This is a genomic window from Myxococcus sp. XM-1-1-1, from assembly GCF_020037095.1.
In the GTDB taxonomy this organism is placed as follows: domain Bacteria; phylum Myxococcota; class Myxococcia; order Myxococcales; family Myxococcaceae; genus Myxococcus; species Myxococcus fulvus.
On sequence record NZ_JAIQDH010000004.1, the window covers coordinates 1 to 57,671 of the forward strand.

Annotated in this window: 44 protein-coding genes and 2 riboswitches; of the genes, 29 read left to right on the forward strand and 15 right to left on the reverse strand. The window is 71.0% G+C overall.

Annotated features, from left to right (window positions below):
* The 3 genes from K8640_RS10510 to fliB all read left to right on the forward strand — a co-directional run.
* A partial coding sequence (locus K8640_RS10510; RefSeq protein WP_223746925.1) for an Hsp70 family protein occupies window positions 1-2,604 on the forward strand: 2,604 nt, incomplete at its 5' end.
* Window positions 2,605-2,622: 18 nt separating this feature from the next.
* Complete coding sequence (locus K8640_RS10515) at window positions 2,623-2,862, forward strand: ClpX C4-type zinc finger protein (RefSeq protein ID WP_223746926.1); 240 nt, start codon at window positions 2,623-2,625, stop codon at window positions 2,860-2,862.
* A gap of 13 nt (window positions 2,863-2,875) precedes the next feature.
* On the forward strand, window positions 2,876-4,138 hold the full coding sequence (gene fliB / locus K8640_RS10520; RefSeq protein WP_223746927.1) for a flagellin lysine-N-methylase: 1,263 nt from the start codon (window positions 2,876-2,878) through the stop codon (window positions 4,136-4,138).
* 26 nt (window positions 4,139-4,164) lie between these two features.
* Here fliB and K8640_RS10525 read toward each other — a convergent pair whose 3' ends face one another.
* On the reverse strand, window positions 4,165-4,785 hold the full coding sequence (locus K8640_RS10525; RefSeq protein WP_223746928.1) for a DsbA family protein: 621 nt from the start codon (window positions 4,783-4,785) through the stop codon (window positions 4,165-4,167).
* Between the two features lie 220 nt (window positions 4,786-5,005).
* Between K8640_RS10525 and K8640_RS10530 the strand changes: the two genes are divergently transcribed.
* Entirely contained in the window at window positions 5,006-7,039 is a 2,034-nt protein-coding gene (locus K8640_RS10530) for a S9 family peptidase (RefSeq protein WP_223746929.1), read from the forward strand.
* A 74-nt stretch (window positions 7,040-7,113) separates the two neighbouring features.
* Here K8640_RS10530 and K8640_RS10535 read toward each other — a convergent pair whose 3' ends face one another.
* The 8 genes from K8640_RS10535 to K8640_RS10570 all read right to left on the reverse strand — a co-directional run bounded on the left by K8640_RS10535 (window position 7,114) and on the right by K8640_RS10570 (window position 17,240).
* Window positions 7,114-7,392, reverse strand: coding sequence for a hypothetical protein (locus K8640_RS10535; protein WP_141332695.1), 279 nt, complete (start codon window positions 7,390-7,392; stop codon window positions 7,114-7,116).
* Window positions 7,393-7,453: 61 nt separating this feature from the next.
* Window positions 7,454-8,161 carry a DUF4142 domain-containing protein gene (locus tag K8640_RS10540; RefSeq protein ID WP_223746930.1) on the reverse strand — a complete coding sequence of 236 codons (708 nt, stop codon included), beginning with the start codon at window positions 8,159-8,161 and terminating at the stop codon, window positions 7,454-7,456.
* Between the two features lie 429 nt (window positions 8,162-8,590).
* Window positions 8,591-10,345 (reverse strand): peptidase MA family metallohydrolase, encoded by a 1,755-nt coding sequence (locus K8640_RS10545; protein ID WP_223746931.1) that lies wholly within the window; start codon window positions 10,343-10,345, stop codon window positions 8,591-8,593.
* Between the two features lie 11 nt (window positions 10,346-10,356).
* A complete protein-coding gene (locus K8640_RS10550) occupies window positions 10,357-13,500 on the reverse strand; it encodes a DUF4175 family protein (RefSeq protein WP_223746932.1) in 3,144 nt (1,047 codons plus the stop codon).
* 446 nt (window positions 13,501-13,946) lie between these two features.
* Complete coding sequence (locus K8640_RS10555) at window positions 13,947-14,492, reverse strand: MarR family winged helix-turn-helix transcriptional regulator (RefSeq protein ID WP_223747243.1); 546 nt, start codon at window positions 14,490-14,492, stop codon at window positions 13,947-13,949.
* A 278-nt stretch (window positions 14,493-14,770) separates the two neighbouring features.
* Window positions 14,771-16,483 carry a dipeptidase gene (locus K8640_RS10560; protein ID WP_223746933.1) on the reverse strand — a complete coding sequence of 571 codons (1,713 nt, stop codon included), beginning with the start codon at window positions 16,481-16,483 and terminating at the stop codon, window positions 14,771-14,773.
* Between the two features lie 158 nt (window positions 16,484-16,641).
* Window positions 16,642-16,995 (reverse strand): helix-hairpin-helix domain-containing protein, encoded by a 354-nt coding sequence (locus K8640_RS10565; protein WP_141330867.1) that lies wholly within the window; start codon window positions 16,993-16,995, stop codon window positions 16,642-16,644.
* Window positions 16,992-17,240 (reverse strand): hypothetical protein, encoded by a 249-nt coding sequence (locus K8640_RS10570; RefSeq protein WP_194869429.1) that lies wholly within the window; start codon window positions 17,238-17,240, stop codon window positions 16,992-16,994. The genes K8640_RS10565 and K8640_RS10570 overlap by 4 nt, the downstream gene beginning before the upstream one ends.
* Before the next feature lie 310 nt (window positions 17,241-17,550).
* On the opposite strand from K8640_RS10570, the gene K8640_RS10575 reads away from it, so the two are divergent.
* The 3 genes from K8640_RS10575 to K8640_RS10585 all read left to right on the forward strand — a co-directional run bounded on the left by K8640_RS10575 (window position 17,551) and on the right by K8640_RS10585 (window position 19,967).
* Window positions 17,551-18,447, forward strand: coding sequence for an MBL fold metallo-hydrolase (locus K8640_RS10575; protein WP_223746935.1), 897 nt, complete (start codon window positions 17,551-17,553; stop codon window positions 18,445-18,447).
* A 193-nt stretch (window positions 18,448-18,640) separates the two neighbouring features.
* A complete protein-coding gene (locus K8640_RS10580) occupies window positions 18,641-19,102 on the forward strand; it encodes a carboxymuconolactone decarboxylase family protein (RefSeq protein ID WP_223746936.1) in 462 nt (153 codons plus the stop codon).
* Between the two features lies 1 nt (window position 19,103).
* On the forward strand, window positions 19,104-19,967 hold the full coding sequence (locus tag K8640_RS10585) for a sigma-70 family RNA polymerase sigma factor (RefSeq protein ID WP_223747244.1): 864 nt from the start codon (window positions 19,104-19,106) through the stop codon (window positions 19,965-19,967).
* Between the two features lie 136 nt (window positions 19,968-20,103).
* Here K8640_RS10585 and K8640_RS10590 read toward each other — a convergent pair whose 3' ends face one another.
* Window positions 20,104-22,965, reverse strand: a complete 2,862-nt coding sequence (locus K8640_RS10590; RefSeq protein ID WP_223746937.1) for a hypothetical protein — start codon at window positions 22,963-22,965, stop codon at window positions 20,104-20,106.
* 268 nt (window positions 22,966-23,233) lie between these two features.
* Between K8640_RS10590 and K8640_RS10595 the strand changes: the two genes are divergently transcribed.
* The 15 genes from K8640_RS10595 (at window position 23,234) to K8640_RS10665 (ending at window position 46,520) form a co-directional block, all read left to right on the forward strand.
* The gene (locus K8640_RS10595; RefSeq protein ID WP_223746938.1) at window positions 23,234-24,487 is read left to right on the forward strand and encodes a dipeptidase; all 1,254 of its coding nucleotides are present in this window, start codon (window positions 23,234-23,236) and stop codon (window positions 24,485-24,487) included.
* A gap of 160 nt (window positions 24,488-24,647) precedes the next feature.
* Complete coding sequence (locus K8640_RS10600) at window positions 24,648-25,748, forward strand: hypothetical protein (RefSeq protein WP_223746939.1); 1,101 nt, start codon at window positions 24,648-24,650, stop codon at window positions 25,746-25,748.
* A 44-nt stretch (window positions 25,749-25,792) separates the two neighbouring features.
* Window positions 25,793-26,389 carry an RNA polymerase sigma factor gene (locus tag K8640_RS10605; protein ID WP_223746940.1) on the forward strand — a complete coding sequence of 199 codons (597 nt, stop codon included), beginning with the start codon at window positions 25,793-25,795 and terminating at the stop codon, window positions 26,387-26,389.
* Window positions 26,386-27,264: a tol-pal system YbgF family protein gene (locus K8640_RS10610; protein ID WP_223746941.1), complete on the forward strand. Its 879-nt coding sequence runs from the start codon at window positions 26,386-26,388 to the stop codon at window positions 27,262-27,264. The genes K8640_RS10605 and K8640_RS10610 overlap by 4 nt, the downstream gene beginning before the upstream one ends.
* Window positions 27,261-28,538 (forward strand): hypothetical protein, encoded by a 1,278-nt coding sequence (locus tag K8640_RS10615; RefSeq protein WP_223746942.1) that lies wholly within the window; start codon window positions 27,261-27,263, stop codon window positions 28,536-28,538. Before K8640_RS10610 ends, K8640_RS10615 begins: the two co-directional genes overlap by 4 nt.
* Before the next feature lie 74 nt (window positions 28,539-28,612).
* Window positions 28,613-29,134 carry an FHA domain-containing protein gene (locus tag K8640_RS10620; RefSeq protein ID WP_223746943.1) on the forward strand — a complete coding sequence of 174 codons (522 nt, stop codon included), beginning with the start codon at window positions 28,613-28,615 and terminating at the stop codon, window positions 29,132-29,134.
* 9 nt (window positions 29,135-29,143) lie between these two features.
* A riboswitch (cobalamin riboswitch) is annotated at window positions 29,144-29,391 on the forward strand.
* A 58-nt stretch (window positions 29,392-29,449) separates the two neighbouring features.
* Window positions 29,450-31,411, forward strand: a complete 1,962-nt coding sequence (locus K8640_RS10625; RefSeq protein ID WP_223746944.1) for a TonB-dependent siderophore receptor — start codon at window positions 29,450-29,452, stop codon at window positions 31,409-31,411.
* Window positions 31,412-31,744: 333 nt separating this feature from the next.
* Window positions 31,745-33,358 carry an MXAN_6577-like cysteine-rich protein gene (locus K8640_RS10630; RefSeq protein ID WP_223746945.1) on the forward strand — a complete coding sequence of 538 codons (1,614 nt, stop codon included), beginning with the start codon at window positions 31,745-31,747 and terminating at the stop codon, window positions 33,356-33,358.
* A 19-nt stretch (window positions 33,359-33,377) separates the two neighbouring features.
* A riboswitch (cobalamin riboswitch) is annotated at window positions 33,378-33,594 on the forward strand.
* 184 nt (window positions 33,595-33,778) lie between these two features.
* Window positions 33,779-35,155 (forward strand): hypothetical protein, encoded by a 1,377-nt coding sequence (locus tag K8640_RS10635; RefSeq protein ID WP_223747252.1) that lies wholly within the window; start codon window positions 33,779-33,781, stop codon window positions 35,153-35,155.
* Window positions 35,152-35,880 carry a cell surface protein gene (locus K8640_RS10640; RefSeq protein ID WP_223746946.1) on the forward strand — a complete coding sequence of 243 codons (729 nt, stop codon included), beginning with the start codon at window positions 35,152-35,154 and terminating at the stop codon, window positions 35,878-35,880. Before K8640_RS10635 ends, K8640_RS10640 begins: the two co-directional genes overlap by 4 nt.
* The gene (locus K8640_RS10645) at window positions 35,877-36,368 is read left to right on the forward strand and encodes a ubiquinol-cytochrome c reductase iron-sulfur subunit (protein WP_223746947.1); all 492 of its coding nucleotides are present in this window, start codon (window positions 35,877-35,879) and stop codon (window positions 36,366-36,368) included. The genes K8640_RS10640 and K8640_RS10645 overlap by 4 nt, the downstream gene beginning before the upstream one ends.
* 151 nt (window positions 36,369-36,519) lie before the next feature.
* Complete coding sequence (locus tag K8640_RS10650; RefSeq protein ID WP_223746948.1) at window positions 36,520-38,202, forward strand: FHA domain-containing protein; 1,683 nt, start codon at window positions 36,520-36,522, stop codon at window positions 38,200-38,202.
* A gap of 83 nt (window positions 38,203-38,285) precedes the next feature.
* The gene (locus K8640_RS10655; protein WP_223746949.1) at window positions 38,286-42,089 is read left to right on the forward strand and encodes a serine/threonine protein kinase; all 3,804 of its coding nucleotides are present in this window, start codon (window positions 38,286-38,288) and stop codon (window positions 42,087-42,089) included.
* Window positions 42,090-42,164: 75 nt separating this feature from the next.
* Window positions 42,165-43,856: a carbon starvation protein A gene (locus K8640_RS10660; protein WP_223746950.1), complete on the forward strand. Its 1,692-nt coding sequence runs from the start codon at window positions 42,165-42,167 to the stop codon at window positions 43,854-43,856.
* A gap of 21 nt (window positions 43,857-43,877) precedes the next feature.
* The gene (locus tag K8640_RS10665; protein ID WP_223746951.1) at window positions 43,878-46,520 is read left to right on the forward strand and encodes a fused MFS/spermidine synthase; all 2,643 of its coding nucleotides are present in this window, start codon (window positions 43,878-43,880) and stop codon (window positions 46,518-46,520) included.
* Window positions 46,521-46,522: 2 nt separating this feature from the next.
* Here K8640_RS10665 and K8640_RS10670 read toward each other — a convergent pair whose 3' ends face one another.
* Both K8640_RS10670 and K8640_RS10675 read right to left on the reverse strand, forming a co-directional pair.
* Window positions 46,523-47,299: a YoaK family protein gene (locus K8640_RS10670; protein WP_223746952.1), complete on the reverse strand. Its 777-nt coding sequence runs from the start codon at window positions 47,297-47,299 to the stop codon at window positions 46,523-46,525.
* A 65-nt stretch (window positions 47,300-47,364) separates the two neighbouring features.
* The gene (locus K8640_RS10675) at window positions 47,365-47,709 is read right to left on the reverse strand and encodes a histidine triad nucleotide-binding protein (protein ID WP_223746953.1); all 345 of its coding nucleotides are present in this window, start codon (window positions 47,707-47,709) and stop codon (window positions 47,365-47,367) included.
* 196 nt (window positions 47,710-47,905) lie between these two features.
* Between K8640_RS10675 and hprK the strand changes: the two genes are divergently transcribed.
* The 7 genes from hprK (at window position 47,906) to K8640_RS10710 (ending at window position 54,595) form a co-directional block, all read left to right on the forward strand.
* Window positions 47,906-48,871, forward strand: coding sequence for an HPr(Ser) kinase/phosphatase (gene hprK / locus K8640_RS10680; protein ID WP_223747245.1), 966 nt, complete (start codon window positions 47,906-47,908; stop codon window positions 48,869-48,871).
* Complete coding sequence (gene rapZ, locus K8640_RS10685) at window positions 48,868-49,731, forward strand: RNase adapter RapZ (protein ID WP_141332937.1); 864 nt, start codon at window positions 48,868-48,870, stop codon at window positions 49,729-49,731. Before hprK ends, rapZ begins: the two co-directional genes overlap by 4 nt.
* Window positions 49,732-49,737: 6 nt before the next feature.
* On the forward strand, window positions 49,738-50,286 hold the full coding sequence (locus tag K8640_RS10690) for a manganese efflux pump MntP family protein (protein ID WP_223746954.1): 549 nt from the start codon (window positions 49,738-49,740) through the stop codon (window positions 50,284-50,286).
* A gap of 143 nt (window positions 50,287-50,429) precedes the next feature.
* A complete protein-coding gene (locus K8640_RS10695; protein ID WP_223746955.1) occupies window positions 50,430-51,953 on the forward strand; it encodes an NAD(P)/FAD-dependent oxidoreductase in 1,524 nt (507 codons plus the stop codon).
* On the forward strand, window positions 51,946-53,049 hold the full coding sequence (locus tag K8640_RS10700; protein WP_223746956.1) for an alpha/beta hydrolase: 1,104 nt from the start codon (window positions 51,946-51,948) through the stop codon (window positions 53,047-53,049). Before K8640_RS10695 ends, K8640_RS10700 begins: the two co-directional genes overlap by 8 nt.
* Window positions 53,046-53,891 (forward strand): SDR family oxidoreductase, encoded by an 846-nt coding sequence (locus K8640_RS10705; RefSeq protein ID WP_223746957.1) that lies wholly within the window; start codon window positions 53,046-53,048, stop codon window positions 53,889-53,891. Before K8640_RS10700 ends, K8640_RS10705 begins: the two co-directional genes overlap by 4 nt.
* Window positions 53,888-54,595: a QsdR family transcriptional regulator gene (locus K8640_RS10710; protein WP_223746958.1), complete on the forward strand. Its 708-nt coding sequence runs from the start codon at window positions 53,888-53,890 to the stop codon at window positions 54,593-54,595. The genes K8640_RS10705 and K8640_RS10710 overlap by 4 nt, the downstream gene beginning before the upstream one ends.
* A 7-nt stretch (window positions 54,596-54,602) precedes the next feature.
* On the opposite strand, the gene K8640_RS10715 is transcribed toward K8640_RS10710, so the two are convergent.
* The 3 genes from K8640_RS10715 to K8640_RS10725 all read right to left on the reverse strand — a co-directional run bounded on the left by K8640_RS10715 (window position 54,603) and on the right by K8640_RS10725 (window position 57,501).
* Window positions 54,603-55,349 carry an immunity 52 family protein gene (locus tag K8640_RS10715; RefSeq protein ID WP_324289150.1) on the reverse strand — a complete coding sequence of 249 codons (747 nt, stop codon included), beginning with the start codon at window positions 55,347-55,349 and terminating at the stop codon, window positions 54,603-54,605.
* Window positions 55,350-55,361: 12 nt separating this feature from the next.
* Window positions 55,362-56,639, reverse strand: a complete 1,278-nt coding sequence (locus K8640_RS10720; RefSeq protein WP_223746960.1) for a Tox-REase-5 domain-containing protein — start codon at window positions 56,637-56,639, stop codon at window positions 55,362-55,364.
* Between the two features lie 400 nt (window positions 56,640-57,039).
* A complete protein-coding gene (locus tag K8640_RS10725; RefSeq protein ID WP_223746961.1) occupies window positions 57,040-57,501 on the reverse strand; it encodes a hypothetical protein in 462 nt (153 codons plus the stop codon).
* Window positions 57,502-57,671: the final 170 nt, after the last annotated feature.

Genomic DNA, 57,671 nt, shown 5'->3' on the forward strand with positions numbered 1-57,671 from the left:
GTGGTGGAGGAGACGCCCGCGCCGCCGCCTCCGCGCCCCAGTGCGCCGCCTCCGCCCTCCGCCGCGAAGCCCGCGGGTGGCGCGTTCGAGTTCGACTTCAGTGACGTGGTGGAGGAGACGCCCGCGCCGCCGCCTCCGCGCCCCAGTGCGCCGCCTCCGCCCTCCGCCGCGAAGCCCGCGGGAGGTGCGTTCGAGTTCGACCTGGACCTGAGCGACGCGATGGAGGAGGCCCCCGTCGCGCCGCCTCCTCCTCGTCCCAGCGCGCCGCCTCCGCCTCCGCCCGCCGCCGCGAAGCCCGCGGGTGGCGCGTTCGACTTCGACCTGGACCTGAGCGATGCGGTGGAAGAGGCCCCGGTCTCTTCGCCTCCGCCTCCTCGTCCCAGCGCTCCGCCTCCCGCCGCCGCGAAGCCCGCCGGAGGTGCGCTCGAGTTCGACATGGACCTGAGCGACGCGATGGAGGAGGCCCCGGCCGCGCCGCCCCCGCGCCCCGTCGCGCCGCCGCCTCCTCCCGCCGCCGCCGCGAAGCCTCGCAGTGGTGGCAGCCTGGAGTTCGACCTGGACTTCAGTGACGCGGTGGAGGAGCTGCCTCCCGCCGCGCCGCCTCCGACGCGCACCTCACCGCCGCCGCCTCCCTCCTCGGCTCGCCCGGCGGGCGGCGTCGAGTTCGACCTGGACCTGTCGGGCATGGGCGGCAGCGCGCCTCCGGGCGTGGCTGCTCCCCGCGCGCCCGTGGCCCAGGCCCGGCCTCCGCCGCCCCCGCCTCCGGCCGCGTTCCAGCCGCCTCCCGCGCCCGCGGCTCCGTCACTGCCCAACGTGCGCCGCGAGGCCCCCAGGGCTCCCGAGCCGGTGGGGACTCCCACGGTGCTGACGCCGGCCGCCCCCAAGGCCGCGCCCGTCGCGCCCGCGCTCGACGAGCGGGGTCTGCCCAGGACGGTCTTCCTCCCGCCGCCTCCGCAGATCGCCGGCACGGGCCCCGTCATCGGCATCGACCTGGGCACCACCAACTCGTGCGTGGCGCTCCTGTCCAACGGCCGCCCGGTCGTGCTGCGCTCGCGCGAGGGCTACAACACGATTCCGTCGGTCATCTCGCTCAACGCGCAGAACAAGCTGCTCGTCAGCCACCGCGCGAAGAACCAGTTGGTGCTGCGCCCCCAGCACACCATCTACGGCGCGAAGCGACTGGTGGGCCGGCCCTACGACAGCGCCGTGGTGAACCAGGTCCGCGAGCGCTTCCACTACGACATCGTCCCGGACGCGGCGGGCCGCGCCGCCGTGCGGCTGATGGACAGCGTGCTCTCGCTTGAGGAGGTGCAGGCCATCATCCTCCGCGAGTGCAAGGAGATGGCGGAGGCCCACCTCAACCAGAAGGTGGAGCGCGCGGTGGTGACGGTGCCCGCGTACTACTCCGAGCCGCAGCGTGAGGCCGTGCGCAAGTCCGGCATCCTCGCGGGCCTCAAGGTGGAGCGCATCCTCAACGAGCCCACCTCCGCGGCGCTCGCCTACGGCCTCAACCGCGAGCTCAACAAGCGCGTCCTCGTCTACGACCTGGGCGGCGGTACCTTCGACGCCACCATCCTCAAGATTGAGAAGAACGTCTTCGAGGTGCTCGGCACCGGCGGCGACATCTTCCTGGGCGGTATCGACTTCGACAACCTCATCGTCGACTTCCTGCTCAAGCGCTTCCAGGAGAAGGAGAGCCTGGCGTTCAACGGCGACGGCATCGCGCTGTCCCGCGTGAGCGACGCCGCCGAGCGCGCGAAGATGGCCCTCTCCGAGCGCGCCAGCTTCGAGGTCCACATCCCGATGTTGATGATGGACGACTCGGGGCGGCCTCGGGATTTGCGCGTGGTGATGACGCGGCAGGAGCTGGAGAAGATCTGCGACCCGCTGCTCAGCCGCACCGTGGACGTGGTGCGCGACGTGCTCCTGGACGCGAAGCTGAAGGCGGCCGAGGTGGACGACATCATCCTCGTGGGCGGCATGAGCCGCATGCCGCTGGTGCGCGACAAGCTCAAGGGCCTGTTCGGCAAGGGGCCCCAGGCGAGCGTCAACGCGGACGAGGCCGTGGCGCTGGGCGCGGCGCTGTACTCGGGCTCGGTGGACAAGGTGAGCAGCGTGGTGCTCATCGACGTGCTGCCCATGACGGTGGGCATCGCGATGCCCGGTGGCGCCTTCAAGCGCGTCATCGAGCGCAACAGCCCGCTGCCCGCGCAGCGCTCGTTCGCGCTGAGCACGTCGAAGGACAACGAGGAGGTCCTCGAGCTGTCCATCTTCCAGGGCGAGGACAATCACATCTCCGCCAACGAGTACCTGGGCACCGTGCGCATCGAGGGCCTGCCTCGGGGGCCGAAGGGCTCGGTGCGCGTGGCCGTCACCATCAAGCTCGATTCGGAGTGCGTGCTGCACGTCGAGGCGCGCGAGTACTCCACGCGCAAGGAAGTGAAGGCCACGCTGGCCACGCGCTACTCGCCGGAGGAGCTGCAGAAGCAGCTGCAGGTGAGCAAGGAGTCGGTGAAGGCCGCCGAGGAGCGTCGTGGCGCGGACCTGAAGGAGCGCGCTGGCGGATTCTGGGGCTTCGTGAAGAAGGCGCTGGGCCGGAAGTAGCCTGTGAGGAATGGGGAGATGAAAGGACCGTACGTCTCGAATCAGCCCACGCCGGCCCGGCGGCGCTGCTCGTTCTGCGGCGCCCTGGCGCATCAGGTGGGGCGGCTGCAGGCGGGCATGGGGAGCGCCGCCATCTGTGATGCGTGTGTGGTGCGGCTGTTCGCGACGCTGGACCGCGAGGCCTTCTCCGTGACCGTGCCGCCCGTGTCGGGTGACGCGGCGGTGGTGGGGCTGCGGGGCGGCTCGGACGACGCCTGAGCTCGAAAGGTCCATGTCCGCCACGGCTCCCCGGTATCTGACGCGCTTCCAGTGTCTGGCGGACACGTGTGAGGACACGTGCTGCGCGGGGCTCGTGGTGCCGGTGAGCGACGCGCGGTGGAAGGTGCTGCGCGACGCGGTGGCGGGAGGACCGGACGCGGCGCGGGTCGCGGCGCTCGTGCTGCCCGACCCGGGCAGTGGCGTGGGCGCGGAGGCCGCGTACATCGCGAAGCGCGAGGACGGGCTGTGCTCGTTCCTCGATGCCCGGAAGCTGTGCTCGTTGCATCGCGCGTACGGCGAGGCGGTGTTGCCGGATGCGTGCGCGGTGTTCCCGCGTGTGGCCACGCGCAGGGCAGGGCGGCTGGAGGTGACGGGCTCGTTCGGTTGTCCGGAGGTGGTGCGGCTGTGCCTGCTCGCGGAGGATGCGCTGGAGCCGGTGCCGGTGGACGCGTCGCTCGCGGCGCGGCCCGAGCTGGCGCGAGCGCTGGGCGGAGAGGACGCGGGCGACGCGTGGACGTGGCATGCGGCGCGGGTGCGCGAGGTGGCGCTGCGCATCCTGGAGCGACGCGAGTACCCGTATGCCTCGCGGCTGTTCATGCTGGGGGAGCTGGCCCGGCGGCTCGGGGCCTTCTACTTCCGGGGGACGGAGGCGTTTCGAGACGAAGCACTGCTCCTCTCGACGCTCTCTGACTTCGAGGCACCGTCGACGCTGGACGCGCTGCACGCGATGGTGTCCTCGGTGCGACTGCCCGGCGGCCCGTGGGCCGGCATCTGCGGCGCGGTGCTGCGCGCGCGCATCGACGGCGTCCGGGGCGCGCGGTTCCAGGCGTGGGCCCGCGCCATCCAGGCGTCCTACGGTGGTCCGAGCGCCGCGCCGGACGACGTCTGGGCCCAGTACTCCGAGCGACGCGCCCGACTGGAGCCCGTGCTCGGCGAGCGCATCGAGCAGTACTTCCGTCACCACGCGGTGAACCACTGGCTGCGCAACCCATTCACCGACAGCCCCTCGGTGATGGACTCCGTCTTCAAGCTGACCCTGCGCGCCGCGATGCTGCGCTGGGCGCTGTTCGGACATCCCGAGGTCGTGGCGCTGTGTGAAGACCCCACACCGAGCGATGCCCGTGCGCGCCTCGACGCCGCGGCCGTGGAGTGCTTCCAGCTCAGCGCGAAGCACCTGGAACAATCACCCGAGCTGCACGACCTCGCGCAGGGGCTCTCCGGTGGCGCGGGACCCGACTCGCTCCCGCGCATGCTCGTGCTGCTCCAGGGCATGTAGCGAGCGCGAGTCGCCCCGCGCCCACCTCACGTCGTCGCGCGAGGCTTCGCGCCCAGCCGCTCCATCGCCTGCTTGAACACGGCGTAGTCCTGCGCGCCCTGGATGCCGAAGCGCTCACCCAGCACGAACGTGGGCACCGCGCTGACGCCCATCTCCTGCGCCGCGCGCACCGCGTCCTCCACCACCTTCGCGAACTCGCCGCCCTCCACCGCGCGCTGGAGCGCGTCCGCGTCCAGCCCCACCTCCTCGGCCGCGCCCCGCAGCGTCTCCCACTGCCAGAGGTCCTGACCCTCGCTCCAGTACCGGCGCAGGATGGCCGCGTGGTACGGCTCCAGCTTGCCCTGCGTCCTCGCGTACTCCGTGGCCTGGTGCGCCCGCCGCGTGGACGGAATCACGTCCCGGTCCACCATCTTCAGCCCCGCCTGCGCCGCGCGGACCTTGAGGGGGTTGTTCGGGTCCTTCATCTTCTCGCGGATGTGCGCGGGCAGGGGCAGCCCCTCCGGCGGCGTCTCCGGGCGCAGGAAGAAGGGCTGCCAGTCCACCTGGATGTCGAACTCCTGCTGGAGCTTCTTGACCTCCTGGAGACCGACGTAGCACCAGGGACACACGAAGTCGGACCAGACACGCACGCTGACGGGTGGGCTCATGCCCCTCTCACTAACCGGACTGGCGCGTCACGTCATGGCTTCCGCTCCCGGGAAGTCCCGACCCCACTTTCCATGACGCGCCGGGCATACGGGCGCCCCTCGCATGTTCCGACGCCCCAAGGTGGACAGCGCCCGGAGGAGCGGGCACGGTCCACCCCCGAAAACCCCGCCCGAGCGCTCGCCTGGATGGACGCGCGCGGGCCCACCCCAGGAGGACACCTTGCCGCTGTCGCTTGTCGCGGCCCTGGCCCTCGCCGCCACCCCGGCGCCGGCCAAGACCCAGCCGTTCAACCACCACGACATGATTTCGATGCGCCGGCTGAGCAACCCGCGCGTCTCTCCCGACGGGACCCAGGTCGCCTACGTCCTGCGCTCCACGGATCTGGAGGCCAACCGCGGCCGCACGGACTTGTGGCTCGTCGGCGTCGACGGGAGCGCCCCGCGCCAGCTCACCTCGCACCCGGACGCGGACTCGGACCCCACCTGGGCCCCGGACGGCAAGAGCCTCTTCTTCCTGTCCTCGCGCGGCGGCTCCTCCCAGGTGTGGCGCCTGCCCATCGACGGCGGCGAGCCCACCCAGGTGACGAAGCTCCCCCTGGACGTCGGCACCTTCCGCCTGTCCCCGGACGGCGCGCGGCTGGCCGTGTCCATGGAGGTGTTCCCCGACTGCGCTGGTCTCGACTGCAACACCCAGCGCGAGGCGGAGCGCTCCAAGCGCAAGGCCACCGGCCGCACCTACGACAAGCTCTTCGCGCGTCACTGGGACACGTGGAAGGACGGCCGCCGCTCGCACATCTTCGTCGTCCCCGTGGCCGGCGGCACGCCCGTGGACCTGATGAAGGGCATGGACGCGGACGGCCCCACCAAGCCCTTCGGCGGACCGGAGGAGTACACCTTCACGCCCGACGGCAAGAGCGTCGTCTTCACCGCGCGCGACGTGGGCCGCACCGAGTCCTGGTCCACGGATTTGGACCTCTTCGTCTCCCCCATCGACGGGAAGGCCAGGCCCCGCAAGCTCACCGAGAAGAACCGCGCCACCGACACCAGCCCCGTCTTCAGCCCGGACGGCAAGTCGCTCGCGTACCTGGCCATGTCCCGCCCCGGCTACGAGGCGGACCGCTACCGCGTCATCGTGCGCGCGTGGCCCGGCGGCCAGGAGCGCGTGCTCGCCGAGGATTGGGACCGCTCCGCCGGCGGCCTCGCCTGGAGCCCCGACAGCAAGACGCTGTTCGCCACCGCGGGCCACATCGGCCAGCAGCCCCTGTTCGCGCTCGACGTGGCCTCGGGCAAGGTGCGGCAGATTACGAAGGACGGCACGGACGACTCGCCGCAGCCGGCCGCCGGCAACCGCCTGGTCTACGTGCACGATGACCTGGACTCGCCCGCGGACCTGTTCGTCATCAACCAGGACGGTACGGGTACCAAGCAGCTCACCCAGGTGAACCAGGACACGCTCGCGCGCGTGCGCTTCGGCGGCTTCGAGCAGTTCGAGTTCCCGGGCTGGAACAACGAGACGGTGCGCGCCTACGTGGTGAAGCCGGTCGACTTCGACCCGAAGCGCCAGTACCCGCTGGCCTTCCTCATCCACGGCGGACCGCAGGGCTCGTTCGGCAATCACTTCCACTACCGATGGAACCCGCAGGTGTACGCGGGCCGCGGCTACGTGGCCGTCATGGTCGACTTCCACGGCTCCACCGGCTACGGGCAGGCCTTCACCGACGCCATCCGCGACGACTGGGGTGGCAAGCCGCTCGAGGATTTGCAGAAGGGCCTGGCCGCCGCGCTGCAGCGCTACCCGTTCATCTCCAAGGAGAAGAAGTGCGCGCTGGGCGCCAGCTACGGCGGGTACATGATCAACTGGATTGCCGGCAACTGGGCGGACGGCTTCAAGTGCCTGGTCAACCACGACGGCATCCTGGATGAGCGCATGGGCTACTTCGACACCGAGGAGCTGTGGTTCCCGGAGTGGGAGCACAAGGGCACGCCCTGGGAGAACCCGGAGGGCTACCGCAAGCACAGCCCTATCGAGCACGTGGGCAAGTGGAAGACGCCGATGATGGTGATTCACGGCGGCCAGGACTTCCGCGTGGTGGAGACGCAGGGCCTGGGCACCTTCACCGCGCTCCAGCGCCGCGGCATCCCCTCCAAGCTGCTCTACTTCCCGGAGGAGAACCACTGGGTGCTGCGCCCCGCCAACAGCCTGCAGTGGCACGACGAGGTGCTCGGCTGGCTGGACCAGTGGACGCGCAACTAGCTCACGCCTGAAGCCGTCCCAGGGGCCCTTCGCGCGGAACATCGCGCGAGGGGCCCTTCCATGTCAGGGGTGCTTCAGGGGACGACGAAGCACTCGTCGATGCAGTGCTCCAGGTACTCCGAACAGCTCCGGTCCGAGATGCAGTCGGCACACTCGGCCACGCGCTCGCGCCGCTCGTCGGAGTCGCGGTCGTCGACCCAGTCGTTGATGCGGTCCGCGCACTTGCCCGTGTCGTCGCTGCCCGGGAAGCACTCCTTGCGGAGGTCACAGATGGTGTCGGCGTTGCTGGAGCAGCCGGTGAGCACCGCTCCGAGCGCCACCAGGGTCGTCACTGCGAGGGTTCGGATGGACATGACGTGGTGTCCTACCGCACCCAGTGACGTCCTGGAATAGCCCTCGGAGCGGCGTGCGGGACTAGTTCTTCTTCGTCCCCATGTCGCCGTGGCCCGCGTGGTCCTTGTTGCCAGCCGGAGCGGGCGAGGCGCCGGAGCCGCCCACGGCCATGCCGTCATCCAGCTTGCCCAGAATCTGCCAGGCCTGCTCGCGGTGGGCGGGGACCTTCTGGATGAGCTCGGTGAACATCGCCGTCAGCTCGGGGCTGGCCGAGGGCATGCCCTGCCGCGCGGCGAGCACCTTGCCGAGCACGGCGTCATGGTCGCCCACCTGGGCCGCCATGTAACACGAGTCGAAGGGCGCGCCCTGGAGCACGGTCAGCTCCTCCATCGTGGCCTTGTCCTGGGCCATCATCTTCTTCTCCACGTCGTTCATGGCCTTGGGCATGTCCGAGAGCTTCAGGCCCTTGCTCTTCGCATAGGCCATGAGCTTCTCGTCCATGGCGGTGTGGTCCTTGACCATCATCTCGCCAAAGGAGCGCACCTCGGCGTTCTGGGAGTTCTTCTGCGCGAGCTGGCCCGCCTGGATCTCCTGCTGGTTGGCGTAGTGCAGCCGCTCCAGCAGGGCCTTCTCATCGGTGGGGGCCATGAAGCCGCGGTACTCGGCCATGCCCTTCTGCGTCGTCGAGGGCTTCATGGCGGGCGTCGCCGACGCGCCGCTCTGCGCGAGCGCCGCGCCACCGGTGAACAGGGAGACCGCGAGGGCAAGGCCAGGAAGGGTGCGCTTCATGTGGACTGCTCCTTTCACGTCGGGAATCCAGCACTGTCGGGCCGCGGGCACGCACCTTGGGCCAACGCGTGGTCCGCGGTGCGCGGCGCGGCGCGGGTCCGTGCGACAGCGCACGAACGCCGATGAGGACGTGGGGCAGTCAACGCTGGGACTGTACGGGTGTCGGACCAGAGGTGTCGGGTGCCTCACTTCCCCGGCGTGAAGCTAGGCACCCCCTGACAGGTCGGCTGCGCGCGCACAGGCCCGCTCGCTCCCCGGCCCGACGGGCGCGAGGGGCGTGCGGGGTGGCCCGCGTTCGCGGGCGACAGGCTCCTTCGACAACGGCCTGCGTCGAGGGCGGGCCGCCTTCAGCGGTTGGCGTCGGAAACGCTTCGAGGGCAAGAGCACCTTCAGCAGCCGGCGTCGGGCGCGCTCGAACGCAGAGCGCCTTCAGCGGCCGGCGTCGGGTGTGCTCGCGGCGGGAGCGGCGGGCGCCTTGGGCTTGTCGCCGCCGGAGGCGGGCACGCTGGTGCCGGACAGCTCCGCCTCCTCCTGGAGGAACCTGCGCGCCAGCTCGTCCACCTCTTCGGGCTTCAATCCCGTGAGCACCGCCGTCGCCGTCTTCGCGCGGCCCGCCAGCTCCGCCTCGCCGAGCGCGCCGTGGATGCGCGTGAGCGCCACGTGGATCTCCGGGTCGAACGGGTCCGACGCGAGCGCCTCCAGGTACGCCGTCTTCGACTTCGGGTAGTCCTTGCGGTGCAGGAGGATGCGGCCCAGGTGCACGTTGGTGGCGGGCGCGCCGGGGTGCACGCGCAGGCTGCCGCGCAGCACGCTCTCCGCCTCGTCCAGGCGCTTGAGCTCCAGGAGCGTCAGCGCGTACTTGTTGGAGACGGACTCGTACTTGTCGCCCACCAGCTTGTGCGCCTTGGCGTACTCCTCGGCGGCGGCCTTCACCCGGTTGCGCTCGCGCAACAGCTCCCCCAGGTGCGCGAACTTGCGCGCGGGGACCTCCTGCACCTCGTTGAAGTCACCGAAGGAGATTTCACGGCCCTTCTTCTCGCCGTCCTCCTTCACCTTGCCCTTGGCGTCCTCCTTCAGCACCACGCGGTCGTCGCGCGGCACCAGCTCCATGGGGAAGGGCTGCTTCTTGATGTGGGAGAGCCAGGCCTTCTCGAACAGGCCGAACGGCATGCCCATGGCCGTCTCCACCGCCTTCTTGTCGGACTGGCCGGCCTTGAGCCCCTGCACCACGGCGCGCAGGCCCGCGGCGCCCTTGGACTGGTGCACGTAGTCGATGGCGTAGAACACCTCGGCGAACGCGGTGGCCGCGTCCTCCGCGGTGGGCAAGAGCGCGATGGACGGGTGCATCTTCTCGAACGGGATGAGCTTGTCCGCCTTCACGCGCTTGCCGAGCAGCGCCTGCGTGGAGGGCGTCATCGCCAGGCCCGCCTTGCCGCGCCAGCGCGACTCCAGGAACTTGGCCAGGCCCTCGTGCAACCAGATGGGCACCGTGTTGCGGCTCATCTGGCTGACGACGAGGTGGATGTACTCGTGCGCCAGCGTGTCCTGCCAGTCGTAGCCCTGCGCCACCGCCTTGGGGCTGGTCACCATCAGCTTGTTGAACTTGCAGATGGCGATGGTGCCCGTGGTGCGGATCTGCTTCTCGGTGAGCGTGCTGACCTTGGCCAGCTCGCGCGCGTTGTTCACCACCTCCACGCGAATCTTGCCGCCCGGAGGCGTCCAGCCCAGGTCCTCCGCCATGGCGCGGTGGATGGCCTCCAGCGTCTCCAGCGCGTACGGCACCAGCACCGCCTCCTTCCCCTTGGGGTAGAGGAAGATGAAGTGCTCGCTCTCCGCGCGCTGGTGGTTCTTGACGATGTCGCGCGTGTCCTTGGCCAGCCGCAGGTAGCTGCCCGGCTTGTCCTCGATGTTGGCGCCCTGCAGCAGGCCCACCGCGTCGTCGTAGCGGCCCTCCTCGAAGGCCACGCGGCCCTGGTAGTACTTCAGGGGCTCCACGTCGGCGGGAATCAGCGCCTCCACCTCGGACAGCTCGCGCCGGGCGCCCGGCACGTCCCAGTCATCCAGCGCCGACTCCACCTGGCCCAGGCGCGTCTTCACCTCGTCCTTGAGCGAGGACTCCTGCGCGAAGGCGGGCATGGCCGCGCACAGGCCCAGCGCCAGCACCAGCGCTCCCCAGTGATTCATCCGGGCGTCCCTCACTTCACCAGCTCCTCGTAGTAGCGCTTCACCTGCTCGCGGTACTTCTCCGGCGCGCCCTGCTTCATCGCGTCCAGCAGGTCCTTGCGGAACTCCTTGGGCGCCTGGAAGGCGTCCTCGTCGGGCAGCTCCACCTGGTCCTTGGGGTCTCGTCCGGACTGGCCCTGCTTGCGCCCGCTCATGCCGCCCGGCAGCGGCAGCCCGCCCTTCCTGCCCTTCTGGCCCTGCTGCATCTGCTGCTGGAACTGCTTCAGGCCCTCGAGCGCCGCCTGCTGCTCGCCGTAGCCCCGGCCCGGGTCCTTGCCCTGCATGCGCTGGGCGGCCTCACCCATGCGCTGGCCCACGCCCTCCATCTGCTGCGCGGCCTCCTCGCCGAACAGGGGCGCGGTCTGCTCCATCTCCTCCATCTGCTGGCGCAGCCCCTGCGCGCGCTGCTCCAACTGCTGCTGCTGCTGGGCGAGCTGCTGCAGCTGCTGCTTCTCCTGCTGGGACAGCTGCGAGCCGGGAGGAGGGAAGAGGTTCTGGAGCTGGCGGTTGACGTCCTGCACGTTGCGCGCGTCGCGGTCCAGCCGCTGCGCCAGCTCCGAGGACTGCTGGCGCACCTCGGGCGGGTTGCCGAACATCTCGTCGAGCTGCTTCTGCTGCTCGCCCATGCCGGCCAGCTGGCGGGCGGCGTCCTCGGCGCGGGCGGCGGCCTCGGCGGCCAGGTCGAAGTCGTTCACCTTCAGCGCGTTCTCCACGTTGGACAGCTCCGACTGGGCCTCCTCCAGCGGGCGCGCGGCGCGGCTGTTGAGGTGCTCCGGGTTGAGCTTGTCGTAGCTCTGCTGGGCCTGCTGCACCTTGCGCAAGAGCTCGTCCTTGATGGCCTCGCCGCGCTGGGAGAGCTTCTCCTTGTTCTGCGCCCGGGCCTGGTCGCGCAGCTGGCGCGTCTGCTCCGCCACGCGCTGCTGCTCGTCGACGGTGCCCTTGAGCTCCTCCATGAACTTGCCGAACTTCTCGGCCAGCTCCGGGTACTGCTCGCCGCCGAACTCCTCGTTGGCGTCGTCCAGGCCCTTGAGCATCTCGTCCATCTGCATGCCCAGCTCCTGCAGCTTCGCGAGCGCCTCGTCCGTCTTGCCCTCGCGCATCAGCTTCTCGACGTCGTCCAGGGCGGACTGCAGGTCCTGCTCCTTCATCATCTCCGACAGGGCCTCGGCGTTGAGGTGCTCGTCGCGGATGCCCTTGCGCATCTCCGCCATGCGCTGCATCAGCTCCTGGATGCGCGCCTTGAGCTGTTGAATCTGCTCCATCACCGCCTGGCGCGCGGCCTCGTCCGGGTTGGCCTTGAAGTCCTCGATGAGGCGCGACAGCTCGCGGCGCTCGCCGGCCAGCTGCCTGGCCATCTCCTGCAGCGCCTCCAGCTTCTGCCGGTCCAGCAGCGCCTCCAGGTAGAGGATGTCCTTCTCCAGCTCGGTAATCTCCTCCGTCACCACGGCGGTGAGGCGGTTGCCGGTGCCCCAGTCCTCGCCGCGCGAGCGCTGGGTGCGCAGGAACAGGCGGCGGAAGTCCGCGGTGCCGTTGATGTGGCTGCCCAGCGACTCGGAGATGTTGGCCAGCGCGGAGACCAGCTCGGTGGGGACATCGCGCTCGCGCGACAGCGTCTGCGCCAGGGTGCGCATGTCGGTGATGAGCTGCTGGCCGCTGGTGTCCACCGCGCCCGCGGCGGCGATGGCCTGCGCGTCCTTCTGCTTCGCGCGGTCAGGCCCCTCCAGGCGGTCCGCCAGGTGGTCCACCATGCGGCCCCAGAGCTGCTCGGCCTTCTCCAGCGCGGCGCGGTGGTGCTCGGCGGCGGAGTAGATGCGCAGCACGTGCGTGCGGCTCACGCCCTTCTTGGGGCCCTCCACCGCGTCGTTGTCCTGCGCCTCCACGAAGTACGTAATCCGGTCGCCCGCGTCGACCTTGAGCGAGCCCAGGTCCCAGGTGTACGTGTCGCGGCTTCGCCGGCCGTCCTCGCGCCGGAGCGGCACGCGCGTGTCCTGCTGCGCGCCGGGCGTGCGGAAGACGAGCGACAGGCCGGACAGGCCGTAGTCGTCGGTGGCCTCGTACTTGAGCGTCACCTTCTGGCCGGGGTCCACCTCCAGCTCCGCGGCGGGCGTCAGGAGCGACACCTGCGGCGCCTTGTCCGCCTCCACGGTGAGGGGGATGTCGGGGCCCACGGCGATGGGCTTCTCGCGCGTGCCGTAGAAGGCGAAGCGGTAGTGGCCGCCCTGCTTCGCGACGAAGGTGCCCGTCAAATCCCGGTTGCCCGTCACCTGGAGCGGCAGGGCCTCGCCGTTGATGACCAGCTCCGCGCGCTCCACGGGGCGGTCCGAGCGCGTCTTGATTTGAATCTCCGTGCCGGCCGGGGCGCTCACCGCGCCGTCGGTGCCGAGGACGGTGCGCTGGGACAGGCCGGTGTACGCGGGGTAGCGGTACGTCAGCTCGATGTCGCCGGTAATCGGCTCCACCTGGGCCTTGGCCTCGGGCGTCTTCGCCGTGTCGAGCACGCGCTTGACGCCCGCGGCCCACTTCTCGCCGAACAGGCCCATCACCAGCGCGAGCAGCAGCAGCACGCCGCAGGCGGCCAGGGCGGTGCGCTGCGCGGGGCGCGAGTCGACGACGGAGCGCGCGTCCACGGTGCGCACGCGCGTGTCCATCTGCTGGAGGAAGGCCTGGGCCAGCTCGGGCGAGCCGTTGGCGTGCGCGCCGTCCTCGCGCATCAGCTCCACGGCGGCGAGCACGTCCAGGGACAGCTCCGGGCGGCGCTCACCGACGAGCCGCGCGGTGAGCGTGTCATCCCCCACGCGGCGGCGCGCGAGCCACAGCCCGAAGACACACGCCAGCGCCACGCCCACCGGCAGCGCCAGGCCCAGCAGGCTGCCGCCCAGGCGCGGCGCCCACAGGCCCAGCAGGCCTCCGCCCACCCACAAGACGCACGCGGCCAGGAACCCCAGCGCGGTGCCCTGCAGCCACAGGTAGCGCCGCTGGCGCTGGCGCACGGAGGCCAGGAGCGCCCGGACCCCTTCGCCTCGCGAGCGCCGGCCCCTCGACGCGGGGGCGGACGGAGGGGGAGGTGGCGGGGGCGGCAGCTCGGGGCCTGGGCTCTGCGGGGTGTCGAGATTCACGCTGTCCTGTCCGCTCGTTCGCGAGGCAACCCCCGACAGGGGTGCCTATTTCCCGATTCTCTAGCAACGTCCGACGCGCCGCGAGGAGCTTGGACACGTCGATTTCGCTCGGGACGCGGCGAGGGTGTCCGACGCACGAAGGACGCGGCCGACGGAGGGTCCGGGAGGCAACGCGCGAGGGCCGTGCCCTTCGTCCCGACGGGGCGCGCCAAGTGCCCGTCATGACTCGGAAGCGGGCCAGGGCTCGGGACTCGGATGCGCCCTGGGGCACGGGATGGCGAGCACCTCGTCTGGCGGGCAGGCGGGGGAGCGGCCCACGCACGAACGGGAAGGGACGGAGGCGCCTCGCCGCGCTCGAGCCACGCGGGGGCCATTCACTCCGGAGGGGCGGCGCCGAGGGTCTCGGCCCGCGAGGGGGGCGGGCCGTGACGCTGCTCGGCGACGGACTACTTGCGGACCTCTTCCTTGCGCGCCTCGTCCGCGCCCATCTCCACCTCGGACGGCTGCAGCCCACCCAGCTCCTGCGCGAGCGCGGTGAGCACGTCCTGGGTGGCGAGGATGCGCGAGCGCGACAGCCGCCCGAGCACGCGCTGCACGGCGGACTCGACGGTGCCCTCGGAGGGGATGTCGAGCGAGCGCCCCGCCTCGGTCAGCGCGAACAGCGCCTTGCGCCCGTCGAGCGGATCCGACTTGCGCTCCAGCAGGGCGCGCTTCTCCAGCCGCTTGAGGACACCCGTCAGCGTGCTGGGGTGGACGTGGAGGATCTGCGCGAGCGTCCCCGCGGTGATGCCGGGGAAGCGGCCCACCAGCCGGATGACCAGCCGCTGCGGACCCGTCAGGCCCAGCGTCGACTCCATCCGCTTCGAGGTGGACTGGAGCCCGTGGTCCACGGCCCACAACAGCCGCATGAACTCGAGCACTTCGCCGAGGGGCGGCCCCTTGAGCCGCTCGCCTTCGTGAGGTTCCGGTTCCCCGGTGGCCGCGTCCTTCATGCCTTCATCTTCCTTCACCTGCCGTCTCCCTGTCTCTGCCATGTCCATGGAGCCGCGGGAGGTGTCCAATCCTCGGGGTCCCCCGCCGCCAGATGGCGTTGTCTATCAGTCACTGAGGACAGAAGGGTGGGGCTTTCGTGCCCCGGCCCCGCAGGACCCCTCAGGGGAGCGCCCGGCCGCCCACCCCGCCAGGTGGGGGCCGGAGCGCCGGATTCCTCGGCGGGCACTCCGGAACATGGAAGGCCCGAGGCCCTCCCCGGGAGGGGAGGGCGGGACGCTCAGGGCGCGGGCGCCACGGTGGGCTTGGGGGCGGCCGGGGCGGGGGGCGCCTTGTTGGCGGGCGCGGGGGGGGCGGCGGGCTTGGGCTCCTCGGGCTCGGGCGGCATCTGGATGCTCTTGCCGCGCTCCTGCGCGATGCGCCGGTACCAGCTGTCCGGGTACTTGGGGTGGTTCACCTTGCCCTGCTCGTCGCGGACGTTGCCGTCGATGTACTTCACGAGCAGCGTCTCGCCGAGCTTCCTCCAGCGCGTGTGGACCTTCTCGCCCTGGCTGAGCGAGTACTCGGTGAGGTAGCGCCGGGCCTCCTCGGGGCTGCGCTTGTAGTGCTCCAGCGCGGTGCGCTCGATGTCGGCCTGGTCCGCGAGGAACTGGCCCTCCAGCGCGCCCTGCTCCTTGTGCACGTCCACGGACATGTCGCTCCAGCGCGCGTAGGCCTGGTTGGACACCCAGTTGAACACCCAGAAGGACGAGTCCCAGGAGAAGCTGCCCCGGCTGGCCACGCCCTGGGCGAAGTTGCGCGGCACCTCGCGGATGCCCGCGTACATGGGCGTGTAGACCGTCATGGACGTGTCATCCACGCCGAACCACAGCACGCCGCCGATGGGGGCGGGCATGGAGGCGCGCATCTGGGCGACGAAGGAGAAGCCCGTCTGCTGCGTGGAGATGGCGCGCTCGTGCACGTACTTCTTGCCATCCACCTCCCACGTCATCGGCCGCCACCGGTACGGCAGGGCGTAGGGGCCCGCGCCCACGTCCTTCGTCATGTCGAGCGGCGTGCCGTCGAAGTGGTCGCGCATCAGCGACATCACGTCCTGCACGGACAACTTCTTGTCGGGCTTCACCCACAGGGGCAGCCGCTTGTTGGGGGCCGAGCCGTCCGCGTACTCCGGCCCGAAGTTCTTCGACGGGGCCGCGCGCCGGAAGATGCTCCACACGCGCGCCTCGGAGAAGCGCTGCCCGCCGAAGTCGAGCGGGTTGTACGTCTGGGCGAAGCTGAAGTCCTTGTCCGCGCCCTTGAACCAGCCCTTCTCGCGCGCGAAGGAGATGACGTCCTTGGAGAAGAGCACGTTCTCCGGGTCGTTCATCGGGAACTGCTCGATGCGCGCCTGGTTGGCGTGCGCGGTGATGTGGCCCTCGGGCAGCTTGCGCGCCACCCACACGGCGCCCTTCTGGCCCGCGCCCTTGCCAATCATCTCCAGCAGCCACGCCTCCTTGGGGTCGGCGATGGAGAAGGACTCGCCGCCGGACGCGTAGCCGTGCTCGGCCACCAGCGTGGTCATGACCTGGATGGCCTCGCGCGCCGTCTTCGCGCGCTCCAGCGCGATGTAGATGAGCGAGCCGTAGTCGACGATGCCGGCGGGGCCCTCCAGCTCCTTGCGGCCACCGAAGGTGGACTCGCCGATGGACAGCTGGTGCTCGTTCATGTTGCCCACGACGGAGTACGTCACCGGGGCCTCGGGGATGCGCCCCAGGTGCTTGCCGGTGTCCCACTCGATGATGTCGCGCTGGGCGCCCGCGGCGTGGCGGCGGGCGGGCGTGTAGTACAGCTCGCCGTAGAGCTCGTGGGCGTCCGCGGCGTACGTCATCAGGGTGGCGCCGTCCGCCGTGGCCCCCTTGTTGACCAGCATGCTGGTACACGCGAGCACGGGCGGAGCGACCAGCGCGGCCGACACGGGCAGCGCGGTGAGCAGTCGGGGCAGTCGTCGGTTCATGGCGGCGGATGCTCTACCAGCCAGGGCCCGGATACAAACGTCCGTTGCGATGCGCCGGGGTGTCCCCGGGCTTGCCCCCTCACCCAGCAGTCGCCGCCCGGGCCACGAAGGGAGAAAACCCGGGCGGCGACCTTTCCCGAAAGAATGGACTCGTTGCGTCAGTTGTTCGTGGCGACCACCTCCTTTCCGTCCGCCGGCATGAGGACCTGCTCCACCCGCAGGGTGGTGGGGCCGTCGAGCGCGAGGTGGGGCTTGAGCTTGAGGAACTTCTTCTTGCCGAAGCCCTTCACCCGCACGAGCTCCTCCACGCGCTGGAAGCGGCGCTTCTCCCGATGCTGGATGATGCGCTGCGCCGCCTTCTCACCGATGCCCGGGAGCAGGTCGAGCTGTGAGGCCGAGGCCTCGTTGAGGTTCACCACGCCCGTGAACTGGTGGCGTGGCCTGGCCGCCTCCGCTGCGTTGGGCCACCCCACCCAGAGGCCCACGAGCAGCGCCGCCCACACGGCCCTCACGAGTGGCCACCCACGGGCGCGGCGTCCAGGCCCACCTCGCCCGCGTAGCGCCCGCCCATGCCCGGGGTCTCGCGCTTCTCCGCCGCCTCCCGCACGTGCAGCTTGCCGTCCAGCGGCAGCACATCCAGCAGCACGTTGAGCGAGCCGTCCTTGTTCACGAACGCGCTGCCCGCCCTCACCCAGATGCTCCCGCCCTTGCCCTCACGAATGGAGAACACCGCCAGTCGCTTCCCCGCCATCAGCATCATCCACCTCCACACTCGACACCGCGCCACCACGGCGCGGACCGCCTCATTCGTTCGACCGCCTGAGGTCGACTCCGGCATGAGCAGCCGTCGTGCCAGCGCGTGCTCCCTCTGGAGAGGTGGTCGCGCCACCGTGCGTGTGCGCGCGAGCCGTCCCACCGCGAGGACGGGCGACGGGACTCCAGCGGCTTCTCGCGAGGCGAGAGCGCCACGGTGGACGTGGGGACGAACCGTGTCGGGGCTCGGGAATGAAATCGCGGGGCGTTTGCTAAGACGCGCCGTGCCGCGTCACCCGCCGTCTGGAGGTTCCATGAAGGCCGTCGCCGCCGTGCTCGTCCTGTTGCCGTGTCTCGCGCTCTCGCAGGAGCGCGACTTTTCCCAGGTGGAGGTGCGCGCGACGCCGGTGGCGGGCAACATCCACCTGCTCCAGGGCGCGGGTGGCAACATCGCCGTCTCCGTGGGGCCGGACGGCCAGCTCATGGTGGACACCGAGTTCGCGCCCCTCGCCGACAAGCTGCGCGCGGCCCTCAAGAAGCTCGGCAAGCAGCGGCTGGCCTATGTGGTCAACACGCACGTGCACAGCGACCACACCGGAGGCAACGCCGCCTTCGGACGCGAGGTGACGCTCATCGCCCACGCCGCCGTTCGCGAGCGCATGTCCAAACCGAGGACGCGCCGCGGGGAGACACTTCCTCCCGCGCCGGAGCACGCGCGCCCCGTCGTCACCTTTCAACAAGGCCTGAGCCTCTGGTTCAACGGCGAGGAGGTGCGCCTGACGCACCTGCCCGCGGGCCACACGGACGGCGACAGCGTGGTGCTCTTCGTCGGCAGCAACGTCCTGCACACCGGCGACCTCTTCTTCGCGGACCGCTTCCCCGTCATCGACCTGGAGGCGGGCGGCAACGTGGAGGGCTACGTGCGCAACGCGGAGGCGCTGCTCGCGGGCCTGCCTCCCGGCGTGCGCATCATCCCGGGCCACGGACCGCTCAGCGGCCGCGAGGCGCTGGAGCGCTTCGTCGCCATGTTGCGCGAGACGACGACGCTCGTGCGGCGCAAGAAGGTCGCGGGCAAGACGCTGGAGCAGGTGAAGGCCGAGGGCCTGCCGGAGAAGTTCAAGGGCTTCGGCGAGGGGCACGTCAAGACGGACCGCTGGCTGGAGACCGTCTACACGGGCCTGGGCGTGGCGGCGCCGGGCGCGCGTCCCTGAGGGGCCCTTCATCCCCCTCGCCGCTGCCTCGCGAGCAGCCCGGCCCGTCAGGCAGGCCCACGTGGCGCCGGCTGGGGGAGCCAGGCCCGCGCCAGGACTGCTTGGACATTCGAGAGGGCCATGTCACACGGGGCACCGGCTGCGTCGTCCTGGGGCTGGAAGGGCACTTCGCCCCCAGAACGAGGAGCCGCACATGAAGCCCAGGATGAATGCCTTCGCGGTCGCGCCCGACGCCCTCAACCTCATGGTGGATTTCAGCAAGAAGGTGGAGGCCCTGGGCCTGGAGCCGAGCCTCCGCGAGCTCGTGAAGATCCGCTCGTCCCAGATCAATGGCTGCGCCTTCTGCATCCACCTGCACACCCGCGCCGCCCGCGCCCAGGGGGAGACCGAGGAGCGCATCTTCCTGCTGAACGGCTGGCGCGAGTCGCCGCTGTACACCGAGCGTGAGCGCGCGGCCCTGGGCTGGACCGAGGCCCTGACGCTCCTGTCCACGACCCACGCTCCGGATGAGGACTACGCCGCGCTCGAACCCCACTTCACCCCGGAAGAAATCGTGAAGCTGACCCTCCTGATTGGCCTCATCAACACCGCGAACCGGCTCGTCCTCGGCTTCCGCATGGTCCACCCGGTGAGTCCGCGCAGTGAAGCCGCCTGACGTGACGCCCGCGGACGTCTTCGACCCGCTCCGCCCCCGGCTGCTCCGCATCGCCTACCGGATGCTGGGCATCGTCGCGGAGGCGGAGGACGTGGTGCAGGAGGCGTATCTGCGCTGGCATCAGACGGACCGCGAGGCCGTGCGGGACGCCGAGGCCGTGCTCGTCCGCACGGTGACGCGCCTGTGCCTGGATGTCCTGAAGTCCGCGCGCGTCCGGCGCGAGGAGTACGTGGGGACCTGGCTGCCGGAGCCCATCATCGAAACAGTGGAGGGCGACGATTTGACGCTGACCTTGATGATGGCCCTGGAGCGCCTGTCACCCCTGGAGCGCGCCGCGTTCCTGTTGCACGACGTGTTCGGCATGGACTTCGAGCAGGTGGCGAAGGCCCTCGACCGCGCTCCCGCGGCGTGCCGCCAGCTCGCCAGCCGGGCGCGAGCGCATGTGCGGGAGGCCCGGCCCCGCTTCCCCGTGACGGAGGCGAAGGGCCATGAGCTGGCACGGGCGTTCCATGCCGCGTCCCAGAGCGGTGACATGCAGGCGCTCCAGACCCTGCTGGCCCAGGACGCCGTCCTGTATGCCGACGGCGGTGGCAAGGCGAGGGCGATTCCCAATCCCGTCTACGGTCAGGAGAAGCTGCTGCGCTTCTTCCAGGGGGTGTGGCGCGCTCCCGCCGTGAGCTCGGCGCAGCTGGTTCACGAGGGCACCATCGACGGCCTGCCCGCGTACGTCACGGTGGATGCGGAGGGGGTGTTGCAGACCACGGCGTTCGGCATCGAGGACGGCCGCATCGTCGCCATCTATGTCATGCGCAATCCCGACAAGCTGAAGGGCATCCGGCACAGGGTGGTGGGCGAGTCGCCGTAGTGGGGCTCTGACGCGACGAAGGACGCTCCACCGCTCCGTCCTCGTCGTCCTGGGGAACCACCCCATCGCTCGCCGCCGAGCCCGCGCGCTCGGGGCCTTTCGCCCGTGGGGGCGCACGCAGGCGCCCCCGGCTCCATCACAGCTCGTGGTAGGGCTTCTTCGTGGACAGGCGGTTGGACCGGCTCACGCCCGACAGGTTCCCCACGCTGTTGCTCCGTCGCAGCATGGGGCTGGGCGCGCCCACGTGCTGCGAGAGGTCATCGGGCGCCTGGGGCAGGTCCATCGCCTTGGCCTCCGCAATCACGGTCATGTGGGCCACCCGCAGGTCCATCGCCGCGATCCGCGGGTTGTCGGGGGGCGCGGGCAGCGCGCCGTCATGCTCGACCAGGTACACCGCCAACTGGACGGCCCACGCGCCACAGCTGTCCTGGGCGAGCGCTTCGTTCCCGTCGCGGTCGTCCTGGTAGCGGACGGTGCAGCTCTCCGCCTCGATGCCAGGGAATGGCAGGTTGAGCAGCTGGAGGTCCTCCACCGGCACGTCGTCGGGGCTGAGCGGGTCGATGTAGAGCAGCTTCGCCTTGCGACGTCCCAGGAGGTTCGGCGCCCCGAGCGTGATGTAGAGCAGCGCCCAGTGGTTTCGGTGGCGGTGGAGCGGCTGGATGATGACGGTCGTCGCCGTGGTGATGGCCCCATGGACGGCGGTGCTGTACGCGGAGCGGTTCATCTCCCGCCACTGGACGCGGCTGATGCCGGGGAGGACCGCGACGTGCGGGTGGCCCTGGAGGTAGTAGCGCTGGAGGCAGTAGATGTCGTCCTCCTCGTAGTAGGTCCCCTCGTCGTCGAGCTTCGGGAGGGCGCTGGGGTCGCTGAAGTGTCCCAGGGCCTCGTACTCCTTGCGCTTCGACTCCAGGTCCTCGGCCTCCTTCTCCCCGTCCCGCGGCGAGCCCGACTCCTGGCTCCCGGAGACCTGGGACTTCTTCTTGCGAGGCAAGTCGATGACCCGAGGGGAGGGCTCCGCCAGCACCCGCCGCTTCACCTTGCCCAGGTTGTGAGGGCTCAGCAGGGGGAAGTCATGGACGCGGGGCCGGACGGGCACGACGACGTCCTGGCTCGGGGGTTGGATGACCACGAGGGGGCTCCCCAGCGACAGGCTCCCGGGGAGCTTGAGGTTCGGGCGGTCGAAGTCGATGCCCGTGTTGAAGAGGTCCAGGTTGCGCATCAGCAGGCGCTGCTCGAGCATCATCCTGCGGAAGTTCGTCTCCACGGAGGAGAGGACGTTCAGCTCCCGGGCCGTCTTCCCCTCCTTGGACTTGAGCTTGAGCTGGTGCTTGAGCAGCCCATCGAAGAAGGTCTGGACCGACAGGGGGGTGCCACAGACACGCATGATGCCGTGGACGAGGTCTCCTCCCGTCGGGTGCTTGCTCGCGCTCTCGACCAGGATCAGCAACCCGCCTGCTCGCGACGTCTTCGACGTGGCCAGGAAGCCCTGGAAGAAGGCCAGGTACTCGGCCCGCTCCAGGGTGGTGTTGTTGGTCGTGTCGATGATGATGGCCCCGAGCTCTCGCGCGGACACGAAGGGCTTGTTGTCGATGTTGATGGGATTGGGCGCGCCGTCGAAGACCAGGACGCGGGTGCCGACCTTGCTGTCCAGTGACGCGTAGAGCTCGTCATGGTCGAGCTCGAAGTAGGGCGCCCAGGACTGGATGGGCAGGGGCTCGCCCTGGGAGTCCAGCTTGGCGCCGCCCTTCGAGGAGAACAGCCAGTTCGAATACAGCATCCCGAACATCGTCGCCGACCGGAGCGCGGCCATGCCCGACACCAGCGAGGCCTTCTTGAGGACGAGCCTGTCGTTCACCTCGACCGGCGCGTCTCCGTCTCCCTTGGTGGGCTTCCTCGACGGCAGCAGGTCCGAGTCGTCATCCTCGTACTCGGACTCCGACCCGTAGCCTGAGTCATCGGGCTCGGGCTTGCGCTTCTTCTTGGGACCCTGGACGCGTGGGAGGACGCCCGCGAGGGTGTAGGAGACCTGGTTGTTCTCGAAGGCCCAGGAGCACGCCACCTCGCTGCCGTTGAAGTTGCCGATGAGCTCCGCGTAGTTCGCCGCCGTGGCCTTGGGGGAGTTGTTCGTCAGGGCGTGCAAGGCCGACATCAGGCGGTCGAGCGCGGCGAGCTGGTCATCCCCATAGCCCTCCAGGGACGTGATGAGCTTGATGACCGGCGGCACCTTCGAGGGCACCACCTTGGGCATCACCTTGAGCATCGCGGTGATGAACTCGCCGGTGAAGTCGAGCGCCTCGATGATGGCCTCGGCCCCGGCGGCAGGAGGCAAGAGCCCCGGGTCCAGCCGGATGCCGTTGGGGATGTCCGCGAGCGTGGGGAAGACCGAGCCGAAGCCCTCGCGTGAGACGACCTCGATGCCAATGCCGCGGGCGCGCAGCGCGCGCGTGAGCCTGGCCCCGAAGACGCACTGGATGATTCGCCACTGGCCCTGGTTGTTCAGCTTCGAGGGGAAGGCCTGCGCCTCGTTTCCGAGGATGCACAGCATCGGATAGCCGTGAATCTGCCAGCCCGGGCCTCGCTCCATCGCGAGCCGCGTGCCCCCCTCGACGTGGAAGCTCTTGCCCTTCTGCACGAAGCCGGCGAGCACCGCCTGGCACACCGCCCGCTTGGACAGGATGGCGATGTCGCTGAGCGGCACGGCCAGCCCAGCGCAACCCTCCTCGAACAGGGAGAGCAGCGAGTACATGCCGCCCCCGTTGCTGAGCGGCTGACGTCCGCCTCCCTTCGACGAGGTGTCGAGCGGCTTGCCCCGGCCCAGCACGAAGCCCGGGCTGTACGAGCGGGGATAGGACCGCGTCCCCAGGTTCGCGCCCGTCGAGAACCTCGTGAAGGGCACCATCGAGTTCGCGGACGCGAGCATGACCTGGTGCAGCCACTCGAGGTCGTAGGTGATGCGGATGCTGCCCGCTTCTTGAGCTGCCTCGACTTGCCACACCATCGACCGGCTCCTTGGTTCCCCATCGGACGAGCCCGGGTGCGCATCGGGGGACGCGCGGCGTCGGGAGGGACCTGGCCGGAGGTTTTGCATGCGTCGCGCCAGGGTGGACTTCACCCGGGAGCGCGCGGGATGGGGCCCCTGGCGCACCGTTCCCGGGGCGCTTGCGTCGTGCCTGGACGCACGTTCGTCCCGAGGGGACGCGGCTTCAACCCATCCCCTCTCCGTGAAAGAGTGCGCCCACCCGTCCCGCCGTCCCGAGGTGCCTTGCGTGAACCGCTCCGTCCTCGCCGCCCTGGTCGTCCTGGGAACCGCCCCGTCGCTCGCCGCGGAGCCCGCGCCCGTCTCCGCCAAGGCCCGCGCCATCCATGACTCGGCGCTCATCATCGACACCCACGTGGACACGCCCCTGCGCATGCTCAACGAGGGCTTCGACGTGGGCTCCAAGCCGCCCAATGGCCAGGGGCACCTGGACCTGACGCGCGCGCGGGAGGGCAACCTGGGCGCGGCCTTCTTCTCCATCTGGGTGGAGCCCAAGGAGTACGCCGGCCGCTACACGCACCAGGCGCTGCGCATCATCGACTCGGTGCACACCGCGGTGGAGCGGCACCCCGACCAGATGGTGCTCGCGCTGTCCTCGAAGGACATCGTCGCCGCGCGCTCCGGCAAGCAGAAGAGGCTGGCCACGCTGCTGGGCGTCGAGGGCGGCCACGCCATCCAGAACGATTTGGGCGTGCTGCGCGACTTCTACCGCCTGGGCGTGCGCTACATGACGCTCACCTGGTCCAACACGAACGAGTGGGCCGACTCGTCGGGCGACCTCACCGACACCACCGTGAAGCACCACGACGGCCTCACCGACTTCGGCCGCGACGTGGTGCGGGAGATGAACCGGCTGGGCATGCTCGTGGACGTCTCGCACGTGTCCGACAAGACCTTCTTCGACACGCTGAAGGTGACGCGCGCCCCGGTGATTGCCTCGCACTCGTCCGCTCGCGCGCTCACGGACCACCCGCGCAACATGACGGACGAGATGCTCAAGGCCGTGGCCGCCAACCGCGGCGTCGTCATGGTGAACTTCTTCTCCGCCTTCGTCGACGACGACTACCGCAAGGCCTACGCCGCCATGTCCCAGGAGCGCGCCGCCGCCCTGGCCGCGGTGGAGGCGAAGCACAAGGACTCCGACCCCGTCACGCGCTTCCGAGCCCAGTCCCAGGCCGGCTGGGAGTGGGCCGCCAAGGTGCCGCGTCCTCCGCTCAAGGCCGTCATCGACCACATCGACCACATCGCGAAGGTGGCCGGCGTGGACCACGTGGGCCTGGGCTCGGACTTCGACGGCATCAACTCCGCGCCACAGGGACTCGACTCGGTTGCGGACCTGCCGCGAATCACCGAGGCGCTGCTCGCCCGGGGCTACACGCGGGAGCAGCTGCACAAGATCCTGGGCGGCAATCTCCTACGGGTCTTCCGCGATGCGGAGGCCGTCAGCCGCGAGCTGCGCTCACCCCCCAGCGTCCGGCGCTGATTCCAGGCCCCGCGAGGGCAGGCGGCGGCACGAGGGAACGTGACGCCTGTCCGCCCGGGATTGCAGGCGCGGCGCGTCTTTTCCGATGCACCTGCTGTACAGCGGGTCCGGGGAACCCGGGGGCTTCCTTCGGCCACACGCGAAAGCTAGCCTCGCGTTCATGGCATCGGGCGTCGTGTTGATTCGGCTGGGGCTCGTCGCCGCCCTGTGCCTGGGCGTGGAGGCTCGCGCGGAGGACGGCGGCGGCGCATGGCTGGCCGTGGCGCGCATCGCCTCCGCGGAGGACGGCGCCCTGCTCGAGCGCGTGCGCGGACAGAGCAGCGACCTGCCCGTGGAGCTGCGCGCCATGCCGGGCCCCTCCCTGGAGGGCCCGCCCCAGGCCCAGTGGCGCTCCGCCGTCGAGCTCGCGGACGCGCACCAGGCCCGCGCGGTGCTCTGGTTCCAGCGCTCCGGCTCCGAGCTGCGCGTCCACTTCGCCGAGCCCGGCAGCCGGCACCTCTTCATCCGCACCGCGAAGCTGGAGGGACAACCCGGCGCGCTCGAGTGGTCCGCGGGCGCCGAGGCCGTGGCGCTCGTGGTGCGCTCCGCCCTGCGCGCGGTGGAGGCGGGCACGCCCCTGGGCGAGGTGGTGGAGGCCGCCGCGCCCCCCGTGCCCGTGCTCGAACCCGAGGCCGGCCCCGTCGTCGTGCCCCCGGAGCTGTGGACCTATCCGCCGGCCTCGAAGGACGCGCGCTCCCTGCGGTGGCAGGTGATGGTGGGCGGGCTCGCCGCGCTGGATGGGTACACGGACTCCGGCCAGCAGGGGTTCCTGATTGGCTCCGGGTGGGAGTTCCCCTCGGCGCGGCTGCGGCTGCTGCTCTCGCTGAGCCTGGCGCGCATGCTCCCGGATGGGCGCACCGACGTGAAGCTGGAGCAGTACTCGGGCGGGCTGTGGCTGGACTTCCCGCTGCTGGAGACGGGCGCCCTGCGCTGGGGCCTGGGCGCAGGGGCGGGCCTGCTGCTCTTCGGCCGCAGCACGGAGTCGTACTTCCCGGGCATCCAGGCCGCCAAGCCGCGCTTCATCCCCGCGCTGCTGGTGGGGCCCGACACGTCCCTGCGGTGGAGCTTCTCGCGGCTGCTCGCCGTGGAGCTGTCCGTGGCCGCCGACGCGGCGGTGGGGCGGCCGGAGCTGGGTTACTCCGAGAACGGAAACTTCGTGCCGCGCAATCAGGGCTGGGCCATCCGGCCCAGGGCGTCCCTGGCGCTGGTGCTGCTGCCATGAGCGGTGATGACCCGTTTTCGCCTCGGCCTCCCTCCATGGGGTCGATGACGAGCACGGGTCCGGAGGCCATCGGCAGGGCAAGACCTGGAGTGGACCCGCGCATCCAGGCGGCCATCCAGGGGCGCAAGGAGGCCGCCGAGTCCCTGCTGCTGGAGCTCCTGCCCCGGGTGCGCAACCTGGTGCGCTACCTGGTGCACGGCGACGGGGACGTGGAGGACATCGCCCAGGAGGCGCTCATCGCGCTGCTCCGGGGGCTGCCCTCGTACCGGGGAGAGGGGCAGTTCCACTCGTGGGCGGACCGGGTGGTCGCGAGGACCACCTTCGCGTGGCTGCGGCGCGCCCGGGGCACCGAGGCGCGCAGGGGCGAGGAGCCGGCCGAGTTGATGGCGGTGCCGTCCGAGGACGCGCCGCCGGACGAGTACGTCCACCGCCGTCGCATGGTGATGCTGCTGGACCGTATCCCCGACGAGCAGCGGCATGCGATGGTGCTGCACCATGTGCTCGGCATGAGCGTGCCGGAGGTGTCGGACGAGCTGGGGATTCCCTTCGAGACGATTCGCAGCCGCCTGCGGCTGGGGCGCACGGCGCTGCGCGCGCTGGCCACGGATGCGGGTGGCGCTCCGGAGGGAGGTGCGGCATGAGTCGGCTCGTGGATGAGGACGGGCCGAACGAGCTGCTCACGCCGTTGGATGACGGCTCCGGACCCGCGCGCCGGCTGTCGCGGCAGAAGTCCGCAGCGCTGGTGCAGGCCGCGCTCCTGGCCGCGATGGACGCGCCGTCGCCGCCGCCGCGTCGGCGACACCGGCCGCATTGGTGGATGGGCGGGGCCCTGCTCGTGGTCGGCGCCGCGGCGGTCGCGACCTGGCAGCTCTGGCGTCGCCAGGAGCCTCCTGCTCCGGAGGACACGGCGGTCATCGCTCCCTCCGCGCCGCTGATGCCCCGCGCCGAGCCCGTCGTGCCCGTGCCCGAGGCGCTCGCGCCGGAGCCGCCCGTGCCGTCGATGCCCGGTGCGGCCGCGCGAGCGCAGTCCGTGCCTCCAGGGCCGGAGGGGGTCGCTCCGCAGGTGCCCGATGCGGTCGCTCTGGAGTCCATCACTCCGGTGAAGCCCCGGATGAGCGCGCCGTCCGCCGCGCCCGCGCCGGAGGACCTGCTGCGCCGGGCCAACGCGCATCGGGCCACCGGACAGTGGAAGGCGGCCGAGGCGCTCTACCTGCGCGTCATCCGGGCCGAGCCCCAGGGCATGTCCGCGTACGTCGCGCGCGTGGCCTCGGGCGCGCTGAGGCTGGAGCACCTGGGCGATGCGCGCGGGGCGCTGCGCCAGTACCAGGAGGCCCTGAAGGGCTGGCCCGGGGGCTTGTTGGAAGAAGAGGCGAGCCACGGTGTCACCGAGGCGCTGCGCGCGCTGGGGGACCGGGACGGCGAGGTGCGCGCGTTGGAGGACTTCCTCGCGCGTCACCCCGATTCGCCCCATGCCGTGGCGGCCCGGAAGCGGCTGAAGGAGGTCTCAGGTCGATGAGTCGCGCCAACGTGTCGCCGTGGAAGTCCGGGACGAAGGTCCTCTGCGTGCTGGGGTTGGTGGGCGCCTGGAGCGCGTGCGAGGTGAAGGACCCGGTGGCCTTCATCGAGACGCCTCGCAACGACGCGGGGCCGGTGGCCTCGTCGGACGCCGGGCCGACGACGGGCGAGGGCGAGCAGCCCGCCGATGACCACACCGCCTTCTGCGCGTCCACGGGGCCGCTGCTCCTGGTGGGCGACAGCCTCACGGGCGCGAAGGTGTGCAGCGGGCACCTGGCCGAGCGGGCCTTCCGCTACGCGCTGTGCTCGTGCGAGCGGCTGGCCTTCAGCGCGTCGCTCACCACGGATGCGTTCAAGAGCTCGCTGGGCAAGTACGTGCCGGGCGGCAAGGGCGGCGCGGTGGCGACCAATGGCGGCGTCGCGGCCAACGACACGCTGACGATTGGCGGCGGGCTGAGCGCGGGCGGCGCGGACGGCATCCTGCTGGGGCGCGGCCTGTCGGTGGGCGGCGGGCTGTACAGCGGCGGTCCGCTCAGCGGCAACGTGTCCGCGCAGGTGACGGGGGACGCGTGGGTGCGCGGCGACGTGGGGCTCGCGTCGCTGAACGTGGCGGGCAAGCTGGCGGTGCCCGCGGAGCGCAGCATGTCCGGCACGGTGACGGCCGCCGAGGTGCTGCGCGAGCCGGTGGCCTCGGTGTCGCCGTGCGCGTGCGGGGACACCGCGTCGGTGGTGGACATCCAGGGGCTCATCGCCAACCACGCTCGCGAGAACCACAACGACGTCATCGACCTGGAGCCCTCGGCGCTGCAGGGCTTCACCGGCGAGCGCACGCTGGAGCTGCCGTGCGGGCGCTTCTTCCTGACGGGCATCGAGGGCCAGGGCCGGCTGAACCTCGTGGTGCGCGAGCGCACCGCGCTCTTCGTGCGGGACAGCGTCGTCATCGGCGAGCGGCTCTCGGTGGAGGTGGTGCCGCCGGGGGAGCTGGACTTGTTCGTGGGCGGCGACATGACGGTGGCCGGCCAGCTCCTGCTGGGGTCCGTGGACGCGCCGGCGAAGGTGCGCGTGTACGCCGCGGGGACGGGGACGCTGGGCATCTCCGCGGGCAGTGTGCTCGCGGGAAACCTCTACGCGCCCGGCGCCACGCTGACGCTCAGCGGCAACGCGGAGGTGTTCGGCTCCGTCTTCGTGCGCCACATCGAGTCGTCCGGCACGCTGGCGTTGCACTACGACGCCGACATCCTCTCGCTGGCGAGCGCCTGCGGAACCGTGGAGTGACGCAAGGGGGGTGGACAGGGCGAGGGGGCGTGCACAGGTTTGCGTGCACACCTTCCCGGCCTGGAGGGCTCGTCGTGCTCCACCGTCTGTCCGCGCTGATGTCCCGGCTCCAGGAGGACCGCGAAGCCCTGCTGCGGGAGGTCGGGTGGCCCGTTCTGGTGTGGGACTCCATGCCGAGCCGTCCGCGCTCCGTGGCGCAGGCGGAGCCGCCGACGCTGAAGGTGCCGATTCCATCGCGAGTCGTGGAGCCCGTGGTGTTCGAGCTGTGTCCGCGCTTCCCTGGCCGAGGGCCGGAGGTGATGGTGGGCCGCAGCCCCGAGTGCGACATCGTCCTGCCCGAGCCCACCGTGTCGCGACAGCACGCGCGCTTCCGTCCGGAACCGCACACCGAGGTGTGGAGCGTGACGGACCTGGAGAGCCACGGCGGCACCTTCGTGGAGGGGGTGCTGATTGTACCGGGGCGCTCGACGCCGCTGTTCAGCCAGGCCTCGCTGCGACTGGGGGGCGCGCAGGTGGTGTTCCTGCAGGCGAGCGCCTTCGAGTCCTACGCGCGCGCGTGCGAGGTGTCGTCCCGGGTGCGCTTGACGCGCTGGTAGTCAGCTCCTAGAAGGGGTGCGCCCTTGGGTGCCCATGTCGGGCTTTCAAGAGGGAAGCCGGTGCGATTCCGGCGCGGTCCCGCCACTGTGAATGGGCCGCCCTGAGGTCAGGGCCGGGGACTTCGGTTGTCGCCACTCCGGCGGTGTCCAGGCGGACGCTCCGGGGGAAGGCGGAAGCCCCCTTCCAGCCAGACGCGTCGTGCGCCTGGAGCTGGAGTCCATCAGCCAGGAGACCTGCCCGAGGGTGCGGACGTGTCGCGTGGCGGCACGTGCGGATGGCCTTCTCTCTTCGATGGAGAGAGCGGAAGGCGGAGCATGCGGCGCACCTTCCTCGCCGGGCACCTGGTGTGCCTGGCGCTCAGCCTGCCTTCCGGAGCGCGCGCGCAGGCGACGGACGACGTCGTCGTGCCCGCGACGGTGGTGCGAGGCAAGGCGCCGCCGCCTCCCGACGCCCCCGAGCGCCGCGACCCCACGGGCGCCATCACCGTCATCGACGCGAGCGAGCATGCGGGCGAGGCGCGGGACACGGCGGAGCTGCTCGTGGGCTCGGTGGGGCTCGCGGTGCAGGACTCGGGTGGCTACGGGCAGAGCAAGAGCCTGGTGGTGCGCGGCGCGGCGTCGAACGGGGTGCTGGTGTTCCTGGATGGAATCCCGCTCAACGGCGCGGGCGGCATGGCGGACCTGTCGCAGGTGCCGGCCGCATTGGTGGAGCGACTGGAGGTGCTGCGCGGGGGCGCGGGGGCTCGCTATGGCTCGGGAGGGCTCGGCGGCGCGGTGAACATCGTCACGCGCGCGCCGTCGTCGCACGTGCGGGCCAGTGGAGAGGTGGTCTACGGGAGCTGGAACACGGCGCTGGGGCACGTGGCCATCACCGGGCCTTTGTTGGACGGGAACGCGCTGGTGCTGCTGCACGCGGGGCGCTCGGATGGGGACTTCGCGTACGAGCTGGATGAGCTGCCCGCGGTGCCGGACAACCCCGTCACGGCGGAGGCGCGCGCGCGCAACGACGCGAAGGGGGGAGGCGTGCTGCTGCGGTATCGGCGGCGGCTCCCGGGGGGCTCGCGGCTGGATGTGCTGTCCGAGCTGTCGCTGGAGGACCGCGCGATTCCGGGCACGGTACAGAACCCCCAGTCCGCGGGGCGACAGGACCTGGACCGGCTGTCATTGGGCGTGCGGTGGTTGGGGACGCAGGCGAGTGCGAGGGGCTTCTTCCGTCGCGATGGCCTGGAGGTGACGGGGGGGCTGCTGGGGGCGGGAGGTCCGCAGCGGCATGTCGTGGGTGGGGTGGAGGTGGAGGGGCGGACGCTGCTCGGGGGCGGGCATGCGCTGACGGCCACGGTGGCGTCGTCGGGGGAGCAGGTCACCCAGGCGAAGGGCGCGCAGTCCGCGAGCTGGTGGCGCGGCAGTGTCATGGTGATGGACGAGTGGGCGCTGGTGGCTGACGTGTTGAGCGTCGTGCCGTCGCTGCGGTTCGAGCGGGTGGGGCCCTACTGGTTGTTCTCGCCGAAGGTCGGCGCGTGGCTGTCGTTGGGCGGAGGCGTGGGGCTTCGGGCGAACGCGGGACAGTCGCATCGCGCGCCGTCGTTCCTGGAGCTGTACATCCGTCAGGGGACGTTGTTGCCCAATCCGGGGCTGAGGCCCGAGCGGGCGCTCTACGCGGACGCGGCGGTGGTCTGGGACTCCCAGGCGACGGTGGCGGGGGCTCCTCGGTGGAGTGTGACGGCGGGCGGCTTCGCGGCGCTTTACGAGGACCTCATCGCGTACGAGCTGTATCCGCCGATGATGGCGCGGCCGTACAACTTCGACGCCGCGCGGGTGTGGGGCACGGAGCTGGAGGCGGAGGCGCGGCTGTTCTCGTGGCTGTCGGCGAGCGGTGGCTACACGTGGCTGCGCACGCAGAACCGGTTTGGAGACCCGCGCTACTTCAACCAGGACCTGCCCAATCGCCCGCGACACAAGTGGGTGGGGCGCCTGCGCGCGGGGCCGGAGTGGCTCAACGCGCGCACCGAGGTGCTGTATCAGGCGTCGCAGTTCGTCAACCGCACGGGCACGCGCTCTCTGCCCTCGCGCACGCTGTGGAGCGTGGGGGCCTCCAGCACCTTCCTGCACCGGCCCGAGGTGACGCTGTCGGTCGAGGTGAAGAACCTGCTCGACGCGCGGGTACAGGACTTCACCGGCTTCCCGCTGCCAGGGCGCGCGGCGTACGCGACGCTCGCGGTGTCGCTCGAGCCGGCTCCTTCTGCTCCCGAGGGCTCGAATGCACCGCGCGCTCCGTGAGCCCGGACGCCGGAGTTGTTCCGGAGCGCGTGGCGTGCGAGGTGACACCGCGCCGTCGCCAGTCGGTGTGCGGTCCTCTCAGCCGCCCGCGCAACTCTCGCTGGGCCGCTCGGCTCATGAGCTGCGCGCCCTGCGCGCTCGCGTGCCCATGCCGGTCGTTCACGGCACCCGTTGCAGCGCCGTCCTCTCGCAGGGGGCATCTCGCACGCACGCTCCTCGCGTCCGGTTCGTCCGTGGGGCCCGCTCGCGAGGTGCGCGTCGCATGTGTTCGCTCTCCCTGGCACCGGTCGTTCGCGGTGATGCCGCGCCTGCCTTCCCCTTCCTGAGGACTCGATGCTTCCTGTTCCTTCCTTCGTAGCGCCCAGGTTGCTCGTCCTGTCGCTGCTCTGTGCCTCGGCGCTCGTGCTCACGGGCTGTCCGGATGAGGGCGTGGTCTGCACCTCCGGCCTCGTCGTCTGTGACGGCGCCTGCGTGGACACGCGGAGCGACACCGCGCACTGCGGCGCCTGTGGCACCACGTGCTCCTCGGGGGAGGTCTGTCAGGACGGCGCCTGTGGTTGCCGCGCGGGCACCGAGTTCTGCAACGGCGCCTGCGTGGACACCGCGACGGATGTCGCCCACTGCGGCGCGTGTGGCTCGGCCTGCGCCGCCGGACAGGTCTGCGAGTCCGGCACCTGTCGCGAGGGCTGCTCCGAAGGGCTGCTGCGCTGCTCCGGCGCGTGTGTGGACGGCCAGTCGGATGCGCTCCACTGCGGCGCCTGCGGCAACGTGTGCCCCGACGCGCAGTCCTGCCGCTCCGGGCGTTGCACCTACGACGTCGTGGCCGCGTGCTTCACCAACGGGCAGCTCGTGGGCCTCCAGGCGGGGACGGACCAGCTCGGACCTCGCCGAGAGTTCGGCGCTGGCATCCAGGCGCTCGCGTCCTGGGACGGCTTCGTGCTCGGCGCGGACATGACCAACGGCAAGCTGCTCCAGGCTCCTGGAGGCAACCTGGGCGCGCTCGTCGAGGAGGACTCGCTGGGCGTCGTGTCCGGCTCCCCCAATGACATCCTCGTGGACCCGCCCCACGTGTACGTCATCGACTCGGTGAACAACACGCTCCAGGTGCTCCGCCGTGACGGCCCGTCCCACGGCAACGGCCTGGGCCTGCGCACCGTGGGGCAGTTGAACCTCGGCCCGAACACCAGCCCCCAGGCGCTCGCGCGCTTCGGCGACCTGCTCTACATCCCGCTCTTCGGCACCGGCAGCTCCAACTTCCAGCACGGCAACGCCGTGGCGCGCGTGGACATCTCCGACCCCACGCAGCCGCGCAAGGTGGACACGCTGTCGCTCACCGGCCTGGACCTGAAGCCCTTCGACGGTACGGGCTCCATGCCCCTGCCGTTCTCGGTGACGGCGACGCGCACCCACGTGTACGTGGCGCTCACCAACCTCAACCCCGCCAACGACTACCGCCCCAACGGGCCGGGCATGCTCGCGCGCATCGACCCCGCCACCGGCGCCGTCAGCGCCATCGACCTGGGCCAGGAGCGCTGCCTCAACGCGGGCTACGTGGAAGCCGTCGGTGACCAGCTCGTGGTCGCCTGCATCGGTGAGGCCATCTACGACACGGCCAACGGCTACATCGCCACGTCGGTTCGCTCCACGGGGCTGGTGCTGGTGAAGAACGATGTCCCCGTGGCCTCCTACGCGCTGAATCCCGGCTGTCAGCCCGGCGCACCGGGTTGCCTGTTGTCGGTGGCCAGCCGCTTCGCCGTGTCCCGAGGCGCGGTGTACCTGGCGGACACCAACGCGGGCCGCGTCTTCGTCGTGGAGGTCGGTGATGGCACCCTCACCGAGCGCAGGGGCTACTCCACGCCCACCGCGAAGGGCCCCGCGCTGGAGGCGTGCCCGGTGGACCCTCGACGCCCCGTGTCCAACGCCATCGACGTCACCGCGCTCCATTGACAATGCCTGTCGCCCGCCATATCCCGGCCGCGTCCTCGGTGCCGTCGTGCGAACCACGGCGGCTCTAGGGAACCCGGTGCGAATCCGGGACTGCCCCGCAGCGGTGTGCAGGAACGACCGCCGTCATTGAAGCACTGGTCCCTCACGGGACTGGGAAGCGACGGCCACTAGGTGGGCGCCCTCCGGGGCTCCCGCGCCTGCGAGTCCGAAAACCTGCCGTGGACCCGTGCCCCTTGGGCACGGACATCACCGAGGCCTCCGAGGGGAGGCGGCGGAGGCGTCAGCCCATTCACCGCGCACCGTGGGGTGCTCGGGTGCCCGCCTTCGACCGCGTCCTCCTGGAAGCCCACCCGCCCGTGGGGGCGGAGAGGGACGAGGACGCAGATGAAGACGGCTGAATCGAAGCGCGCGAAACCTTGGATGAAGTCCGCATCACTGGCCGTGGCCTCCTTCGCCGTGGCCCTGCTCGGCACCGGCTGCAACCCGGAGTGTGTCGACCCGTTCGACTGCCGCGCCGACAACGGCGAGGCCCCCGCGGGGCAGCAGTGGGTCTGCGTCGACGAGCGGTGCGAGACCGAGCCTGCCCCCACCACCCCGACGCCCGACGCGGGGACGCCGGATTCGGGCACGCCCGACGCGGGCCCGCCGGACTCCGGGACGCCGGATTCTGGTACGCCGGACTCCGGCACGCCCGACGCGGGTCAGCCGGACTCGGGCACGCCCGACGCGGGTGAGCCGGATGCAGGTGCGCCGGACGCGGGTGAGCCGGATGCCGGCCCCGTGGTGGTCGACTGCGCGACGGTGCCGCTGGACCCGAAGCTGGGCACGCTCGTGCTCCAGCCGGGCTTCGTCGCCGCCGAGTCCGTGGCGCTGTCGCCGGACATCCTCGCGCTCGGTGCTTCTCCGGGCCCCACGTATGCGTTCTACGGCATCCAGGGACGAGGCAAGGACGCCGCGCTGTACTCGCTGGGCACCTGGCCCGACCTCCTGCCGGGCACCACGAAGCTCTTCGACATCATCACCCCGGCGGACCGCGAGGGCGGCGCCACGGTGTACCCGAACGGCTATGTCATCAACGACGGCCTGCGCGTCTTCACCGGCTACACGCTGGGCGCCACGGGCTCGCCGGGCAACGTCGCCGCGTATGACCTGGCCACGCCGGCCCACTCGAGCTTCGTCGTCGCGCCCAAGAACTTCTCCGCGGCGGCCTTCTCGTCCGGGGAGCTGAGCGCGGTGCTCGTCAACGGCGGCGGTCTGGGCTCGGCCTCCGACCTGGCTGTCTATGGTCTCGTGACGTCCACGGACCCCATGGGCACGGTGCGCGCGGTCAACTTCCCGCAGGGTGACGTGGTGGGAAGCGGCTTCACCGCCGTGACGGACACGGGCGTCGCCGCGCTGGGCTACTTCGACCAGAACTTCGTCAACGTCCTCCACGGCGTGGCGCCCACGACGCTCGCCACCGCCATCACCAGCGGCACGCCGCTGGACCTGGGCACCCAGGCGAAGGTCGACGTGGGCAGCGACTTCAACGACGTCGCGGCCTTCGGCGGTGGCGTGGTGCTCAACCGCGGCGCCTACGCTCCCCCGGACTACGACTTCGTCGCCACCGACGTGTCCCGCTACGCGCTGTCCGTCGGCGCGAATGACGCCGTGACGGTGGGCGCGCGCGTGCCCGTGCTCACCTACGTCAACCAGTGCACCACGGTGCGGATGCTCAAGGCGCTCGGCTCCGACGTGCTCGTCGGCGTGGCTGACCGCAACGGCCGGCGCCTGGTGCGCCTCCAGGTGGCGCCGTGAGCACGCGCGCCTCCTCGCGGTTCGGTCGCGGCACCGTGCTCGCCCTGGCGCTGAGCCTGTCCGCGTGCGGTGGGGACGAGGCTCCCGTCACGGACGACGACGCGGGGCCCGGTGACTCGGGGACCGACGCGAGCCCCTCGCGGCCCGCTGACCCGTACGCCGACGAGGTGGTCGAGTACCTGCCCGGCCCCGGCGCGGGCTTCGGACAGGACCGCTTCCCGTCCATCGTCCTGGGCGCGCCGGTGGGCGGGGGGCTGGACAGCGGCTCGCTGGATGTCCTCTCGCTGGGGCAGGGTGGCTCCATCACCCTGCGCTTCACGGACCTCGCGGTGGTGGATGGCCCGGGCGTGGACCTGCTCGTCTTCGAGAACGGCTTCCTCATCGCCGGAGGCCCGCGCGCCTTCACCGAGCGGGGCCGCGTCTCGGTGAGCGACGACGGCGTGCAGTGGCACGAGTTCCCCTGCGCCCCCTCGGACGCGACGAACAACTACCCGGGCTGCGCGGGCGTGCGTCCCGTGACGGCCAACCCCGCCGCTGGCATCAGCGCCACGGACCCCGCCGTGGCCGGCGGTGACGGGTTCGACCTGGCCACCGTGGGCCTCGCCCGGGCGCGCTACGTGCGCATCGTCGACGCGGGCACCAACGGCTCGGCGGGCACCTCCGCGGGGTTCGACCTGGACGCCGTCGCCGTGGTGAACGGCGTGTCGCTGACCGCCGCGCCATGACGGACCTGGACCGCCGCGCCGCGCTCCTCACGTTGGCCCGGGGCGGCTGTGCCCTGGCCACGCTGGGCGCGGGGTGCGGCGGCGAGTGGCGGGAGGCCATCGTCCTGGACCCTCCGCCCGAGGGCGCCTCCTGCCCCGACCTCCCCCAGCCCGGCACCGCCGCCGAGGGCTGGGTGGAGGTGCGGCTCGAAGCGCATCCGGGCCTCGAGTCCCCCGGAGGCCACGCCCGGGTGCACGCGCCCGAGGCCCTGCTGGACGTGCTGCTCGTCCACACGACGCCCGGGTGCTTCGTGGCGCTGTGGCGCATCTGCACGCACGGCGACTGCGGCGTGGACTGGCGGCCCGGGGAGGGCGTGGTGGAGTGCCCCTGTCACGGCTCGCGCTTCGCCCTGGACGGCGCCGTCCTCCAGGGCCCGGCCCGGCGGCCGCTGGCGGCGTTCACCGCGGTGCGGCAAGGCGCGTCCGTCTTCATCCACCGACCCCGCTGAGCCCCGCACCCGAGGGAGCGGCCCGGCGCACTGTCAGTCCTGACCCGGCGACGGGCCTTTGCGCCGGGAGTCCGGGTCAGCCCCGTCCCCCTCCGGGGCACAGGTCTCCCTCTCTTACGTTGAGAGAGAGTCGTGTAATGTCGGGGATTCGATGTGGCAGATCATCATCAACGGGCCCGGCTACTTCGACACGTCCTATGACTTGCCCGAGGGCGTGACGAGCCTGGGCCGCGCCGACGAGAACGACATCGTGCTGGGCGGAGACCTGGTCTCGCGCCGGCACGCGCGCCTCTACGTGGAGGCGGACATCCTGCGCATCGAGGACCTGGGCAGCCGCAACGGCAGCCGCGTCAACGGCGCGCCCCTGCAGGGCTCCCGGCAGCTGTCCCCCGGCGACTCCGTGGCGCTGGGCGAGAACACGCTCGCGGTGCGCCAGCCCAACACCGTGGAGAACGCCGCCACGGAGATGGTGGACCTGGGCGCCGGCGGCGTCGTGCGCTTCGGCCACGGACAGGACGTGGGCCCGTCGGTCCTGCTCGCCAAGAGCGTGCGCGACGCGGACGTGCTGCGCCTGCTCGACAACGTGGGGCCGGTGCCCTTCGAGGACTTCAACCAGCAGGCCTCGTTCGTCCCCCCGGCCAGCCCCCGCGTGGCGCAGGAGACGCTGGTGCTGATGTTCCGCACCGCGGAGGCGCTCTCCACCGCCACCACGCTGTCCACCTTCCTGGACCTGACGATGGACCGGCTGCTGGAGCGCACCGACGCCACCACGGCGGTGGTGCTGCTCAAGCACCCCACGGGCGCGCTCGTCCCCGCGGCGGTGCGCCACCGGGGACGGCTGGCCAAGGGCGAGGTGCCGGTGTCCGACGCCATCGTCGACGAGGCGCTGCGCCAGGGCCGCGCGCTCGCGGTGGGCGACGTGCGCGACGACCGCCGCTTCGCCGCGCGCGAGAGCGTCATCCTCTACGGCGTGGCCAGCGTGCTGTGCATCCCCATCGGCTCCGAGGCCCCGTACCAGGGCGTGCTCTACGTCAACACCTCCGCCAAGGGCGACGGGCTGGAGCCCATGCTGGACGCGTGCTCGGCGGTGGCGCACCTGGTGGCCACCGGCGTGCAGAAGTTCTCCCCGCGCGACGGCGGCGCCACGCAGGAGCGACTGCGCCGCTCGCTGGAGCGCTTCCACCCGCCCGACGTCGCCGAGCGCCGCGCCACCGAGGCCCAGCGCCAGGGCGGCCGCCTGCCGGGCCTGGAGGAGCGCACCCTCACCGTGCTGCACGTGGAGCTGGTGGGCTTCCCCGCGCTGGCGTCGCGCATCGGCGGGGCCAAGGCGACCAGCCTGCTGAGCGACTTCCACTCGCGCGCCACCGGCATCGTGTTCAGCTTCGAGGCCACCGTGGAGTCCTTCATCGGTGAGTCCATGCGGGCCCTGTTCGGCGTGCCGTACGTGAAGGGCGAGGACTCCGTGCGGGCGGTGCGGGCGGCCTTGGCCCTGCGCTCGGACTGGGAGCGGGCGATGAGCCGCCGTCCCCTGGACGAGCGCTGCTCGCTCCGGATGGCCCTGCACACCACGCGCGCCCTGGTGGGGATGATCGGCAACGAGGTCCGCCCCGACTACACCGCCGTGGGCGAGGGCATGTCCGTGGCCACCTGGCTGGCGGCGACGGGCAACCCCGGGCAGGTGTTGATTTCCGGTAAGGTGCTGGCGGCCGTGGCGGCCCGCTTCGACGTGATGCCCCTGGGGGAGCGGCTGGTGCGCCCCCCCAAGGAGAAGGTGGCCGCCTTCGAGGTCCTCGACGAGGACGTCGGGGTGTTGACCAACCCCGGCCTGCGGTGAAACCCCCTGCGGCAGGTTGACGGGTTGATGGACCAGGGCAAGCCAGGGTTCAATGGGCGCCCGAGTGGTGGACCCCCGCCCCCATGAACGCTCATAACCCCTCCGCCCGGCTGCGCCCGTTCCGGCCCCAGCCCTTTGGCCGGTACACCCTCCTGTCCCATCTGGCGACGGGCGGCATGGGTGAAATCTATCTCGCGAGGCTGGAGGGCGCGCAGGGCTTCGAGAAGCTCTGCGTCATCAAGAAGATCCTCCCGCAGCTCGCCGAGGACACCGACTTCGTCGAGCGCTTCGTGGGGGAGGCGCGCACGCTCGTCCGCCTGAGCCACGGCTCCATCGCCCAGGTGCTGGACATGGGGCTGCACGAGGGCGAGGCCTACATGGCCCTCGAGCACGTGGACGGCAAGGACCTGCGCAAGGTGGCCGCCCGGGTGGGGGACAGGCAGGTTCCGCTGCCGCTGACGTTCATCCTCTACGTCATGGGCCGGGTGCTGGACGCGCTGGCGTACGCGCACCGCAAGAAGGACGACGACGGGGAGGACCTGAAGCTGGTCCACCGGGACATCTCGCCGCAGAACATCCTCATCTCCTACGAGGGGGAGGTGAAGGTCATCGACTTCGGGCTGGCCAAGAGCCGGCTGTCGGCGGCGAAGACGAACCCGAGCATCATCCTGGGCAAGTTCCTCTACATGTCCCCGGAGCAGGCCCGGCACCAGCCGGTGGACCGGCGCGCGGACCTGTACGCGGTGGGCCTGACGCTCTACGAGCTCATCTGTGGGAAGAACCCCTTCGACGGCATCCACCCCGGCGAGCTGATGTCCGTGGTGGCCAACCCGAAGGTGGCGCCGCTGGACGAGGTGGAGCCGCTCACGCCGCGCTCGGTGACGGCGCTGGTGGCCAAGGCGCTGGAGGTGGACCCGGCGCAGCGCTTCCAGACGGCGGAGGAGTTCCGCGGCCGGCTGCAGGCGTGCCTGATGGAGATCGACCCCAGCGCGGGGCCGGAGAGCGTCAGCCGCTTCATGCGCGAGCTGTTCACCGCGGACTTCCAGTCCGAGCGCCGGCTGCTCGCGAGCCTCAAGGACGTGCCGCGCGGTGGCTACGCCGAGGCGCGCGCCGCGGCTCCGGAGCCCTCGGAGGAGGGGGCCGCGCCGCGTCCGTCGCCGCCCGCGGGGGCGATGTTGCCGGCGAAGACCATCCGCCTGGATGGGCCGGTGGAGGCGCTGTCCTTCCATCCGACGCGGCGCAGTCGCGATGGTGGGCCCGTGGATGACGGGGAGACGCGTCCAGGCATCCCGATGGATGAGTCCACCCGGCCCGCCTTCCCGCTGGAGGCGCTGGAGGAGGAGGCTCGGGTGCGGGCGGCCCGGCTGAATCCGGACACGTCGCCCTCCCTGTCCGTGGAGGTGGCGCCCGAGGTGGCCGCCCGCCCGCCCGCGCCGCCGCCCGCCGTCGCGCCCGCGCCTCGGCCGCCGTCGCAGACGCGCGAGGTCCCGCTCACGACCATGCCCGCGGAGGCGATTCCTCCCGCGCCGCCATCGCCACCTTCGCGCCCGGACACGCGGCCCACGGAGCTGGAGCTGCTGCCCGTGGGCGCGGTCGTCGGTCCTGCGGACGGGCAGGGGAGCCCCTACGACGCCACCGACCCCCGCGCGGAGCCGCTGCGTCCCTTCGGTGAGGACCCGCGTGGCGCGGCGTCCCGGCCCCCCACGTTCAGCGGTGGGAACCCGCGTCCTCCTCCGCCTCCCGTCACACCGCCTCCCGCGGCGGTGATGCCCCAGCGGCAGGCGCTCGTGCCTCCTGGCGCGCCGGCACCGGCGTCTCCGGCGCGCTCCGGGGTGATGGTGATGCCCGCTGTCAGCGTGCCTTCCGAGGCGCCGGCTTCGGGTGTGACGACGCGGCCTGGACCTGGGGCCTCGATGCCGTTCGCGGGCGAGCAGCCCGCGTCCGGTGTGACGACGCGGCCTGGACCTGGGGCCTCGATGCCGTTCGCGGGTGAGCAGCCCGCATCCGGTGTGACGACGCGGCCTGGACCTGGGGCCTCGATGCCCTTCGCGGGTGAGCAGCCCGCGTCCGCTGCGACGACGCGCTCCGGACCTGGGGCCGCGATGCCCTCGGCTGGCGAAGTGCCCGCGTCCGGTGTGACGACGCGGCCAGGACCGGGGGCCTCGGTGCCCTTCGCGGGCGAGCAGCCCGCGTCCGGCGTGACGACGCGACCTGGACCTGGGGCCGCGCCGCCCCCTGGGTCTCCGTCGCGCTCGGGCGCGATGACCATGCCCCCGGCCGCCGCGTCCGCGCGCGGCGGCTCCCTGACGTCGAACCCGGGTGTCCCCTCACGCTCGGGTGCGATGTCGATGCCCGACGCGGCGTTGACGTCGAACCCCGGCGTGCCGTCGCGCTCGGGAGTGATGACGGGGCAGGGCTCCGCGTTGACGTCGAACCCGGGTGTCCCCTCCCGCTCGGGAGCGCTGCCAGGGCAGGGCTCCGCGTTGACGTCGAACCCAGGGGTTCCGTCGCGCTCGGGCGCGTTGCAGGTGCAGGGCGCCGCGTTGACCTCGAACCCAGGCGTGCCGTCGCGCTCGGGAGCGAAGGTGGGCGAGCCGGGCGTGGTGGTCTCCGACCTGGAATCTTTGGTTGGTGACGCGGACGGCGAGCTGCCGGTGCTCACGCCCGAGCAGATGGGACACGGCGAGCCGTCGGAGCGCCTGGAGGAGATGGACACGAACCCCCGGGCGTCGCGGCCCGGGCGAGCGGAGCGCTACGAGGACACGCACCCGCGCGCGCCTCGGGACGCGGACACGGACCCTCGGGGTCCACGCGTGGCGGACATGCAGGCCCGCGCCGCCGTCCACGAGGACACCCAGCCTCGCGTCGTCCTGGACGAGAGCCTCCTGCGTGACGCGGAGGGCGTCGCGCGCGACGACGAGGAGCGCTCGGGTGTCTCGCGTCCGAAGACGGGCTCGCGCCGTGTGAGGCCGTCCTCTCCGGGCATGGCGCCCGCGCCGGGGCGACGCACGGGTGTCAGCCGTCCCGTGGTCGTCGCCGTGCCCGAGGAGGAGGAAGAGGACGCGGACGTGCGCGTGTCCATGGCCTCGCACGAGGAGACGCGGCGCACGTCGGTGCCCTCGCGGCCCAACGTCCCCGTCCGTCGCCCGTCGGAGGACACGCGCAAGACCACCGTGCCCAAGCGCGGCAAGCGCAGCTCCGCGCTGACGTGGGTGGTGGTGCTGGGCGGCTTGGGCGCGCTGACGGCGGGAGCGGCGTTCCTCCTGTCGGACCCCCAGGTCCGGGGAATGGTGATGAACCAGCTCGGGCAGCTCGGCCTCGTCGCCAAGGGGCCCGAGGGAGCTCCGGCTCCGAGCCCCGTGGCTCCAGGCGCGAAGGCCTCGAAGGCCCCTGGGGACGGCGCCGCGGAGCCCAAGCCGGGCGCCGTGGTGGCGGAGCAGGCCCCCGTGGAGGCGGCGGCCCCTGGCGAGCAGGCCCCGGCTGACAATCCCGCGGCGGTGGACAGCCCGCCGTCCGCGCCTCCCGAGGCCGAGGCGGCCACCGCGCCGAAGAGCGCCGAGGACGATGACGGCTCGTTGCTGGCGCCCCTGGGGAAGCCGGCTCCGAAGGCCCCCGCGCCGAAGCGCGCCAACACCAATCGCGTGCGCATCATCAAGGGCGCGGGCCCGCAGACCGAGCTGGCACGCGAGTGGAAGGCGGCGAACGCCGAGTTCAAGAAGCTCGAGGCCCTCCGGTCCTGCGACAACCTGGGGTTCCTCTGCCAGAAGCGGGACGACCTGGATGAAGAAGTCGCCGCCGCCCAAGGGGAGTCCAACCCCGAGCTCTTGAAGACGGTGAGGAACTTCAGGAAGCAGGTCCAAGGCAAGCTGGCGTCAGGCGACCCGTGACGCCGTTGCCGTCGTCCTCGGACTTCCAGGAGCCAGGGTGTTGACCGGAAGTCCGGGTCGGGAAAGCCTCGCGGCATGAGCCTCCCCCTGATTGCTGGAGTGTTCCTGGTGGTGCTGGCGCTGGGCTATCGCTTCTACGGAGGCTTCATCGCCCGGCAGTTCCGCCTGGATTCTGGAGCGGTGACGCCCGCGCACGCGAAGAGCGACGGCGTGGACTTCGTTCCGACCAGGCCCTTCTACCTGTTGGGCCAGCACTTCAGCGCGATTGCCGCGGCCGGGCCCATCGCCGGGCCCATCCTGGCGGCGCAGCAGTTCGGTTGGTTGCCGGCGCTCTTGTGGATTGCGGTGGGCTCGGTGTTCATCGGGGCGATGCATGACTTCGCCACGCTGGTGGCGAGCATCCGCCACGGCGCGGTCTCCATCGCGGAGGTGGTGCGCAGCCACCTGGGGCCCACCGCGGGGCTGGCGATGCTGGCCTTCATCTGGGTGGCGCTCGTCTACGTCATCGTCGCCTTCACGGACGCGACGGCGGCCACGTTCGTCAGCGGCGACGCGGAGCTGGAGGGGCTCACCTTCCGCTTCAACCCGGGCGGCGCGGTGGCGTTCGCGTCCATCGCGTACCTGCTGCTGGCGGTGGTGATGGGGCTGGTGGACCGCTGGCTCAAGCCGCCCCTGTGGCTGCAGACGCTCATCTTCGTGCCGGCGACGCTGGGCGTGGTGTACCTGGGCACGCGCATGTCCACGCTGCTGGTGCTGGATGCGCGAGGCTGGTCCGCGCTCATCCTGGCGTACTGCTTCGTCGCGTCGCTCACGCCCGTCTGGGTGCTGCTGCAGCCGCGCGGCTACCTGGGCGGCTTCGTGCTGTACGCCGCGCTGGCGGTGGGCGTGGTGGGCATCTTCTACGGCGGGCTGAGCGGGGAGCTGTCCATCCAGCAGCCCGCCTTCTCGGGCTTCAACGTCCCGGGGCCCGGCGGCGCGCTGTTCCCGTTCCTCTTCGTCACCATCGCGTGCGGCGCGTGCTCGGGGTTCCACGGGCTGGTGTGCTCGGGCACCACGTCGAAGCAGATCGACAAGGAGCCGCACTGCAAGCCGGTGGGCTACGGGGCGATGTTGCTGGAGGGCTTCGTGGCGGTCATCGCGCTGGCGACGGTGATGGTCGCCACCAAGGCGGAGCTGACGGGCAAGGCGCCGGGCGCGGTGTATGGCGCGGGGCTGGGGCGCTTCATCGTCACGGTGCTGGGCAAGGAGTACCTCGTCATCGCGACGACCTTCGGGGCCATGGCCTTCTCCACCTTCGTGTTCGACACGCTGGACGTGTCCACGCGGCTGGGGCGCTACATCCTCCAGGAGCTGTCGGGGAAGAAGGGCAAGGGCGCGGCGATGGTGGCCACCGCGGTGACGTGTGGAGTGCCGCTGGCCTTCGTGCTGCTGGCGGGCTCGGGAGCGTGGCGCTCGTTCTGGACGTTGTTCGGCACGTCGAACCAGCTGCTGGCGTCGCTGTCGCTGCTCGGGGTCTGCGTGTGGCTCAAGAGCACGGGCCGGCCCTATGTGTATGCGTTGGTGCCCATGATGTTCGTGGGGGCTGTCACGCTCACCAGCCTGGTGCTCCTGGTGCGCGAGGCGCTGTCGCCGGCGAGCTCGGCGGCGTCGCGGGTGAACGGGGTGGTGGCGGTGGTGTTGCTCGCGTTGGCGCTGTCCCTCTTCGCCGCTGGGTCGCGCGCGCTGCGCTCCCGGCGCCATCCTCCCGCCGCGGCGCCGGCTGTCTGACGTACGTCTCCCAGGGTCTCCATGCTTCGATACTCCGTCGCCATCTTCACGAGCGCCTTCCTGTTGTTCGGGGTGCAGCCCCTGGCGGGGCGCTATGCGCTGCCCTGGTACGGCGGGACGCCCGGTGTGTGGACGGCGTGCATGCTCTTCTTCCAGGCGGCGCTCCTGGGCGGCTACGCGTACTCGCACGGGCTGGCCTCCCGGCTGACGCCGCGCCTGCAGGCGAAGGTGCACCTGGGTGTGCTGGCATTGGCGGTGGCCGTGTTGGGGGTGAGGGCGCTGTGGGTGGGCTCGCCGGTGGCGCCGGGGCCCGAGTGGCGTCCGGTGGGCACGGACCTGGCGGTGCCGCGACTGCTGGCGATGCTGGCGGTCACCATCGGCCTGCCGTTCTTCGTGCTGAGCACCACGGGGCCGCTGCTCCAGTCCTGGTTCGCGAGGGCGCGGCCGGGGCGCTCGCCGTACGTGCTGTATGCGCTGTCGAACGTGGGCTCGCTGCTCGCGCTGCTGGGCTATCCGTTCCTGGTGGAGCCCTGGGTGGGGCGGGGCGCGCAGGCGTGGGGCTGGGGCGTGGGCTTCGTCCTCTTCGCGGTGGCCTGCGCGGTGTGCGCGGTGGATGTGCTGCGCCATGAGCGCTCGGCGGCGGCTCCCGTCGAGGGACAACTCGGCGTCACGGTGACGCACGTGGCGGCGGACGCGGCGTCACGGCTCGCGGTGGGTGCTGGCGCAGCAGGGGGCTTGGGCTCCGATGCGAATGCCGCGCTCATGGGAGGCTCGCGCGAAGCCGAGCCACACGTCGCGGCGGGCGCTGGCAGAGTGGTCTCGGGCGTCGATGCGAATGCCTCGCCCGTGGCGGGCGCGGAGCCGCGAGCGACGGTAGGGGTTGGCGGAACGGTTTCGGGCGTCGATGCGAAGGCCTCGCCCGTGGCGGGCGCGGAGCCTCGAGCGACGGGAACGGTTTCGGGCGTCGATGCGAGCGAGACTCTCGCCGGAGGCGCTTCGCGCGGGGGGACCGCCGGGCACGCCACGGACGCCGAGGCCGCGCACGCGGCCGCCTTCGCGGCGATGAAGCAGGAGGCGCGAGGTGGCGCGCCGGACGCCCCTGTGATGGAGCACCCGTCGAAGCCCGGCCTGAGGAACACGCTGGAGTGGCTGGGGCTGTCCACCTGCGCCTCCGTGCTGCTGCTCGCCACGACGAACCAGCTCTCGCAGGACGTGGCCGCGGGCCCGTTCCTCTGGGTGCTGCCGCTCGCCGTCTATCTGCTCACCTTCATCCTCGCCTTCTCGCGCGAGTCCTTCTACTCGCGCACGCTGTACTCGGTGCTGCTCATCGCCTCGGGCGCCGCGGCGGCGCACGCGCACGCGGCGGGTCCACACTTCCCGCTGCCGCTGCTGCTGCTGGCCTACGCCGCGTCACTCTTCGCCGGCTGCATGGTGTGCCACGGTGAGCTGTTCCGGCTGCGCCCCGCGCCTCGGCACCTGAGCGCCTTCTACCTGTGGGTCTCCGCGGGCGGTGTGCTGGGCGCGCTGTTCGTCAGCGGCGTGGCCACGAACTTCTTCCGCGCCTACTGGGAGTATCCGCTCTCGCTGGGCGGCTGCTGCCTCGTGGCGCTGTTGGGCCTGGCGAAGGCGCCCCCGGACGAGACGCGCGGCCGGCGCGTGAGCCGGATGCTGCGCGGCGCGATGCTCATGATGGTGACGACGAACCTGTTCCTCTCGATGAGCCAGGACCTGGAGCGGGCCCGGTTCAGCGAGCGCAACTTCTTCGGCGTGGTGCGCGTGATGGAGCAGAACGCGGAGGACCCGGCGCTCCACCTCTTCGGCCTGCGCCACGGCGCCGTCACCCACGGCTGGCAGCTCGCCTCACCGGAGAACCGCTCGCGGCCCACGACCTATTACACGCGCGAGGCCGGACTGGGCCTGGCCATCGCCGAGCAGCGTCGACTGCGCGAGGCGGTGGGACTGCCCCCTGGCCTGCACGTGGGGGTGCTCGGCCTGGGCGTGGGCACCAGCGCGGCGCTGCTCGAGAAGGGCGACCGGGGCCGCTACTACGAAATCAACCCGGCGGTCATCGAGCTGGCCCAGGGCAAGGGCGGCTTCTTCAGCTTCCTCGCGGACTCACCGGCCACCGCGACGATGGTGGAGGGCGACGCGAGAATCTCCCTGGAGCAGGAGCTGGAGCGCGGCGAGCCGCAGGGCTTCGACGTGCTGTCCCTGGACGTCTTCTCCTCGGACGCGGTGCCCGTGCACCTGCTCACCGAGGAGGCGGTGGCCCTCTACAAGCAGCACCTGGCCCCCCACGGTGTGCTGGCGATGCACATCAGCAACGTGCACCTGGACCTGGTGCCGGTGGCGCTGGCGCACGCGCGCAAGCTGGGCATGCACGCGACGTTCGTCTTCCACGAGACGAAGGACGACGCCCTGCGCAGCAACTGGATGCTGCTGAGCCCGGACCGCGAGTTCTCCTGGGGGCCCACCTTCACCCGCGCCACCGCGCGCGTGCGGCGCCTGGGCCTGCGCGGCGAGCCGGACTTCACCTGGACCGATGACCGCAGCAGCGTGCTGCGCGTGCTGCGCCAGGGCGGCCCCGACTCGCGCGTCCTGGACGTGGAGGCCTCCTCGGGCCCGCCGCCCACCCAGCCCCTGGCCCAGCCCGCGTCCCCGTGAGGTCACGCCCGTGACGTGGAGCCTCGCGGCGCCCCGCGCGCCGCGGCCGGGCTCAAGTCCAGCCCGATGAGCAGCAGCAGCACCACACACGGCAGCCCCAGCGCCGCGGGCCCGTGGCGCAGGTAGAGCAACGGCCCGCCGGTGCACCCCAGCAGGAACGACAACCCCAGTCCCAGGTGCAGCCGCGTGCGCTCGAACTCGATGGCCGAGGGCAGGGCGCGCAGGCGCCTGAGCACCCCCGTCACCCCCTGGCCGCGCGAGCCATCCCGCACCCACGCGAACATCTGCACCAGCTGGATGCCGATGTCCGTGAGGATGCCGGTGACATGCGTCGTGCGCACCACCGCGCCGGACACGCGCGTGACGAGCGCGTTCTGCAGCCCCATCGCGAACGCCAGCGCCCACAGCAGCACCGGCGCACGCGCACCCGGCGCCGCGTCGAGCGCCACGCCGATGCCCGCCAGCGTCACCACCTCCACCGCGAGCGCGGCCACGTGCCGACCCCGCTCGCGCCGTCGGGACGCATCCAGCAGCGCCGCCGCGCACACCGCGCCGACCACGAAGGCCAGCAGCACCTGGGCGGCCCGGAACGCCAGCGCGCCGTCCCCCAGCGCGAGCGACTCGCCCAGGGACGCCATGTTCCCGGACATGTGGGACGTGTGCACGCCGAGCGCCACGAAGCCCGTCGCGTTCACCGTGCCCGCCACCGCCGCGAGCAGCAGGGCCAGCACCGTGTAGGCACGACGATTCGCGGGAGTCGATTCCGTGGAGAAGGGCATCGCCGGCGCACCCCTCGCGCCTCACGGGACAGACACTAGCAACCGGTGGGCCCCACCGCTTCGCCTCACCCCGGAGGCCAGGTGAGCGAGCGGCCAGCCAGGAGGTGCAGGTGGATGTGGAACACCGTCTGCCCCGCATCGCCGTTCGTGTTCATCACCACCCGGTAGCCGTTGGCGTCGTGGCCCAGTTGCTTGGCCAGCTTCGCCGCCGCGGTGAAGAGGTGGCCCACCGTGGCCTCGTCCTCCGCCGCGATGTCGTTCACCGTCGGGATGTGCTTGTGGGGGATGAACAGGACGTGCGTGGGCGCCTGAGGGTTGATGTCCTTGAACGCCAGGCAGACGTCGTCCTTGTAGACCACTTTGGCCGGGATGAGGCCGTCTCGAATCTTACAGAAGAGGCAGTCGGACATGGCCGGGGCTTACCAACCGGCGGGACGCCGGGAAATGGCCATGGCGCGCATTGTTGAGGCGCCAATCGGTGGCCCGGGCGCCCGAGGCCGGCGGGCCGGTGGTCGGGTGGGCAATCGGCGGTAGAGGTAGGGGATGCCATGCCCCGTGGGCACTTCGACTCAAAAGGTCCCACCGGTGATATTCCAGGCCCCGACGATGAAATCCATCCGCATCTCCCAGCTCATCGAGGACCACGACTACGACCTGCGGCTGACGCTCGTCGCGGGCGCGGCGGGCCTGACGAGGACGGTGGACTCGCCGCGCATCCAGAAGCCGGGGCTGGCGCTGGCGGGGTTCACCGAGCACCTCCACCCCCGCCGCGTCCAGGTGTTCGGCAACACCGAGATTTCCTACCTGGCCACCCTCCCCGAGTCGCGGCAGCGCGAGGCCCTGTCCAAGCTCTTCGAGGAGGAGGACCTGGCCTGCGTCGTCGTCACCAAGGAGCTGGAGATTCCCCCCGTGCTGGTCACCGCCTGCGAGGCGGAGGGCCTGGCCCTGATGAAGACGCCGCTGCTCTCCAGCGACTTCATCACCCGCGTCCAGTCCTTCCTGGAGGAGGCCCTCACCGAGTCCAGCAGCCTGCACGGCGTGCTGATGGACGTCTTCGGCGTGGGCATCCTGCTCCTGGGCAAGAGTGGCATCGGCAAGAGCGAGATTGCCCTGGATCTGGTGATGCGCGCCCACCGCCTGGTGGCCGACGACATCGTCGACGTCACCCGCCGCAAGGGCGCCGTCTACGGGGCGGGTAATCCGGTCATCAAGCACCACATGGAAATCCGGGGCTTGGGCATCATCAACATCAAGGACCTGTTCGGCGTGGCGGCGGTCCGCGAGCAGAAGAAGATTGAGCTCGTCATCGAGCTGCAGGAATGGGACCCCCATCAGGAGTACGACCGGCTGGGAGTGGAGGACAAGCACCTGCAGATTGTGGGTGTGGACATCCCGCTGTCGGTGGTACCCGTGCGTCCTGGCCGTAACATGGCGACCATCATCGAGGTGGCCGCCCGCAACCAGTTGTTGAAGCATCAGGGCCACCACTCGGCGCGGGAGTTCGCCGAGCGGCTCAACCGGGCCATCGCCGAAGGGGCGATGCGCCGCACCCTGGGAGAAGAGGTCGAGTGACCGCGCCCGCGAAACAGTTGGTCGTCATCACCGGCATGTCCGGCTCCGGCAAGTCCACCGCCATCCGGGCGTTGGAGGACGCGGGGTTCTTCTGCATCGACAACCTGCCGGTGGTGCTGTTGCCCAAGCTCACGGAGCTGGCGGGCGGTGGCAACATCGAGCGCATGGCGCTGGTGGTGGACGTGCGCGAGGGCGTCTTCCTCAAGGAGGCCCCGCGCATGCTCGACGAGGTGCGTCGCGCCGGCCACCACGTGGAGGTGCTCTTCCTCGACTCGAGCGACGACAGCCTCATCCGTCGCTTCAGCGAGACGCGCCGCCGCCATCCTCTCGCCCCCAACGGCACCGTCGCCGACGGCATCAAGGCGGAGCGCGAGGCGCTCAGGGATTTGCGCGAAATCGCGGACCAGGTCATCGACTCGTCGGTGCTCAACGTCCACGACCTGAAGCGCATGGTGCAGGCGCGCTTCAGCCCGGAGCCCGCCGCGGGCCCCAGCCTGTCGGTGATGTCGTTCGGCTACCGCTACGGCGTGCCGCCGCAGGCGGACCTGGTGCTGGACGTGCGCTTCTTGCCCAACCCGTACTTCGTCCCGGAGATGAAGGGGCTGACGGGCAAGGTGCCGAAGGTGGCCGCGTACGTGCTGGACCGCGACGAGGCGCAGCAGTTCCTCGAGAAGGTGGTGGACCTCTGCCGCTTCCTGTTCCCCCGCTACCAGAAGGAGGGGAAGGCGTACCTCACGGTGGCGCTGGGGTGCACGGGTGGCAAGCACCGCTCGGTGGCCATCGCGGCGGAGCTCACCCGCCGGCTGACCGATGAGAACACCCGCGTCCAGCTATGGGACCGGGACATCGAGAAGGAATAGCCGGAGATGACCCTGTTCCTGCTCGCGCTCGGGGTGGCGATGGACGCCACCGCCGTCTCCGGAGGCATGGCCATCCGCGGGGCGCGTCCGCCAGACATCCTGAAGCTGGCGGTGACGTTCGGCCTGTTCCAGTTCGGCATGTCCCTGGCCGGCGCGCTCGGGGGCAAGGTCATCCTCACGCGCTTCGCGGCGGTGGACCACTGGATTGCCTTCGGGCTGCTCGCCCTGGTGGGCGGGCACATGATCTACGAGGCGTTCTCCCACGACGAGGAGGAGCGCGCCGCGTCGACGGGCATCAAGCTGCCCATGCTGATGACGCTGGGCGTGGCCACCAGCATCGACGCGCTCGCCGTCGGCGTGACGCTGCCCGCGCTGGAGCTGGGGGTCATCCTCTCCACCGGCCTCATCGGCGTGCTCACCTTCGTGCTGTCCGTCCTGGGCGCGTGGGCGGGCAAGCGGCTGGGTGAGCGCTTCGGCACCAGCATCGAGCTGCTCGGAGGCGTGGTGCTCATCGGCATCGGCCTCAAGACGCTCGTCGAGCACCTGAACCACTGACGTCCCCACTGGCGGGCCCTCGCGAGCGACGGCCTTGTCGGAAATGAGTCAAGGTTGCGAAGTGACTCATGACGCGCCATGGTAGGAATCCGTGGCGCGGGCGGGGTGGGCGACGGGCGGGTTTCCTGGAGCGGAGGTAGGAGATGTCCCTGGCTCGGGTCCGGCACTTCCACGTGGCCATCGCCGGCAGCGGCTTTGGTGGCCTGGGCATGGCCATCCGTCTGAAGCAGGAGGGGATGGAGGACTTCGTCATCCTGGAGCGGGCGGGGGACGTGGGCGGTGTCTGGCGGGACAACGTGTACCCTGGCTGCGCGTGTGACGTGCCCTCGCACCTGTACTCGTTCTCCTTCGCGCCCAACCCGCGTTGGTCGCGGGCCTACTCATCGCAGCCGGAGATTCACGCGTACCTGCGTGACTGCGCGGAGCGCTTCGGGGTGCTGCCGCACGTGCGCTTCCACCACACCGTGGAGGAGGCCTCCTGGGACGAGGCCGCGCAGCACTGGCGCCTCCAGACGTCCCAGGGGCTGTTCACCGCGGACGTGTTCATCTTCGCGGCGGGCGCGTTCAGCGAGCCCGTGGTGCCCTCGCTGCCGGGGTTGGATCGCTTCCAGGGCAAGGTGATGCACTCGGCCCGGTGGGACCCGGGCTACGCGCTGGAGGGGCGCCGGGTGGCGGTGGTGGGCACGGGCGCGTCCGCCATCCAGTTCGTCCCGGTCATCCAGCCGAAGGTGTCGCGGCTGGTCCTGTTCCAGCGCACGCCGCCGTGGATTCTGCCGCGCGAGGACCGTCCCATCTCCGCATGGAGACAGTGGCTGTATGCGCGAGTCCCCGGGGCGCGGTGGCTGACGCGCCTGGGCATCTACACGGTGAAGGAGCTGTCCGCGCTGGCCTTCATGCACCCGTGGATCATCCGGCTTGCCCAGCGAGGGGCGAAGCGGCACCTGCGCGACTCGGTGAAGGACCCGGTGCTGCGCGCGAAGCTCACGCCCGACTACACGATGGGCTGCAAGCGCGTGCTCGTCTCGGACGATTACTTCCCGGCGCTGACCCGGGACAACGTCGAGGTCGTCACGGAGGGCCTCCAGGAGGTGCGCGAGCACTCCGTCGTCACCACGACGGGCGCGGAGCACCCGGTGGACGCGCTCATCTTCGGCACGGGCTTCCAAATCACGGAGCCCGCCTTCGCGCGGCACATCCGGGGACGGGATGGGCGCTCGCTGACCGAGACGTGGGCGGGGAGCATGAAGGCGCACCTGGGCACGTCGGTGAGCGGCTTCCCCAACTTCTTCATGTTGCTGGGGCCCAACACGGGGCTGGGGCACACGTCCGTCATCCTGATGATGGAGGCCCAGTTCGCGCATGTGCTCAGCGCGCTGCGCTACCTGGAGGGGCGAGGGCTCGCGGCGGTGGAGCCCACGGCCGACGCGCAGGAGGCGTTCATCCAGGACGTCGACACGCGGATGGCGCGGACGGTCTGGCTCACGGGCGGGTGCGTGAGCTGGTATCTGGATGCCACCGGGCGCAACTCCACGCTGTGGCCCGGCTTCACGTTCTCCTACCACCATCGAGTCTCCGCCTTCGAGCCGTCGGAGTACGTGGCCATCGCCCGGCACGGGCGTTCGAGCGCGACGGCGGGGACTCGTCACCGGAAGCTGGCACATGGCTGATGACACGAAGCTCACCCTCCTGGAGCGCCTGGAGTTCAAGGTCGCGAGCGCGCTGTTCCGCCTGCCGCCGCCGATGCTGGTGCGCTTGTCCGGCAAGCCGCCGGTGGTGATTGACGGGCTGCGCCTGCACCCCGAGGTGCAACTGCTGCTCTCGCTGCGGGAGCGCAAGGGCGTGCCCCGGAAGTCGGAGCTGCCTCTCGCCGAGTCGCGGAACCGGCTGCGGCGCGAGGCGCTGATGCACTCGGGGGCGCTGGAGCCGGTGGCGTCGGTGACGTCGCGGGTGCTCGAGACGAAGCAGGGCCCGCTGCGGGCGCGGCACTATGTCCCGCCCGGGGACTCACGGGGGCGGCCGCTGCTGGTGTTCTTCCATGGCGGTGGGTTCGTGATGGGGGATTTGGACACGCATGACTCGCCGTGCCGGCGGCTGTGTCACCACGCGGGCGTGCACGTGCTCTCCATCGACTACCGGCTGGCGCCCGAGCACCCGTTCCCCTCGGCGGTGGAGGACGCGATTGCCGCGTTCGAGTGGGCGCTGGAGCACGCGGAGGCGCTGGGCGCGGACCCGGAGCGGGTGGCGGTGGGAGGTGACAGTGCGGGTGGGAACCTGGCGGCCGTCGTCGCGCAGCACACGGTGCGCGAGGGCACGCGCAAGCCGGCGCTCCAGTTCCTGTTGTACCCGACGATGGACCGCACCCGGGACTGGGGCTCGCTGTCGCACTTCGCGGAGGGGTTCTTCCTCACGCGCGTGGATGTCGAGTGGTACCAGGAGCAGTACATGATGGGCAGCACGACGCCGCTGGCGGACCCCCGGGTCTCTCCGCGTCAGGAGAAGTCGCTGGCGGGGGCGCCACCGGCGCTCATCGTCACGGCGGGGTTCGACCCGCTGCGGGACGAGGCGGAGGCGTACGCGACGGCGCTGCGGGAGGCGGGGACGCCGACGACGCTGCGCCGCTTCGACTCGCTGGTGCATGCGTTCGCGAACATGTCGGGGCTGAGTCGGGCCTGTCGGGAGGCGACGGTGGAGGTCGCGCGGTTGCTGCGCCGGATGCTCGACGAGGTGGAGCCGAGCCGGGCGCGAAACGGAGCCAGCACATGAAGACGGTGAAGGACAAGGTCGCGGCAATCACGGGCGCGGGCTCGGGCATCGGCCGGGCCACGGCGGTGCTGCTGGCGAAGCGGGGCTGTCACCTGGCGCTGTCGGACGTGAATCCGCAGGGCCTGGCGGAGACGGAGGCGAAGTGCCGGGAGCACGGGGTGCGCGTGCGGGTGGACCGGGTGGACGTGGCGAAGCGCGAAGAGGTGCACGCGTGGGCGGACGAGGTGGCGCGGGAGTTCGGCGCGGTGCACATCGTCATCAACAACGCGGGGGTGGCGTTGGGGGCGACCATCGAGGACACGCGGTACGAGGACTTCGAGTGGTTGATGAACATCAACTTCTGGGGCGTGGTGTACGGCACGAAGGCGTTCCTGCCGCACCTGAAGGCGGCGGACGCGGGGCACATCGTCAACGTGTCGAGTGTGTTCGGGCTCATCGGGGTGCCGACGCAGGCGGCGTACAACGCGGCGAAGTTCGCGGTGAAGGGGTTCACGGAGGCGCTGCGGCAGGAACTGGAGGTGGAGGGGGGGAGCATCGGCGTCACGTGTGTGCACCCTGGGGGCATCAAGACGAACATCGCGCGCAACGCGAGGGTGACGGTGCGGCGGGGGTGGACGGATGAGCGCTCGTCGAGTGACTTCGAGAAGGCGTTCGCCACGACGCCGGAGCGCGCGGCGGAGGACATCGTCACGGCCATCCACAAGAACCGGCGTCGTCAGCTCATCGGCGGGGACGCGGTGCTCATCGACTTCATGCAGCGGCTGTTGCCCACGCTGTACCAGCGCGTGTTGGTGGCGGGGATGAAGCGGCGGCGCCGGAAGATGCTGAGCGCGGCGACATGAAGCGGACGGGGGCGAAGCCCGTGCGGCGGAGCGCGAAGGGGGCGCCGTCGAGGACGACGCGTCCGGCCTCGCGCGAGAAGGCGCGGGTGCGGGTGACGCCGTTGTCGAAGCGGCTGGAGGCGCCCTCGCGGGCGACGCCGAGGGATTTGTTCGCGTTGGCGATGCGGTGGTGGAGCGAGGGGGAGCGGTTCGACATCGGCAGGATGGCGCAGGAGCTGGGCGTCAGTCGGGCGACGGTGTTCCGGTGGGCGGGGACGCGCGAGCTGCTCTATGGGGAGGTGCTCTCGTCCCGGTTCGACGCGGCGCTGACGGCGGCGAGGGGCGAGTTCCAGGGCGAGGGCGCGGCGTACCTGGCGAACGTCACCGAGCGGCTCATCCAGCTGATTGTGGAGGACGCGCCGCTCAGGCGCTTCATCCAGCAGGACTCCGAGTACGCGATGCGCGTGCTGATGTCGAAGAGCAGCCGCGTGGAGGAGCGCTGCGCGGCGAGCATCCGCAGGGCGTTGGAGGAGGGCGTGCGGGACAAGCTCATCCGCCCGGCGATGAACCTGGATGCGCTGTCGAACGTCATCGTCCGGGTGGGACAGTTCTTCCTGTACCGGGATGCGCTGACGGGAGACCCACCGGACGTGGAGTCCGCGATAACGGCGACGCTCATCCTTCTCACCGCGGAGGCGGGTGATGCGCGGTGGCGCAGGCGGTGAGCGGCAGTCAGGGGACGACGGGACGCAGGAGTCCAGCCCTGGCGAGAAGCTCACCGACGCGTCTGCCCAATTGGACGTGCCCCGCGTCGTGGGTCGTCACACGCTCGGGAGTGAGGATGATGAGGGTGCCCATGTTCTCGACGGGCTCGATGCGGACCGGAGCGGGAAGGGGTGGCACCGTTCCTCGATGGCGCGAAAAGTAGGTGACCCAGCCCACGAAGGTGCCTGCGTCCGAAGTGGGACTCATCCGCTTGCGGTAGTCGTCGGACGTGGCCACGGCCCAGTCCGGCTCCCAGGCCAGCACCTGGCTGCGGACGATGCTCGTGAGGACGGGCGCGGTGGTGATTCGCTCCGCGTTCAGTCCTTTCCTGGGAAGTGGCATGAGGCAGCAGTTGGGGTTGGCTCCAGCGTAATCGCCACACTTGATTTGCAGGCTGGCACTGTCGGCGCCGGAGCCCCCATTGCCGAACCAGAAGCTGTAGCCGAGCTCCTCGATGATGGGACCGCCCGACTCTCGATTGGCGCCGCCGCGGAACAGGTCGGACAGGACGGCTTCATCGGGAGGCATGAGGGGATGGGCACGCCTGTCCCTCGTGGACCGGGTGGGTTTGTACCACTGGGCAAGGAAGGGGTCGCATGCCGCCAGGAGCGGGAGAAGGTGCGCTGTGCGTCGAGCGCAGTCCTCGTGCGACTCCCTGCGGGGGCCCCAATAGGCACCCGCGTAGCAAGGTTCGGGAGCGGCGTTCTCGGTCACGCGTTGGGTTCCTCAGCGCGCGGGGGAGTGGATGACGCGAATGCCCTTGATGCTGTTGCGCTCCAGGAGTCGGGTAATGGCTTCGGCGGCTCGCGCTTCGGCGACATGCCACTCGATGAGCACTCCGAGGCTCCGCACTTGCTGGCTCTGTCGGTTCGCCTGGTCGACAAGGCTCTTGGCTCCTGAATGTTGGAACCAGTCCTTGGGCTCCAGGTCATCGAAGAACTGGGCATAGCCCGGTCCCTTCGCCTCCAGCAACACGCCCTGCTCGAAGCCATCGAACTTCACGCCACCGACCCAGTATGCCTCGTCCGCCGAGTGGCCGGAGATCTGTTCCTGGTAGCGGCGAGCGCGTGGGGACATGGACTCCTTCGCGGGACCCCACTGGCCCGGTCCAGGACCACCCGACGGTTGGGTGGTCGCCGAGTTGGCGCGATGAAGCACGATGGCCGCGCCGGGGCCGCCACCCATCACCGTTGCCGCGCGCCCCACAGGCACCGCCAGCCGCTCTACGCGGAGCACCCCCTGCGCGGACAGGGACAGCACCGGAGCGTGTGCTTCGGCGCCCGCCAGGGCTCCCGTCACCGTGCGAGTCGTGGCCGAGGCCGTCCCCGCCGTGACGAGGAGGTTGGTCGCCAGCTCAGCGGCGGCGCGGACCTGCTCTCCGCGAGTCATGTGCCGGAAGCGCTCGAAGTAGGCGGGAGACGCGGTGATGAGCGCGGCCACTCCGGAGGGCAGGTTCTTCAACTCGGCGAGGCTGTCGAGTGGATGGGTGAGCAACTGCCCCACTGAGAGCGCCAGCTTCAGGAACGCGGACTCCGCGCCATCCAGCGCGCGGCCGAGATAGTCCGCGTCGTCGTACACCTCGACGAACACGGCGCTGTCGATGGGCTCCAGTCGCTCGTTCGCGAGCCGGAAGACGAAGCCGTTGCTGACATAGAAGCGTCCCAGTTCGAAGTGATGCGCCCGGAACGCTCCATCCTCCCATTCGACCTCACCGATGCGTTGTTGCGCCCGCCCTGTGAGCGCCCATGCCAGGCATCCATCCGGATGGAGCACCGCTATCTGACGGAAGCGTCCGACGCGCCGCTGTAGCTCGGCGGGCGCCACAGACCCTCGTTCGAGAACTTCACGCAGCAGGTGGCCCACCGCCATTCGCGAAGGAAAGGTCCCGAGCGTCACGGGCTTGCGCAGGAGCGTCGCGAGCAGTCGCGCCGCCTGTGCTGGCGTGAGGCTGTTGCCGGGGATGGGCCGGTCGTCCTGCTCCTCAAGCCCGGCGTTCTTCAGCAAGTCCTCGAACGTCTCGACGTGCGCTCCTGAAGCGCTCCGAAGTCCGGCCGACGAGGAGGCGCGTGAGGTTTCGGTGTCATCGCGAAGAGCCTCCCCAGCCCGAGCACCGTGCTGCCGAAGCATGGAAGCCCGACGTCGGCCTGCTGACGACTCGACTCCCGCACAACCCGCGAGAAGGACCGCAACGCACAGTAGCCAGAGGCCGGCACGCATGCTTCACCTCCGTCCTTCATGGGCAGAGTCCATGGGAGGATGCTCCCACTCTTGTCTGACGAAGGACGCCGCACCGGCTCTCGGCGGACAGAACAGGTGAAGCGCTCTGCCGCCGAGAGAACGCAGCCCTTCAGGGGCCCGCGCGGGGGGGGCGGATGGCAGGTGGCTCACTCACACGTCAGGACCCCTACCGCCGCCAGGTGCCGTTGCAGCACCGGACCAGACACTGCCCCGTGGCGACGCAGGGCCGGCCCGCCCAGGGACCGCCGATGCAGTGGCCGTCGAGCTTGGCGGAGCAGTAGATGTCCGCACTGTCACTGGGGAGCGCGCCGTCAGGATAGGTCTCACCTTGGTACGTGCAGGTCCGGCAGGCATTGGTGACGCCATCACAGGCGGCGTGGCCCGTGGGGCCATTCAGCGCCGAGCACGTGGACGTGCCCGAGCACGTGAGCGTGGTGCAGCTCCCGCAGACCGCCGTGGCCGTACAGGCGGCGAGGCTCGGGTCCTGCGCACTCGCCTCCTCGGACAATGCGCTCTCGGAGGTCATCGTCTCCGTGTCGCCCTCGCCCGGCTGCGGCTCGGGGCTGCACGCAACCAGGAACACCGAGAACAGGGCGGCGGTTGCAAGGGAAAGACCGGTTCGAGTCATGGCGAGGCAACTCCTATGGCCTGGGCGGCCGTCGATGGGGTGGCACTGCGGACATGACGGTCCTTCGCCTGCTGTCGCGCGCGAGTCACCCCATCGGTCGGCCACGGCCCGTCGGGCGGAATGCTGCGCGGATGAAGGAGGGGATGCAAGTCTTCAGGAAAGCCCGCTCC

Coding starts and splice junctions, on each gene's coding strand:
- K8640_RS10725 (WP_223746961.1), bottom strand. CDS start 57,501: ATGACTCGAACCGGTCTTTCCCTTGCAACCGCCGCCCTGTTCTCGGTG.
- K8640_RS10560 (WP_223746933.1), bottom strand. CDS start 16,483: ATGAACCGACGACTGCCCCGACTGCTCACCGCGCTGCCCGTGTCGGCC.
- K8640_RS10540 (WP_223746930.1), bottom strand. CDS start 8,161: ATGAAGCGCACCCTTCCTGGCCTTGCCCTCGCGGTCTCCCTGTTCACC.
- K8640_RS10630 (WP_223746945.1), top strand. CDS start 31,745: ATGCTTCCTGTTCCTTCCTTCGTAGCGCCCAGGTTGCTCGTCCTGTCG.
- K8640_RS10625 (WP_223746944.1), top strand. CDS start 29,450: ATGCGGCGCACCTTCCTCGCCGGGCACCTGGTGTGCCTGGCGCTCAGC.
- K8640_RS10670 (WP_223746952.1), bottom strand. CDS start 47,299: ATGCCCTTCTCCACGGAATCGACTCCCGCGAATCGTCGTGCCTACACG.
- K8640_RS10700 (WP_223746956.1), top strand. CDS start 51,946: ATGGCTGATGACACGAAGCTCACCCTCCTGGAGCGCCTGGAGTTCAAG.
- K8640_RS10575 (WP_223746935.1), top strand. CDS start 17,551: ATGAAGGCCGTCGCCGCCGTGCTCGTCCTGTTGCCGTGTCTCGCGCTC.
- K8640_RS10590 (WP_223746937.1), bottom strand. CDS start 22,965: ATGGTGTGGCAAGTCGAGGCAGCTCAAGAAGCGGGCAGCATCCGCATC.
- K8640_RS10555 (WP_223747243.1), bottom strand. CDS start 14,492: ATGAAGGACGCGGCCACCGGGGAACCGGAACCTCACGAAGGCGAGCGG.
- hprK (WP_223747245.1), top strand. CDS start 47,906: ATGAAATCCATCCGCATCTCCCAGCTCATCGAGGACCACGACTACGAC.
- K8640_RS10570 (WP_194869429.1), bottom strand. CDS start 17,240: ATGCTGATGGCGGGGAAGCGACTGGCGGTGTTCTCCATTCGTGAGGGC.
- K8640_RS10665 (WP_223746951.1), top strand. CDS start 43,878: ATGCTTCGATACTCCGTCGCCATCTTCACGAGCGCCTTCCTGTTGTTC.
- K8640_RS10650 (WP_223746948.1), top strand. CDS start 36,520: ATGTGGCAGATCATCATCAACGGGCCCGGCTACTTCGACACGTCCTAT.
- K8640_RS10695 (WP_223746955.1), top strand. CDS start 50,430: ATGTCCCTGGCTCGGGTCCGGCACTTCCACGTGGCCATCGCCGGCAGC.
- K8640_RS10675 (WP_223746953.1), bottom strand. CDS start 47,709: ATGTCCGACTGCCTCTTCTGTAAGATTCGAGACGGCCTCATCCCGGCC.
- K8640_RS10710 (WP_223746958.1), top strand. CDS start 53,888: ATGAAGCGGACGGGGGCGAAGCCCGTGCGGCGGAGCGCGAAGGGGGCG.
- K8640_RS10655 (WP_223746949.1), top strand. CDS start 38,286: ATGAACGCTCATAACCCCTCCGCCCGGCTGCGCCCGTTCCGGCCCCAG.
- K8640_RS10600 (WP_223746939.1), top strand. CDS start 24,648: ATGGCATCGGGCGTCGTGTTGATTCGGCTGGGGCTCGTCGCCGCCCTG.
- K8640_RS10635 (WP_223747252.1), top strand. CDS start 33,779: ATGAAGTCCGCATCACTGGCCGTGGCCTCCTTCGCCGTGGCCCTGCTC.
- K8640_RS10615 (WP_223746942.1), top strand. CDS start 27,261: ATGAGTCGCGCCAACGTGTCGCCGTGGAAGTCCGGGACGAAGGTCCTC.
- K8640_RS10580 (WP_223746936.1), top strand. CDS start 18,641: ATGAAGCCCAGGATGAATGCCTTCGCGGTCGCGCCCGACGCCCTCAAC.
- K8640_RS10705 (WP_223746957.1), top strand. CDS start 53,046: ATGAAGACGGTGAAGGACAAGGTCGCGGCAATCACGGGCGCGGGCTCG.
- K8640_RS10525 (WP_223746928.1), bottom strand. CDS start 4,785: ATGAGCCCACCCGTCAGCGTGCGTGTCTGGTCCGACTTCGTGTGTCCC.
- K8640_RS10690 (WP_223746954.1), top strand. CDS start 49,738: ATGACCCTGTTCCTGCTCGCGCTCGGGGTGGCGATGGACGCCACCGCC.
- K8640_RS10535 (WP_141332695.1), bottom strand. CDS start 7,392: ATGTCCATCCGAACCCTCGCAGTGACGACCCTGGTGGCGCTCGGAGCG.
- fliB (WP_223746927.1), top strand. CDS start 2,876: ATGTCCGCCACGGCTCCCCGGTATCTGACGCGCTTCCAGTGTCTGGCG.
- K8640_RS10660 (WP_223746950.1), top strand. CDS start 42,165: ATGAGCCTCCCCCTGATTGCTGGAGTGTTCCTGGTGGTGCTGGCGCTG.
- K8640_RS10610 (WP_223746941.1), top strand. CDS start 26,386: ATGAGTCGGCTCGTGGATGAGGACGGGCCGAACGAGCTGCTCACGCCG.
- K8640_RS10545 (WP_223746931.1), bottom strand. CDS start 10,345: ATGAATCACTGGGGAGCGCTGGTGCTGGCGCTGGGCCTGTGCGCGGCC.
- K8640_RS10645 (WP_223746947.1), top strand. CDS start 35,877: ATGACGGACCTGGACCGCCGCGCCGCGCTCCTCACGTTGGCCCGGGGC.
- K8640_RS10515 (WP_223746926.1), top strand. CDS start 2,623: ATGAAAGGACCGTACGTCTCGAATCAGCCCACGCCGGCCCGGCGGCGC.
- K8640_RS10605 (WP_223746940.1), top strand. CDS start 25,793: ATGACGAGCACGGGTCCGGAGGCCATCGGCAGGGCAAGACCTGGAGTG.